Origin of the sequence: Noviherbaspirillum pedocola (assembly GCF_016632335.1) — a bacterium.
GTDB classification, from domain to species: domain Bacteria; phylum Pseudomonadota; class Gammaproteobacteria; order Burkholderiales; family Burkholderiaceae_D; genus Noviherbaspirillum_A; species Noviherbaspirillum_A pedocola.
The window spans coordinates 55,526-113,196 of sequence record NZ_JAEPBG010000005.1 but is presented as its reverse complement, the minus strand read 5'-3'; the positions used below and the strand labels follow the sequence as shown (position 1 = coordinate 113,196).

42 protein-coding genes and 1 pseudogene (2 of these 43 running past the window's edge) are annotated in these 57,671 nt (G+C 63.4%); 25 read left to right on the top strand and 18 right to left on the bottom strand.

Annotated features, from left to right (window positions below):
- On the bottom strand, positions 1 to 327 hold the 5' end (the start) of the coding sequence (locus tag JJB74_RS13605; RefSeq protein WP_200592430.1) for a cyanophycin metabolism-associated ABC transporter. Its footprint begins 1,941 nt before the window's first position; only the first 327 of its 2,268 coding nucleotides appear in the window; the start codon lies at positions 325 to 327; the stop codon falls past the left edge of the window.
- Positions 328 to 662: 335 nt separating this feature from the next.
- Between JJB74_RS13605 and JJB74_RS13600 the strand changes: the two genes are divergently transcribed.
- The 4 genes from JJB74_RS13600 (at position 663) to JJB74_RS13585 (ending at position 8,047) form a co-directional block, all read left to right on the top strand.
- On the top strand, positions 663 to 2,834 hold the full coding sequence (locus tag JJB74_RS13600; RefSeq protein WP_200592685.1) for a cyanophycin synthetase: 2,172 nt from the start codon (positions 663 to 665) through the stop codon (positions 2,832 to 2,834).
- A 60-nt stretch (positions 2,835 to 2,894) separates the two neighbouring features.
- Positions 2,895 to 5,468: a cyanophycin synthetase gene (gene cphA, locus JJB74_RS13595; protein ID WP_200592429.1), complete on the top strand. Its 2,574-nt coding sequence runs from the start codon at positions 2,895 to 2,897 to the stop codon at positions 5,466 to 5,468.
- Positions 5,469 to 5,936: 468 nt separating this feature from the next.
- Entirely contained in the window at positions 5,937 to 6,968 is a 1,032-nt protein-coding gene (locus JJB74_RS13590) for a tyrosine-type recombinase/integrase (protein WP_200592428.1), read from the top strand.
- 122 nt (positions 6,969 to 7,090) lie between these two features.
- Positions 7,091 to 8,047 carry a cation diffusion facilitator family transporter gene (locus JJB74_RS13585; protein WP_200592427.1) on the top strand — a complete coding sequence of 319 codons (957 nt, stop codon included), beginning with the start codon at positions 7,091 to 7,093 and terminating at the stop codon, positions 8,045 to 8,047.
- Between the two features lie 515 nt (positions 8,048 to 8,562).
- Here the strand turns inward: JJB74_RS13585 and JJB74_RS13580 are convergent.
- Positions 8,563 to 9,000, bottom strand: coding sequence for a GNAT family N-acetyltransferase (locus JJB74_RS13580; protein ID WP_200592426.1), 438 nt, complete (start codon positions 8,998 to 9,000; stop codon positions 8,563 to 8,565).
- Positions 9,001 to 9,278: 278 nt separating this feature from the next.
- Here JJB74_RS13580 and JJB74_RS13575 point away from each other — a divergent pair, with 278 nt between their 5' ends.
- The 4 genes from JJB74_RS13575 (at position 9,279) to JJB74_RS13560 (ending at position 16,664) form a co-directional block, all read left to right on the top strand.
- A complete protein-coding gene (locus JJB74_RS13575; protein WP_200592425.1) occupies positions 9,279 to 10,424 on the top strand; it encodes an AAA family ATPase in 1,146 nt (381 codons plus the stop codon).
- 532 nt (positions 10,425 to 10,956) lie between these two features.
- Positions 10,957 to 11,415, top strand: coding sequence for a (2Fe-2S)-binding protein (locus JJB74_RS13570; RefSeq protein ID WP_200592424.1), 459 nt, complete (start codon positions 10,957 to 10,959; stop codon positions 11,413 to 11,415).
- A gap of 10 nt (positions 11,416 to 11,425) precedes the next feature.
- A complete protein-coding gene (locus tag JJB74_RS13565; RefSeq protein ID WP_200592423.1) occupies positions 11,426 to 13,681 on the top strand; it encodes a xanthine dehydrogenase family protein molybdopterin-binding subunit in 2,256 nt (751 codons plus the stop codon).
- Positions 13,682 to 13,889: 208 nt separating this feature from the next.
- Positions 13,890 to 16,664 (top strand): DNA translocase FtsK, encoded by a 2,775-nt coding sequence (locus tag JJB74_RS13560; RefSeq protein WP_200592422.1) that lies wholly within the window; start codon positions 13,890 to 13,892, stop codon positions 16,662 to 16,664.
- Positions 16,665 to 16,934: 270 nt separating this feature from the next.
- Here JJB74_RS13560 and JJB74_RS13555 read toward each other — a convergent pair whose 3' ends face one another.
- Both JJB74_RS13555 and JJB74_RS13550 read right to left on the bottom strand, forming a co-directional pair.
- Entirely contained in the window at positions 16,935 to 17,141 is a 207-nt protein-coding gene (locus tag JJB74_RS13555; RefSeq protein ID WP_200592421.1) for a hypothetical protein, read from the bottom strand.
- Between the two features lie 212 nt (positions 17,142 to 17,353).
- Positions 17,354 to 19,051 carry a hypothetical protein gene (locus tag JJB74_RS13550; protein ID WP_200592420.1) on the bottom strand — a complete coding sequence of 566 codons (1,698 nt, stop codon included), beginning with the start codon at positions 19,049 to 19,051 and terminating at the stop codon, positions 17,354 to 17,356.
- A 608-nt stretch (positions 19,052 to 19,659) separates the two neighbouring features.
- Here JJB74_RS13550 and JJB74_RS13545 point away from each other — a divergent pair.
- Positions 19,660 to 20,501: pseudogene (locus tag JJB74_RS13545) on the top strand (DNA translocase FtsK); the annotation flags it as partial.
- Positions 20,502 to 20,597: 96 nt separating this feature from the next.
- Here the strand turns inward: JJB74_RS13545 and JJB74_RS13540 are convergent.
- Entirely contained in the window at positions 20,598 to 22,049 is a 1,452-nt protein-coding gene (locus JJB74_RS13540; RefSeq protein ID WP_200592419.1) for a hypothetical protein, read from the bottom strand.
- A 430-nt stretch (positions 22,050 to 22,479) separates the two neighbouring features.
- Between JJB74_RS13540 and JJB74_RS13535 the strand changes: the two genes are divergently transcribed.
- The 10 genes from JJB74_RS13535 (at position 22,480) to JJB74_RS13490 (ending at position 34,690) form a co-directional block, all read left to right on the top strand.
- The gene (locus tag JJB74_RS13535) at positions 22,480 to 23,151 is read left to right on the top strand and encodes a TorD/DmsD family molecular chaperone (RefSeq protein ID WP_200592418.1); all 672 of its coding nucleotides are present in this window, start codon (positions 22,480 to 22,482) and stop codon (positions 23,149 to 23,151) included.
- Positions 23,148 to 23,369 carry a formate dehydrogenase gene (locus tag JJB74_RS13530; protein ID WP_200592417.1) on the top strand — a complete coding sequence of 74 codons (222 nt, stop codon included), beginning with the start codon at positions 23,148 to 23,150 and terminating at the stop codon, positions 23,367 to 23,369. Before JJB74_RS13535 ends, JJB74_RS13530 begins: the two co-directional genes overlap by 4 nt.
- 9 nt (positions 23,370 to 23,378) lie before the next feature.
- Complete coding sequence (locus JJB74_RS13525) at positions 23,379 to 26,276, top strand: formate dehydrogenase subunit alpha (RefSeq protein WP_200592416.1); 2,898 nt, start codon at positions 23,379 to 23,381, stop codon at positions 26,274 to 26,276.
- Between the two features lie 19 nt (positions 26,277 to 26,295).
- Positions 26,296 to 26,994 (top strand): formate dehydrogenase FDH3 subunit beta, encoded by a 699-nt coding sequence (gene fdh3B / locus JJB74_RS13520; RefSeq protein WP_234484186.1) that lies wholly within the window; start codon positions 26,296 to 26,298, stop codon positions 26,992 to 26,994.
- Positions 26,991 to 27,212: a hypothetical protein gene (locus JJB74_RS13515; protein WP_200592415.1), complete on the top strand. Its 222-nt coding sequence runs from the start codon at positions 26,991 to 26,993 to the stop codon at positions 27,210 to 27,212. The genes fdh3B and JJB74_RS13515 overlap by 4 nt, the downstream gene beginning before the upstream one ends.
- Positions 27,213 to 27,230: 18 nt before the next feature.
- Positions 27,231 to 28,316: a formate dehydrogenase subunit gamma gene (locus JJB74_RS13510; protein ID WP_234484167.1), complete on the top strand. Its 1,086-nt coding sequence runs from the start codon at positions 27,231 to 27,233 to the stop codon at positions 28,314 to 28,316.
- Positions 28,309 to 29,121 (top strand): hypothetical protein, encoded by an 813-nt coding sequence (locus tag JJB74_RS13505; RefSeq protein WP_200592414.1) that lies wholly within the window; start codon positions 28,309 to 28,311, stop codon positions 29,119 to 29,121. Before JJB74_RS13510 ends, JJB74_RS13505 begins: the two co-directional genes overlap by 8 nt.
- 52 nt (positions 29,122 to 29,173) lie before the next feature.
- Complete coding sequence (locus JJB74_RS13500) at positions 29,174 to 29,644, top strand: DUF3305 domain-containing protein (RefSeq protein ID WP_200592413.1); 471 nt, start codon at positions 29,174 to 29,176, stop codon at positions 29,642 to 29,644.
- Positions 29,645 to 29,910: 266 nt separating this feature from the next.
- Positions 29,911 to 30,432 carry a hypothetical protein gene (locus JJB74_RS13495; RefSeq protein ID WP_200592412.1) on the top strand — a complete coding sequence of 174 codons (522 nt, stop codon included), beginning with the start codon at positions 29,911 to 29,913 and terminating at the stop codon, positions 30,430 to 30,432.
- A gap of 253 nt (positions 30,433 to 30,685) precedes the next feature.
- Positions 30,686 to 34,690, top strand: a complete 4,005-nt coding sequence (locus tag JJB74_RS13490; protein ID WP_200592411.1) for a sensor domain-containing protein — start codon at positions 30,686 to 30,688, stop codon at positions 34,688 to 34,690.
- Positions 34,691 to 35,284: 594 nt separating this feature from the next.
- Here JJB74_RS13490 and JJB74_RS13485 read toward each other — a convergent pair.
- The 11 genes from JJB74_RS13485 to dctP all read right to left on the bottom strand — a co-directional run bounded on the left by JJB74_RS13485 (position 35,285) and on the right by dctP (position 46,065).
- Positions 35,285 to 36,979 carry a histidine kinase famiy protein gene (locus JJB74_RS13485; RefSeq protein WP_200592410.1) on the bottom strand — a complete coding sequence of 565 codons (1,695 nt, stop codon included), beginning with the start codon at positions 36,977 to 36,979 and terminating at the stop codon, positions 35,285 to 35,287.
- 111 nt (positions 36,980 to 37,090) lie between these two features.
- A complete protein-coding gene (locus JJB74_RS13480; RefSeq protein WP_200592409.1) occupies positions 37,091 to 38,005 on the bottom strand; it encodes an acyltransferase domain-containing protein in 915 nt (304 codons plus the stop codon).
- Positions 38,002 to 38,892: a triphosphoribosyl-dephospho-CoA synthase gene (locus JJB74_RS13475; RefSeq protein WP_200592408.1), complete on the bottom strand. Its 891-nt coding sequence runs from the start codon at positions 38,890 to 38,892 to the stop codon at positions 38,002 to 38,004. The genes JJB74_RS13480 and JJB74_RS13475 overlap by 4 nt, the downstream gene beginning before the upstream one ends.
- Entirely contained in the window at positions 38,889 to 39,563 is a 675-nt protein-coding gene (gene mdcG, locus JJB74_RS13470) for a malonate decarboxylase holo-[acyl-carrier-protein] synthase (protein ID WP_200592407.1), read from the bottom strand. The genes JJB74_RS13475 and mdcG overlap by 4 nt, the downstream gene beginning before the upstream one ends.
- The gene (mdcE, locus tag JJB74_RS13465; RefSeq protein WP_200592680.1) at positions 39,544 to 40,266 is read right to left on the bottom strand and encodes a biotin-independent malonate decarboxylase subunit gamma; all 723 of its coding nucleotides are present in this window, start codon (positions 40,264 to 40,266) and stop codon (positions 39,544 to 39,546) included. The genes mdcG and mdcE overlap by 20 nt, the downstream gene beginning before the upstream one ends.
- A complete protein-coding gene (locus JJB74_RS13460; RefSeq protein WP_200592406.1) occupies positions 40,263 to 41,153 on the bottom strand; it encodes a biotin-independent malonate decarboxylase subunit beta in 891 nt (296 codons plus the stop codon). The genes mdcE and JJB74_RS13460 overlap by 4 nt, the downstream gene beginning before the upstream one ends.
- The gene (gene mdcC / locus JJB74_RS13455) at positions 41,150 to 41,467 is read right to left on the bottom strand and encodes a malonate decarboxylase acyl carrier protein (protein ID WP_200592405.1); all 318 of its coding nucleotides are present in this window, start codon (positions 41,465 to 41,467) and stop codon (positions 41,150 to 41,152) included. The genes JJB74_RS13460 and mdcC overlap by 4 nt, the downstream gene beginning before the upstream one ends.
- Before the next feature lie 9 nt (positions 41,468 to 41,476).
- Positions 41,477 to 43,138 (bottom strand): malonate decarboxylase subunit alpha, encoded by a 1,662-nt coding sequence (gene mdcA, locus JJB74_RS13450; RefSeq protein ID WP_200592404.1) that lies wholly within the window; start codon positions 43,136 to 43,138, stop codon positions 41,477 to 41,479.
- Positions 43,135 to 44,487, bottom strand: coding sequence for a TRAP transporter large permease (locus JJB74_RS13445; protein ID WP_200592403.1), 1,353 nt, complete (start codon positions 44,485 to 44,487; stop codon positions 43,135 to 43,137). Before JJB74_RS13445 ends, mdcA begins: the two co-directional genes overlap by 4 nt.
- Positions 44,484 to 45,038, bottom strand: a complete 555-nt coding sequence (locus JJB74_RS13440) for a TRAP transporter small permease (RefSeq protein ID WP_200592402.1) — start codon at positions 45,036 to 45,038, stop codon at positions 44,484 to 44,486. The genes JJB74_RS13445 and JJB74_RS13440 overlap by 4 nt, the downstream gene beginning before the upstream one ends.
- A gap of 7 nt (positions 45,039 to 45,045) precedes the next feature.
- Complete coding sequence (gene dctP / locus JJB74_RS13435) at positions 45,046 to 46,065, bottom strand: TRAP transporter substrate-binding protein DctP (protein WP_200592401.1); 1,020 nt, start codon at positions 46,063 to 46,065, stop codon at positions 45,046 to 45,048.
- Positions 46,066 to 46,258: 193 nt separating this feature from the next.
- Here dctP and JJB74_RS13430 point away from each other — a divergent pair, with 193 nt between their 5' ends.
- From JJB74_RS13430 to JJB74_RS13420, 3 genes are all read left to right on the top strand, one after another.
- A complete protein-coding gene (locus JJB74_RS13430) occupies positions 46,259 to 46,924 on the top strand; it encodes a GntR family transcriptional regulator (RefSeq protein ID WP_200592400.1) in 666 nt (221 codons plus the stop codon).
- A gap of 139 nt (positions 46,925 to 47,063) precedes the next feature.
- A complete protein-coding gene (locus JJB74_RS13425; protein WP_200592399.1) occupies positions 47,064 to 49,313 on the top strand; it encodes an alpha/beta hydrolase domain-containing protein in 2,250 nt (749 codons plus the stop codon).
- An 80-nt stretch (positions 49,314 to 49,393) separates the two neighbouring features.
- A complete protein-coding gene (locus JJB74_RS13420; RefSeq protein ID WP_200592398.1) occupies positions 49,394 to 50,179 on the top strand; it encodes a hypothetical protein in 786 nt (261 codons plus the stop codon).
- Between the two features lie 114 nt (positions 50,180 to 50,293).
- Here the strand turns inward: JJB74_RS13420 and JJB74_RS13415 are convergent, their stop codons facing one another.
- On the bottom strand, positions 50,294 to 51,946 hold the full coding sequence (locus JJB74_RS13415; RefSeq protein ID WP_200592397.1) for an HDOD domain-containing protein: 1,653 nt from the start codon (positions 51,944 to 51,946) through the stop codon (positions 50,294 to 50,296).
- 162 nt (positions 51,947 to 52,108) lie between these two features.
- Positions 52,109 to 52,474: a ribosome hibernation-promoting factor, HPF/YfiA family gene (gene hpf / locus JJB74_RS13410; protein WP_200592396.1), complete on the bottom strand. Its 366-nt coding sequence runs from the start codon at positions 52,472 to 52,474 to the stop codon at positions 52,109 to 52,111.
- A 220-nt stretch (positions 52,475 to 52,694) separates the two neighbouring features.
- On the opposite strand from hpf, the gene JJB74_RS13405 reads away from it, so the two are divergent.
- The 3 genes in view from JJB74_RS13405 to JJB74_RS13395 are tightly spaced (at most 20 nt apart) and all read left to right on the top strand, a layout consistent with a single transcriptional unit that may run on beyond the window.
- Complete coding sequence (locus JJB74_RS13405; RefSeq protein ID WP_200592395.1) at positions 52,695 to 53,303, top strand: DUF2760 domain-containing protein; 609 nt, start codon at positions 52,695 to 52,697, stop codon at positions 53,301 to 53,303.
- A complete protein-coding gene (locus JJB74_RS13400; protein WP_200592394.1) occupies positions 53,300 to 55,147 on the top strand; it encodes an Hsp70 family protein in 1,848 nt (615 codons plus the stop codon). Before JJB74_RS13405 ends, JJB74_RS13400 begins: the two co-directional genes overlap by 4 nt.
- Positions 55,148 to 55,167: 20 nt before the next feature.
- Positions 55,168 to 57,671: the 5' portion of an Hsp70 family protein gene (locus JJB74_RS13395; protein ID WP_200592393.1), read on the top strand. Its footprint extends 256 nt past the window's final position; the window shows 2,504 of its 2,760 coding nt (coding positions 1-2,504); the start codon lies at positions 55,168 to 55,170; its stop codon lies beyond the right edge, outside the window.

Below are 57,671 nucleotides of genomic sequence, written 5' to 3'. Positions count from 1 at the left end.
AAGGTTCATGCCTAGCGTAAATCGCCAGGAAGCAAGGCGGCCGTTTTCGTCGAGCAATTCCAGGTGGCCGACGCCGGCATGGTCGTGATGCTGCAGGCTCAGGCCAGGGCGGAACGGCCAGTCGCGCCAGGCTTTATCGTCGGGCGCACGGGCAAGGATACGGCGGTCGGTAACGATGACCAGCCCGTTGGCGAAATGCAGCCGGGAATTCAGGTCAACCGTTACCCAGGTGACTACGTTCTCTCCCGGTGCCAATCGGGATTCGATATCCGCACGCCAATCTTGCGGTAAGTCGTCGTGAGAGCTGGTGCTGGGTGGGTTGGACATTGCGCTGCTTGCCTGGGACTTGCCCGTTGAGACTGGTCAGAGTTGTATGGAAGGCTTGCCTTGTCCCTGCCTTGTAGCGTCGCCGCAGAATATGGCAGCGCGCGCGGCGGGGTAAATATCCCGGAGGCAATATTTGCGGTATTCTCTCGCACTTGCGCTGCCGGGTCCGGCCAAGGCCGGGGCAATAAGGGTGCGAAGTATACCCGATGCGTCGATGATTGCACTGAGGATGCCGGAGCGAAACATGGTGCAGGGAGTCTGCAGAGCGGATTTCCGGCCATGTCGCCGTGGAGGAACGGTGGCCCACGGGCGATGCCCGATACAGAACAGAGATGATGAAGAAGAAAGACATTGCAATACAGAAGGTAAACTACCTGCGCGGTCCAAATATCTGGACATATCGGCCGGTAATCGAAGCTTGGGTCGATATCGGCGCGCTGGAAGACTTCCCCTCGAACACCATTCCAGGCTTGTACGAACGTCTTACCGCCTGGCTCCCCACCCTGATCGAACATCGCTGCGGCATTGGTGAACGCGGCGGTTTTCTCGAACGTCTGCGCACCGGCACTTGGTCGGCGCACATCCTTGAACACATCACGCTGGAATTGCAGAGCCTGGCCGGCATGCCGGTTGGCTTCGGCAAGGCGCGTGAAACCTCGGAACGCGGCGTGTACAAGGTCGCATTCCGCACCCGTCAGGAAGAGGTGGGCCGCGCCGCGCTGCAAACGGCGCGCGATCTGCTGATGGCGGCGATCGAGGATCGTCCCTTCGATGTACAGGCCGCATTGGCGCCGCTGCGGGATATGGTCGATCGCATTTGCCTGGGTCCCAGCACTGCACATATCGTCGATGCCGCGACCGATCGCCGTATCCCGGCCATCCGCCTTACCGACGGCAACCTGGTTCAGCTCGGCTACGGTGCGCGCCAGCGCCGCATCTGGACCGCGGAAACCGATCGCACCAGCGCCATTGCCGAAGGCATCTCGCGCGACAAGGATCTGACCAAGTCGCTGCTCAAGAGCTGCGGCGTGCCGGTGCCCGAAGGTCAGCTGGTAGACAGCCCCGAAGAAGCCTGGGAAGCGGCGCAGGATATCGGCCTGCCGGTCGCGGTCAAACCCTATGACGGTAACCATGGACGCGGTGTGTCGCTCGACCTGGTCAGCCGCGAACAGGTGATCGAAGCCTATGCGCTGGCTGAGCGCGAGGGCAGCGGCGTCATCGTCGAGCAATCGATTTCCGGCATCGAACATCGTTTGCTGGTGGTAGGGAAGAAAATGGTGGCCGCTGCCGCCGGCGAAACGGCGACCGTTACTGGCGACGGCAAATCGACGATCGCTCAACTGATTGACAGCCAAATCAACACCGACCCGCGCCGCGGCATGGACGAGGAATTCCCGCTGGAGCCGATGCTGCTCGAAGAAAGCGATGAGCTGGTGCTGCAGCTTGCGCGCCAGGGCTACACCGGCGACAGCGTGCCGGCAGCCGGCCAGAAAATTCAGTTGCAGCGCAACGGCAATGTTGCTTTCGACGTGACCGATCGAGTGCACCCGGATACCGCAACCCTCGTGTGCCTGGCCGCGCGTGTCGTCGGTCTGGATATCGCCGGCGTCGACCTGGTGGTCGATGATATTTCTCGGCCACTTACCGAACAGCGCGGCGCGATTATCGAAGTCAATGCCGGCCCAGGCTTGCTGGCGCACACCAAGCCGGCGAGCGGCCAGCCACGCCCGGTCGGCACCGAGATCGTCAGTCATTTGTTCGCTGAAGATGAAGACGGCCGCATACCGGTCGTCGGCATCACGGGTACGCGCGATACCACACGTATTGCACAACTGATCGACAAAATCCTTTGCGTTGCGGGCCGTCACGTCGGCCTGGCCTGTGCCGAAGGTCTCTACCTGAATCAGCGCCGCGTGCGCGCCGAGCCTTCGGACAACTGGGAAGCCGGACAAAGCCTGCTGATCAACCGGTCGGTGCAGGCAGCGATTATCGAAAACGGCGCACGCCAGTTGCTGGCCGAAGGCCTGTCCTACGACCGCTGCAGCGTCGGCATCGTCACCGATGTGGCTGGCTACGAAGCCCTCGCGGACTTCGATATCCGGACTCCGGAGCAGATGTTCAATGTGATCCGCACCCAGGTCGACGTCGTGCTGCCGGACGGCTATGCGGTGCTGAATGCCGAAGATCACCAGGCGGTGGAAATGGCTGAGCTGTGCGACGGCGATGTCATCTTTTACGCACTGTCGGAAAGCTTAGGTGCGATTGCCGCACACCGCGACGATGGTGGTCGCACCGTGTTTTGCCGCGGCGACGATATCGTGCTTGCCCACGGCAGCATGGAAACCGCCGTGTTGCCGTGCTCGGTCAATGCAGCAGGCGACCTGGCGCCGCACAGCGTGCTGGCGGCGGTGGCCGCAGCCTGGGCGCTGAATGTTTCCCCGGAATTGATTTGCGCTGGCATGCGCACTTTTGCCGCGCAGAGCGCGGTGGCCGCGCTGCGGCATTGATGCCGCGTGTTTCAGCTTCACACTCAGACGCATCGCGTACCCCTATCAGACAGGACGTTTATGGAAGTTTCCCGCATCCGCGCCTTGCGCGGTCCGAACCTCTGGAGCCACCACACTTCGATTGAAGCGGTGGTGCATTGCGAACCGGCCGAGTGCGCCATCGACGCAATGCCCGGTTTCGAAACCCGCGTGCGCGCGCGTTTTCCCGGGCTGGGCATGCTGCATGCCAGTGGCGGCCGCAGCCATGTCGGCGTCGCCCATGTGCTCGAAGCCGCGGCGCTGGGTCTACAAGCGCAGGCCGGCTGCCCGGTTACCTTCAGCCGCGTGACGCCGACGTTGGAAGCCGGCGTGTTCCAGGTAGTGGTCGAATACAGCGAAGAGGAAGTCGGCCGCCTGGCGCTGGATCTGGCGCAGGAATTGATCGCGGCGGCGCGCGAAGATCGCACCTTCGATCTCGACGGCGCACTGGCGCGACTGCGCGAACTCGATGAGGATGTGCGACTCGGCCCGAGCACCGGTTCGATTGTCGATGCTGCTGTCGCCCGCAACATTCCTTACCGTCGCCTCACCGGCGGCAGCATGGTGATGTTCGGCTGGGGCAGCCGGCAACGCCGTATCCAGGCCGCGGAAATGGACCGGACCAGCGCGATTGCCGAATCGATCGCCCAGGACAAGGAATTGACCAAGAAGCTGCTGGCCGCGGCCGGCGTGCCGGTGCCGCGTGGGCGCATCGTCGCGGACGTGGTCAGCGGCTGGGATGCGGCGTTGCAGGTTGGATTGCCGGTCGTGGTCAAGCCCCGCGACGGCAATCAGGGCAAGGGCGTGACCGTCAATATCGACACCCGCGAAGGACTGGAAAAGGCGATCGCCGTCGCGCAGGAATATGGCGATGAAGTCATCATCGAACAGTTCTTGTCCGGCAATGATTTCCGCCTGCTGGTGGTGGGTAGAAAACTGGTAGCGGCGGCGCGGCGTGATCCGCCGCAAGTGGTCGGCGACGGCGTGCACACGGTCAAGGAACTGGTTGATGCGGTCAATGCCGATCCGCGCCGCGGTAGCGGCCATTCGACTTCGCTGACCAAGATTCGCTTCGACGACATCGCCTTGGCCCGTCTGGCTGCGCAGGGTTACAGCGCCGACTCGGTACCGGCGCGCGGCGAGCGGGTCATGTTGCGCAACAACGCCAATCTCTCCACCGGCGGCACCGCGACCGATGTGACCGATGATGTGCATCCGGCCGTCGCCGCGAGTGCGATTGAAGCCGCGCAGATGGTTGGCCTGGATATCTGCGGCGTCGATATGGTGTGCGACAGCGTGCTGCGTCCGCTCGAAGAGCAGGACGGTGGCATCGTCGAGGTCAATGCCGCGCCCGGCCTGCGCATGCACCTGGCGCCTTCCTATGGCAAGGCGCGCCCGGTCGGTGAAGCGATCATCGAGGACATGTTCGCGCATGGCGACGATGGTCGCATCCCCGTTATTGCCGTCACTGGCACCAATGGCAAGACCACCACGGTGCGCCTGATCGCGCATCTGCTGACCCAATCCGGGCTGCGCGTGGGCATGACCAACACCGATGGCGTGTACATCGAAGGTAGGCGTATCGACAGTGGCGACTGCAGCGGTCCGAAGAGCGCTCGCAATGTGTTGCTGCATCCGGACGTCGATGCCGCGGTATTCGAAACCGCGCGCGGCGGCGTGCTGCGCGAAGGCCTGGCTTTCGACCGCTGCCAGGTCGCGGTCGTAACCAATATCGGCACCGGCGATCATCTCGGCCTGAACTACATCACCACGCTCGAAGACCTGGCGGTGTTGAAGCGGGTCATCGTGCAGAACGTGGCCGACAGCGGCTACGCAGTGCTCAATGCCGCCGACCCGATCGTCGCGGCAATGGCGGCCAATTGCCCGGGCGAGGTGATCTTCTTCGCCGCCGACCGGCACAATCCGCTGATGACCTCGCATCGTGCGCAGGGTCAGCGGGTGGTTTTCATCGACAACAATGAGCTGGTTGCTGCGCAAGGCTCGTTCGAATACCGCTTTGCCTTGTCGCAGGTGCCGATCACCCGCAATGGCGCCATCGGCTTCCAGGTCGAGAACGTGATGGCTTCCGTGGCCGCAGCCTGGGCAGCCAATACGGATTGGGCAGCGATCCGCGAGGGTTTGCGCAGCTTTGCCAATGACACCGACAACGCGCCGGGCCGCTTCAATCTGTTCAATTACCGCGGTGCGACGCTGATCGCCGATTACGGCCATAACCCGGACGCGATGCTGGCGCTGGTTGGGGCGGTCAACACGATGCCAGCGCGGCGCCGCTCGGTCGTGATCAGTGGGGCAGGGGACAGGCGCGATGAGGATATCCGTCAGCAGACGCGGATACTCGGCGAAGTCTTCGACGAAGTCCTGCTCTATCAGGACCAATGCCAGCGCGGGCGCGAGGATGGCGAAGTGATCGCCTTGCTGCGCGAGGGCTTGCAGGGCGCAAAGCGCACCAGCGAAATCAGGGAAATCCGGGGCGAGTTCGTTGCTATCGATACGGCGCTCGAGAATGTGGGCGAGGGTGACTTGTGCCTGATTCTCGTGGACCAGGTTGATGAGGCATTGGCCTATATCGCCGGGAAGGTGGCGCAAGCGGCCTGAAAAGCGGTTCTCGCATTTTTGATCGAAAGCGGCGCAGTGCGCCGCTTTTTTTTCGTACGCGATCCGGATGAAACCTTCCCTTTTTCTCAGGTCGCCGTTTCCCGTCAGAACTGAAAAATGCAACTATCAAACAGGCAGGCACAAACAACCAAAAACAAAACCCCTGCAGCCAGGACAAAGGGCCACGCCCGAAGAATGACCTCCAAATTAAATTGGAAAATCAAAGCGATTCCACAGCAGCCAGACATGAAAATCGAGATCGGAATTCCAATTCTCGGACTCGAAATTATCCAGTTACCCGGTATTTAAATTTCCTATCCTTATTGATATAAAACAATAGGATAGGGCGCTAATCTCATCAATATTATTAGACTATTTAACCGTTTATTCATATAATCGTGGTAGCTGTGTTTTAAAAAAATTTCCTAAATTATTTCCACTCCCGATTCGAATCATTCGAGTTAAGTGATGAAAAATTCCCTATTCGATACCAAGCATTTCTGGTCTTCCGATCCAATGACGCCGTTCAAAAGCTTTATTGCATCGACGGAATTCGTGGAATTGGGCAGACGGTCCGCGACCTACCAGCAACCAGGAAAAAAGCCGGCGCCATTACGGCCCGCCACCATTCACATCTATACATTGATGTTTGGAAAATTCGTGCGCTGGATGGCCGAGCGCGGAAAAACCTTGGTGGCGATTTCCGATGCCGATATTCTCGAATTCCTCAATGCCAGGCATGCAGACGAAAATGGTGTCGTCGAACATTTGAAAAGCACGATTCGGGTGCGCTATGTGCGCATGCTCGAAAGGGTGTTCGAACACCTCGATATTTCTCCAAACCCGGCCCAGAGCAGCGCTTTCCAGATGCTGCGCACCAGTGGCGGCTCGGGGCGTGACCTCGACATGGTGGTGATGGACGATGCGCAGCTCGAATCGTTCATGGCCGCGCTACCGGTGGCGAACCCGACTGCGGCTGGCTGGAAACGGCGGCGCGATCGCGCGATGCAGGCGCTGATGCTCGGCGCCGGGCTCACCGTGGCCGAAGCAATGCATCTGAAGATCCGGGATATCGGCAGCGTTGCGGCGGATGGTTCGGTAGTCGTCACAGTGCGTCCGGAATCCGCGCACAGCACGACACGGGAACACCAGACGCTGCTGCGTCCCTTCGCAGCACGTGAAGTAATGAACTGGGTGGAAGAGCGCGGCAAGCTGGAAATTCTGGGCCAGTTATTGTTCCCGGCTTCACTTGCTGGCGGCAAACCGCTGGATAAGGCAACTGTTTATCGGCAAGTGAGAAAGACTTTCGAACGCGCAGGTCTGGAAATGCCACGTTCCGGTGGCCGCACGCTGCGCAATACCTTCGCGGTCAGAGAGCTGGAGACCGGATCGGTGGAGCAGGTGAGTGAATTGCTCGGACTGGAGCGTACTCGCTCGACCGAGTATTACCTGGATGCGGCTCGCCGGCGCAATCGGCGCAGCGCGCAGCCGCGTCACTGATTTGGCAGGCTTCAACTCGGGTGGCATCGTCCCTGACCTTGCCATCCCGTCAAGGTCGGAATGTGGCGTGCAAAGCGACGTGATAAGCTCCGCGCTGCCGATTTTTCGTCCCGCCAGCGCCGATGCAATACGACCCGTTTCCCGAAGATTCCGAAGATAACCAGCAAATCCAAAACGAGCGCGCCCGGGCCGCGTCGCGCAGCACCTGGGTCAGTGTTGCCGTAAATGTGCTGCTCAGCGCGCTGCAAATCGTCATTGGCACGTTGTCCCGGTCTCAGGCGTTGATTGCCGACGGCGTGCATTCGCTGTCTGACCTGGTTTCCGATTTCATTGTCCTGTTTGCCAATCATCACAGCCGCAAGGAAGCCGATGACGACCATCCTTATGGCCATCAGCGCTTCGAAACCGCGGCATCGATGGGGCTAGGCATGATCCTGCTCGCCGTGGCCATCGGCATGCTGTGGTCGGCGCTGGGGAAATTGAAGGCGCCGGAAAACATTCCGCAGGTGCAGGCCAGCGCGCTGTGGGTGGCGTGCGTGGCGCTTGTGGCCAAGGAATGCCTGTTTCGCTACATGCTGGCCGCGGCCAAGCGGGTCAAATCGAGCATGCTCGTCGCGAATGCCTGGCATGCGCGTTCGGATGCCGCATCCTCGCTGGTGGTAGCGCTGGGCATCGTCGGTAATCTTTTCGGCTATCCGGTTTTGGACCCGATCGCGGCGCTGATTGTCGCTCTGTTGATCGGGAAAATGGGCTGGGAATTCGGCTGGGAAGCGCTGCACGATCTGATGGATCGTTCTGCCGACGAAGCCGAAGTGCAGGCAATCCGCCGCACGCTGATGGAAACGCCGGGCGTCTCGGGCGTGCATGATGTGCGCACCAGGAAAATGGGCGACCTGATCGTCGTCGATGCGCATATCGAAGTCGATGGCACGCTGAGCGTGGAAGCTGGCCATGACATTGCCGTCGCCGCGAGGCAGCGGGTGCTGCAGCGGCATCGGGTTCTGGATTTGATGACGCATGTCGATCCATGGCGCAGGCCGGATCTGGACCATGCGATGGCAGGTACGTCGCAGTCATAAAAGCCGAGCATGGAGAAATGCGGGAACGTATCAGCAAGTGAAAACGCCTGAGGCTTGACGAGATACGGTGAGCGCAGATGGGAAACGGAACCTCCCATCATGCATGCAAAAAGCACATAATCCGCATTATGTTAAATAAAGGCTGGAAGGTGTGATACTCAACCACTTCCTGGGCTTTGAAGCGACGAATTGCCGGCTACCGCTGCCGCAGGCGATCTCACCCCTGTTTGGTGGAGATGCCTTTATCGCCAACTGTCATCCGCAGCAAAAAACTATGGATATCGCACCGAGCCGCATTCTGACCTTGCTCTGGTTTCACCGCTTTCGATGTCGGATCGGCGAGGCTCGGCGTCGGCACGCGAACCGCGACTTTGGCTTGCGAAGCAGCGCCAGCCGATCATGCCGAACGCTTGGCACTCAGTTGCGGTAGCCGTGGGACATGAAAGGCAGATTAAGTTTTTCAGCCAATGAAGGCTCAGCTTCCATTCTTCGAAACGCAGGAAACTGAAGTCATTTCAAACCCCAGGAATCGCATCACCGAGAGACTTCAGTAATCGCTTCGGTGTTTCGACATAGCCTTCGCGCAGACAAAATCGATGGGCATCCGCCCGGCCACCGGCGCTGCTGAGTTCCACCCGGGTGCGACCCCATACAAGAAAGACGGCCTCCGCCGCTTCCAGCAAGCGCTTGTCTATGCCTGCGTGACGGTACTCCGCGGCGACAACCAGCGCGGTCAGCCTTCCATCGGGTGGTCGGTGCGAGTGCCGTGTGCAATCCAGTGCTGCCAGTCCCAGCAATGTCCTATTGGTTTGGGCCACCAGTACTTTCCCTCCCGATGCAAGAATTGCGTCATAGCGTGACCGAAGCGCTTCTTCCGTATTCAGGTAACCGAGATACGCCACCAGTGTGGTCATCGCCGGGACGTCCATAACGTCGGCCTTACGGATTTTCAAAGCTCGCCTTTCCTGCTCTCCAGTAGAGACATGATGGGTTCGCTCATGAAAAAGCCGCCAACTCAGCGTATTCCTTGAGTGCATCAGCCGATTCCCGTAATCATTTATCCGCCCCCTGCTCTGTCGTGTTTGGTTTTTGTGTTTTCGGATGTGTTTCGCGAGTTGGATAGTTGCGTTTTGCATTTGCAAACAGGCAGGAATTTGAACCCTTACTTTGAATGGCCTTACTTAAACGGGCTTTTCCCATCCCGTCAGACCAGCTTACGCATGCACTTGCCATGATCACGACTCTTGCCATTGCCAATTACCGTTCGCTACGTGAGCTCATCATTCCGCTCGGCTCCCTCACTCTCGTCACGGGCGCAAATGGCAGTGGAAAATCAAGTGTTTACCGCGCACTGCGTCTTCTGACCGAGGTCGCGCAGGGTGGCGCCATCGCTGCCCTGGCGCGCGAAGGCGGTTTCGCCTCTACCCTTTGGGCTGGGCCGGAACGTCCAGCGGATTTACGCGAAGCGCCAAGCCGGCGTAGCGAGCCGGTCAACCTGAAGCTGGGTTTCGCAGCGGAAGACATCGGCTATTGCATCGATCTCGGCCGGCCTCAACCCGGCAATTCCTTCTTCGATGGCGATCCGGTCATCAAGCGCGAATGCATCTGGCACGGCCCTTTCCTGCGTCCCGCCGCCCTTCTCGCTGAGCGCCAGGGCCCGCTGGCACGAGCACGCGACGGCAAGAATGGCTGGCTGGTGTTGAATCAGCATTTGCCTGCGTACGACAGCATGCTCCTCGGCTGTGCCGATCCACGCAATGCGCCGGAGATCCTGCTGCTGAGGGAAAGAATGCGCTCCTGGCGTTTCTACGATCATTTCCGCACCGATGCGGACGCGCCAGCGCGACGAACGCAGATCGGCACGCGCACTATGGCGCTGGCTGACGATGGCGCTGATCTCGCCGCAGCCTGGCAAACGATATGGGAAATCGGCGATCGCGATGCTTTACAGGCCGCCGTGGACGACGCCTTTCCGGGATCAAGGGTAAAAGTGGAAGCGATGGGAAACGGCTGCGGCATCGTCATGCATCAGCCGGGACTGCTGCGGGGGCTGCGCGCGGCCGAATTATCCGATGGCACGCTGCGCTATCTGCTGTGGATTGCCGCCCTGCTCTCGCCGCGGCCGCCGGAATTTCTGGTGTTGAATGAACCTGAATCGAGTCTGCACGCGGACCTGCTTCCTGCGCTTGCGCGCCTGATCGTGCGTGCCTCTACGATGTCGCAGCTGGTGGTCGTCACGCATGCAACCCGGCTGATCGCCGCGATTGAGCGGGAAAGCGACTGCCGCACGCTGCTGCTGGAAAAACAGTACGGCGCTACCTGCATCGATGGCCTGCATCCGCTCGACCGCCCGGCATGGAAGTGGCCGGCACGTTGAAAGCGGGATTGCTGCAATCGTCTTACGGCAGCACCGCGAATGCGCGCTGGAAGAAGTCCGATGCGCACAGCACATACACGGAAACCGCCGAAATCGTGGTCGGCACCACGGCATACAGACCGACAACATATTTCGTCATGATGTTTCTCCTTTTGTATATCGTCAGCCTAATGCTCGCCGCGTAGTCGCGGCATCGGAAAACGGCGCAATGTCTTGTAGGAAATCATTACTGCCTTTCGTCGGCGATTTGCGCCACCCTGTCGCAAATTTGATGCGCGATGTACTGCTGAGCTGCCGTCATTGTCTCAAGTGCTTGTAACAACCATATGTCTAGGCAGCGATATATGTGACGAATTGTTATCGGAGCGCAAAAAAGTTTCCTTTTTTTATTCGTTCCAATCCCTGTAGCGTTTTCGGCAAGCTTTCGATTCAGGCCATATACTGTCGAGCTCCCAGCCGCCGGCGCGCGATTGCGATGCGCGATGCTCGACGAACTCCGGGGACTTCTCGCTACAACAACAAGGACAATCCCATGACCAAGCTCACCCTGAACGGCAAGGCGCAGACCTTTGACGGCGATCCCGACATGCCGCTGCTCTGGTACCTGCGCGACGAAGTCGCAATGACAGGAACGAAGTACGGCTGCGGCATGGCGCTGTGCGGCGCCTGCACTGTGCATGTCGACGGCCAGGCGCTGCGCTCCTGCGTCACGCCCATGTCCGCCGTCGCCGGCAAGCATGTCACCACGATCGAAGCGGCCGAGCATGACAAGGTTGGCCAGGCGGTGCAGGCCGCATGGCGCAAGCATGATGTGGCGCAGTGCGGTTACTGCCAGTCCGGACAGATCATGTCGGCGACTGCGCTGCTGAAGACGAACAAGCGTCCGAGCGACGCCGATATCGATGCGGCCATGTCCGGCAATGTCTGCCGCTGCGCCACCTATGTGCGCATCCGCGCCGCCATCCACGACGCCGCGGGTTCGCTTGCGTAAGGAGCAGACGATGACCATCACCATCCACAGCAAGAGCGCCGATGCGCAAATCATCAACGTCAGCCGCCGCCGCTTCTTCCAGGGCCTGGGCGGGCTGACGCTAGGCCTCGCGCTGCCGCCGCTGCTGACCGGCGCCGGCGATGCGCAGGCCGCCGGCACTCCCAGCACGGCCAATTTCCAGCCGAATGCCTTCGTGCGCATCGGCGCCGATGACAGCGTGACCGTCATCGCCAAGCACCTGGAAATGGGCCAGGGCGCCTACACCGGCCTGGCCACGCTGGTTGCCGAAGAACTCGACGCCGACTGGAAGCAGATCCGCGTCGAAGGCGCCCCGGCCGATGTCAAGCGCTATGCCAACACCCTGCTCGGCGTCCAAGGCACCGGCGGCAGTACTGCAATGGCCAATTCTTATGAGCAGATGCGCCGCGCCGGCGCCGCCGCCCGCGCGATGCTGGTCCAGGCCGCCGCGCAGCAATGGCAAGTCGCGCCGGAAAGCCTCAGCGTTCAGGATGGCGTCGTCACACACGCCGCCAGCGGTCGCCGCGCTCGCTTCGGCCAGCTTGCCGAAGCCGCCGCCAAACTGCCGGTGCCGGAAAACGCGCCGCTGAAGGATCCGAAGGATTTCCGCCTGATTGGCCGCCAGAATCTGCACCGTGTCGACAACACCGACAAGACCAATGGTCGCGCGCTCTACACCCAGGATGTCAAGCTGCCCGGCATGTTGGTCGCGGTGATCGCGCATCCGCCAAAGTTCGGCGCGAAGTTGAAATCCTTCGATGCCGCCAAGGCCAAGGCCGTGCCCGGCGTCGTGGCAGTCGTGCCGGTGACTGGCAGCGAGCGTTTCCAGGGCGGCGTAGCGGTACTGGCGAAGAACACCTGGGTCGCGCGCCGCGGCCGCGATGCGCTCGCCATTGAGTGGGATGAATCCAAGGCCTTCAGCCTGAGCAGCGACGCCATCCTCGCGCGCTACCGCGACGCCGCCAGCCGCCCGGGCGAACTGGTGTTCGAAACCGGCAATCCCACCGCCGCCTTCGCCAAGCCGGCCAAGCTGATCGAAGCTGACTATGAAGTGCCCTTCCTCTCGCATTCGGCGATGGAGCCGCTCAACTGCGTGGTATCGCTGTCCGACAAGGGCTGCGAAATCATCAACGGCGAGCAATGGCAGACCGGTGACCAGATGGCCGCGGCCCAATTGCTCGGCATCGCGCCTGAGGCGGTGACGATCAAACAACTGTATGCCGGTGGCAGCTTCGGCCGTCGCGCCAATCCGTTCTCGGACTATGTGCTGGAAGCGGTCGCCATCGCCAAGGCCGCGCGCGAGACCGGCGTGCGCGCGCCGGTGAAGATGGTGTGGACGCGCGAGGACGACACCCGCGGCGGCTATTACCGTCCCGCCTTCGTGCATCGCACGCGCATGGCCATCGACGCCGACGGCAACTTGGCCGCCTGGCATCACCGCGTCGTCGGCCAGTCGATCTTCAAGGGCACGGCCATGGAGAAATTCGTGGTCAAGAATGGCCTGGACACCACTTCCTATGAAGGCACGCTGGAACCGTACGCAGTGCCGAACGCCCGCCTGGAACTGCACACCGCCGAAGACATTGGCGTGCCGATCCAGTGGTTCCGCTCGGTCGGCCATTCGCACAGCGCCTTCGTCAGCGAAAGCCTGATCGATGAAGCCGCCGCCGCCGGCAACAAGGATCCGCTGGCCCTGCGCCGCACGTTGCTGGCCAAGCATCCACGTCACCTGGCCGCGCTGAACCTTGCGGCGGAAAAAGCCGGCTGGGGTCAGCCGCTTGCGCCGGGCAAGGACGGTGAGCGACGCGGCCGCGGCATCGCGGTGCATGAATCCTTCAACACCGTGGTCGCCCAGGTCGCGGAAGTCACTGTGGCCAAGGATGGCGCGCTGCGGGTGGACCGGGTGGTATGCGCGGTTAATTGCGGCGTGGCGATCAACCCGGACGTGATTCGCGCGCAGATGGAAGGCGGCGTCGGCTTCGGCCTGTCGGCTGCCTTGCATGGCGCGATCACGCTGAAGGATGGCCAAGTGCAGCAATCGAACTTCCACGAATACCCGGTGTTGCGCATCAACGAAATGCCGCGGGTGGAAGTGCACATCGTGCCGTCGGCGGAAAAACCGACCGGCGTCGGTGAGCCGGGCGTGCCGCCGGTAGCGCCAGCGGTGACGAATGCCATTCATGCGGCGATAGGCAAGCGCATCCGCGTGCTGCCCATTGGCGATCAGCTGAAGACTTCCGCCGCCTGATGTAACGCAGTCCTGCCAGGCCGTCTGCAAAGGCGGTTTTGGCATGACTGCACCTGCCCCCATCGGTTACACTCCACAGTCCGTTTCAAAGGGCGGTCGTACGCGCCGCCCGTCTCGATTCGCAACAGATTCCAATACCGTATTCCTCACCCCCGCCGCTCTTTCGCGTTCGTCTCACGTCCGGTTTGCGGCCCTCATTGCAACAGGTATGCACATCGCAGTTTTCGATTGGTTTGGTTGGTCGCTTCTCTGGGTTTTGCCGCTGGCATGGCGTTTCGCGCGAGGCGCGCTCACCGGCCGTGCCGGCGGGCCCGGCGCGATCCGGATGTGGCTAGGCACGGGTCTGGCGCTGTTTGCCAGCTGCGCGCTCGAAGGCGCATTGCGCAGTGGTTCGGAAGCGCGCTCGGCATTGCTCGGCCGCGCGCTGTGGTCTGGTCTGTCCAGCCTCATTGGCAGCGGATTTTCCCTGGTGGTGTTGACATTGATACTCGTCGTCGGCGTGTTCTGGCTGTTGCCGCGCCGTCGCGATCGCGCTGATGAAGAAGACGAGGCGTCGGCCACGCCGCGCTTTGTCGATGAGCGCACACACATTCCGCGCATGCCGTTCTCTGCCGAACCGCCGCCGCCGCGCGCCCATCCCGGCTCCCTGCGCGCACAGACCACCCCGGCGCCGCGCAAGGCCGAATCCTGGAAACTCCCTGCGCCGATCCCGGCGCAGGAAACCGTCGCCAGCCGGCGGCCGTCGAAGCGCGCGCCGGAATTGTCGGTGAAGATGGCGCCGCCCTCCTCCGCGGTCGCGGCTTCGGCTGCCAATCGCGCCGCTCCTGCGCCCGTCTCGAAATCATCGAAACGCACGATCGATGCCTGGGACCCGATAGAAAGTCTGCGCCCAACCGATGCGATGCTCGCCCGCCAGCAAGCCTTGCAGGAAGCCGCGCAACGCGAGGCCGAGCGCCGTGCAGCACTGGCCGCGGCGCAGCGTCGTCCTGCGCCCGTAGTGCCGCCGAAACCGGTGCCGGCGGTTTCGCCCCTATCGTCGACGTCTGCCGCGCCAATCGCCACGCCTGCAGCGCCCGCCAGCGCCCCGCCGGCCGCAGCGCCCTTCCCGCTTGCGCCGACGATGTCCGAGCCGACGAACGGCACGGTGAGCGCCCCGCTCATCGACAGCAGCGATATCCTGCCGCCCGGCTTCCATTTCGCCGCGCCCGCTTTCCGCGACGACGACGTGATCGACATGCGCGGCCTGCTGCCCGCGATCACCCCGGCGCTACCTGTCGAAGCGGATGTGCCGCTCATCGACAGCAGCGACATCTTCGGCACCGGCCCGCGCCTCACGCCGTCCCAGGACGATGCGGTCATCGATCTCGGCGACTTTTTCCCGACAGGCGCCTGGTCACAGCCGGCCACGCAAGGGACGGCATTCCAGCAAGCGGCGCAGGCTGCGCCGGTTTCCATCGCAATGCCGCAAGTGCAGGCCGAAATTGCCCCGATGTTCGCCCATCGCAACGATGTCGAATTACCGGGCCTGGACCTGCTCGATGCTACCGACGGCGCAACCCAGGAGATCAGCGCAGCCGAACTTGAGCAGACCGGCCAGTTGATCGAACAGCGTCTGAAGGAATTCAAGGTCCCGGTCACTGTGCTCGGCGCCGGCGCCGGGCCAGTGATTACCCGCTATGAAGTCGAACCGGCCACCGGCGTGCGCGGCGCGCAGATCGTCGGCCTGATGAAGGACTTGGCGCGCGCGCTGGGCATGACTTCGATCCGCGTCGTCGAAACCATCCCCGGCAAGACCTGCATGGGCCTGGAACTGCCGAATCCGCGGCGGCAGATGATCCGGCTTTCCGAAATCCTCGAATCGCCGGCCTACAGCGACTCGGCATCGAAACTGACCATCGCGCTCGGCAAGGACATCACCGGCATGCCGGTCGCGACCGACCTGGCGCGCGCGCCGCACATGCTGGTGGCCGGCACCACCGGCTCGGGCAAATCGGTGGCGATCAACGCGATGATCCTGTCGCTCTTGTACAAGGCCACGCCCGAAGAAGTCCGCATGATCATGATCGACCCGAAGATGCTCGAGCTGTCGGTCTACGACGGCATTCCGCATCTGCTCGCGCCGGTGGTCACCGACATGAAACTGGCGGCGAATGCGTTGAACTGGTGTGTCGGCGAGATGGAGCGGCGTTACCGGCTGATGTCGGCGCTGGGCGTGCGCAATCTGGCCGGCTTCAATGCCCGCATCCGCGACGCCGCCGCGGCTGGCCGCAAGGTGCCGAATCCGTTCTCGCTGACGCCAGACGCGCCGGAGCCGCTGGATACACTGCCGCTCATCGTGGTGGTCATCGACGAGCTGGCGGACCTGATGATGGTGGCCGGCAAGAAGATCGAGGAATTGATCGCGCGACTGGCGCAGAAAGCGCGCGCGGCCGGCATCCACCTGATCCTGGCGACGCAAAGGCCGTCAGTGGATGTGATCACCGGCTTGATCAAGGCAAATATTCCGACCCGCGTGGCATTCCAGGTGTCGTCCAAGATCGACTCGCGCACGGTGCTGGATCAAATGGGCGCTGAAGCCCTGCTCGGCCATGGCGACATGCTGTTCCTGCCGCCCGGCTCAGGTTATCCGCAGCGGGTGCATGGCGCTTTTGTGTCGGACGAGGAGGTACACCGGGTGGTCGAGCACCTGAAACGCTTCGGCGAGCCGGATTACGAGGATGCGGTGCTGGCAGGACCAGCGGCCGAGGAAGCGCCGGAAGCGGCGCCAGCCGGGGAAGCGGATGCGGAGGCTGATCCGCTGTACGACGAGGCGGTGGCTTTCGTCATTCGTACGCGCAAGGCGTCGATTTCCTCGGTGCAGCGGCAGCTGCGGGTGGGATACAACCGTGCGGCACGGCTGGTGGAGCAAATGGAGGCGGCGGGAATTTTGTCGGCAATGGCCAGCAATGGAAGTCGGGATGTGCTGGTGCCGCCAGGGGATTGAGGGAAGCGGTTCTTCGTCCAGCGTTGATTTGCGTGATTTGGTGCCTTCTAATTGCGTAGTGCGGCGGTTAAGGACAATGCAGGTTGAGTGCTCCGCTCTGCTTCGCGAAGTCACAGGCGGTTATAGCCAACGCCGTAAAAGCCACGAATAGCGGACGATGCCCACGATAAATCAAAAATGCGTAAGTGCAATCCAACGTGCGATGCGTGGCGGTATTGCCGGAGCACGGCGTTGCATTCTGGCGCGCCGCAATTATCGGCAAACGCTGTTTCAAAAAATTGCAAACGGTCTCGTTTCATTGAACACGGTGACGATTAACGTTTCGTTGCTGTCACATCGATCGTAGCCCGGATAATGCGTTACGGGCGAGCCCGCTTGGGCCGCCCGTATTAGCCGTGGTCTTTCCCGATCGGATTTCAATACTTCTTCGCAGGAACGGCTTTTGCCCGTCTTTTCTTCCTCGACCGCCTTCACCATGCTTTCGAACTCGGTAGAAGAATTTTCTAGGTCCTTTGCTTAGCCATTGACCGCGACCTTCAATATATCTACCCCAAAGGATATTCGCCTGGCCTTGGTGATTAATTGCTTTTTTGCTAATCACAATTAAGTTGGCGACCGGCTGATGCACGAACGCGCCAGTGGCGAAATCCGTGCGGTATATATCGTGCCGCGGAAGCTGGGATCTTTCGTTACGTCTTGGGCGGCTTGGTATCTTTCTCCTTTATTTCATCCTTCATAGGCGTGGGTTTTTTTCCAGCTCCATCATTTTTGACGGCATTTCCTTCAAGGAAGCTAATGCATTCCTGCTCAAGGTTTCTGGTAGCCTCGATCATTTGTTGATGCATATTTTCGTAAATTGGCAATTTATTTAAGATTCCACCCAATGAGGAGTGGTGGTTTGGTAGTTCATGCGTCAGTTTTTCGTCCCACATTGCCCAGAAATCAGTGCGACTCTTTTCTAAAATTTCCGATAGCTGCGTTAAATTATCTTGCAGGGCCTTGTACGCGCTGCGCAGCTTTAATGTTCGTTCATCATTCAATTGGTCATTATTGATTTTTTCGAAATATTTGTACCAGATAGCCGTGGCATATTTATCGGTTGCGCGAAATCCTTCATACAAATTCATGATGCGTGTTTGATATGCGCTTCGGCTAGATTGGGCCGATGAGGCCGGTTTTCCGGAAATCGCAGTCGATTTTGACGTTTCAATTGACTTGTCCGCGGAGGATTTGTCGGGGGCTTGACCACCTTTTAAATTCGTGGAAGCCGCCATAGTTTTATTAATTACTTGATCTTTATTATCGGAAGGAGCTGAACCTCCGGACTGCGGCCCCAAGCTCAGTGTGGCTTTAAGCGGGCTGCCGCTTGTGTTACTGACGGCTTGGTTGTTTGATGATATTCCATTCGACTTTTCAGCGGTCTTTTTTTCGAAATCATCAAAAAAATTGATCTGATGCATAAGCTCCGTAAATCTTTGCTCAAGACCAGATACATAACTGGATAACAGCGTCAGCTTGATTTCAAAATCGAAAATCTGCTGTTCGTTTTTGTTCGCAGAAAGTTGATCAATTTCACCAGAGAATGTACCCATCATTTGCATCGCATTTTGGAATTCAACGCTCAGCTTTCGCGCTTGTTCGAGAAGTTGTTTATCGTCAGTCTGGGAATCTTTGAGTTTGTGATTCATTGAGGCAAGCTTGCTGAATGCAGTGAATACCCCACGTTTCATCCTATCGATTTTCTCTTGATTCGTTGGCTGAGTTGGTTTTGCCGGCAACGCTGATGTGGTCGGCGCTTGCGCCAGATTTCCGGTTCCGGACTGTGTTACCGGCGAAGAACCAACCGTATTTTGCGTTGGCGCCGAAACTCCGGAATGCGTCCTCCCGCTCGTTGGCGTTTTGTGCTCGTGTTCAATTCCAGCCACTTCGTTTGACACGTCGTCCGCCGACGCTAGTAACTTCTCGGTAGCTGCCTTCAACCGTTTTATCTGGGCCATAGTTGCCGGATTGCCAGCGTGAAGATTTTGTAGTCGCTCCAGGATATTTATAAGTCGAGTGACCACGTCAGAGACCATCTCACGCACGTCTTCGAGCTCTGCTTTCAGTTGGCTCATGTCGACATACTTGGATGAGACCGCCGATTTCGCAGATGTCTGCGCCGGCTTCGAGCTTAGGCTCGGTTGCATTGTGGTTAGTGGAATTGAACTAGCCGTACTTTGCGGATCAAATAACGTCTCTGCTGCACTTTTAGCATGCAGATTTGGAGCACCGGGTGCGCTTTCTGCACCTACGTTCGTGCCGGTGTTCGGATCGGTACTTTTGCCTGGTGGCGTTGGCCCTGGTATGAAGAAGGGCACTTGATTGTTTGGGGGTGTCGCATCATTCATATCTCTTCTCCTTTTTCAAATCTTTCAACGCAACGATTTCCACCTCTGCGCGGATATCTGCCATCAGTCACTGGAATGCCCGCCCGTTTGCGTTCGTCACCGCGGCATTTGCTTCAGCGTTCATCCTGAACGTTCAATCCGATGCGGGACATAACTGGAAACCGGCTAGTGGATGCCTTCCTCATCGAGGTCCATCACCAGCGGCGCATTCGAAATCACAGTTCTTCGGCGACAACTTGAAACCGCTACTGCGAATCACTTCTGCGACACCTCTGGGAAATTTGCTTCGCCGGGGATAGTGCTACGACGAAACGTCTGCGGCATTGGTCATAGGACTGTGGGTAAGTAGCGGCGCGATAGCGTCGGTTCCTTATTCCAACGGGCTCTTTCCAGTATGAACAACGAGATCGTTTTGGACCGCACCGTTATCCGCACATCTCGTCGCATGTGCGTTCCCGATTGGCATGGGCGCTGCTCTCCTCCCATGCCTAAACACCCCCTGGGCTTCTACATCCGTTTTCGAGCCATTCCTCCGGTCCGCTGCGTAATCCGCTTGCACGTACGTTTTCGTCCCCGCTGAAAATGGCGAGGGATGGCATAAATGCGTGAAGATGCCGGTCGCTGTGCTCGGCGCCGGCGCCGCCTCGGTCATTAGCCGCCATGAAGTCGAACCGGTGATCGGCGTGCGCGGTGCGCAGATCGTCGGCTTGATGAAGGACTTGGCGTGCACGCTGGGCATGGCGTCGATCCGCGTCGCCGGAACCATTCCTGGCAAAACGTGCATGGGGCAGGAATTGCCCGATTCTCGGCGGCAGATGGAGTGGCGCTACCGGCTGATGTCGGCGCTGGGCGTGCGCAATTTGGCTGGCTTCAATGCCCGCAACCGCGATGCGAAGGCCGCCGGTCGCAAGGCGCCGAACCTGTTCTCGCTGATGCCGGATGCTCCAAAGCCGCTGGACAAGGCAAACATTCCGACGCGCCTGGCATTCCAGGTGTCGTCCAAGATCGACTCGCGCACAGTGCTGGACCAGATGGGCGCCGAAGCCCGCTCGGCCATGGCGACATGCTGTTCCTGCCGCCGGGGTCGGGCTATCCGCAACGGGTGCACGGCGCTTTCGTGTCCGACGAGGAAGTGCATCGGGTGGTGGAAAATCTGAAGCGCTTCGGCGAGCCGGAGTACGAGGATGCAGTGCTGACCGGGCCGGCAGCCAAGGAAGCGCCGGATGCAGCGCTAGCCGGAGAAGCGGACGCCGAGACTGATCCGCTGTATGACGAAACGATCGCTTTCGTCATTCGCACGCGTAAAGCGTCGATTTCCACGGTGCAGCGGCATTTGTGGTTGGGTTATAACGGTGCGGCAAGACTGGTGGAACAGCTGGAGGCGGCGGGGATTTTGTCCGCAATGGCCAGCAATGGAAGTCGGGCTGTGCTGTTGCCGCCGGGGGATTGAGCATTTCATAAAGTAAACCTTCGGTTCGAAACTGCCCTCAAAGAATTATCGCTATTGGCAATTCGAACCGAAACAAATGGAACCATGATATTTTCTTTAACCTCGGCGGTTCGTTTTAGCTTGTTTTTGAAATTGGTCAAGGAAAATTTCGGTTAATGCTCTCGCAATTTCTACGAAAATTCTTTCTCCCGGAGTGTAGCGCTCGTTTAAAACAAGAGTCGCGCAACGGTGAAGGATGTTGCCAACCCATGTCAAGATCGCTTGGGCGGAGGGAGCATTTCTGGAGTCGGCGCAGAACATCTTCAGGTCATCCCTCAGCTTTCGGAGTTGCGCGACATTGAATGAATATGTGTTTTCATTGTCTTTCAATACTCCTACATCTATTGTGCTAAAGGCCTCCAATAAGGGATCAATCTTCGAAATCCACTGGGAGAAAAGTTCCTTTTTCGATAAAAGCAGGCGAGTTCTACCCTCAGCAAGAAAAAGATTCTCGTTCCACTTCTGCAGCTCTGCTATTTTCTTGTGTTTCCAATCTTCAGTTGTAACGGGCTCTGAACCTTTTCCGGCATTCACCTCCTGCGCAGGTGTCGTTCGGTCAGAATTTGTGACCGATGTCGTTTTGACCACCTCATTTTCATAAGAAGTAAGTCCGCGGTCATATTTTTCAATCAGTTCAGGAGTACGAAAATAATTCAGCTTGTCCACAGTTTTGTAGAGCTCTATGAAAACACTTGTTGTCACAGAATCTTTCTTGTACGCCTTGATGTTTTCGAGTAATTCTATCTTTAAGGGTAATGTGGTCATGCCGGCTTTCATCGAATTCATCTGCTCCTTCGAAGGCATGATCGCTTTGCCTATCCGCTTAGCAACGAGCGCACAACCTTCGCTATCGTCCGCATTATGGCCAATCCAATCGAAAACTTCTTTCGTAATTTTTTCGATTTCTTGCAGACCTTCGTCGCTATTACTTCCCTTGTCGTCCGCGTTTAGCACCTTGGAATATGCCTGTTTCAATTTTTCGTTCCGGCTTTGCACTTCGCACAAAATAATGGCACGCTGCAGCTTTGCGCACAGAATGCTTTCCGGAGTCTTTGGCGTTTGAACCGAGATTCTGCCTTGCAAGGCAACATATAGATTTTTTCTCTGGTCTGTACTCATGCTTTTCAAGATGGCAGTTGCATCACTCACTACGAATTTTTCGAGAGACTTTGCACCGACATTAGAAGTTTCTATTCTCTTCAATGCGTCGGGTAACCAAGTGTTGATAAAGTCATTATTATTCGCGGCAGCATACTCAAGCAGAACGGCCTTCATTTGATATTTTGCAAAGCATGGCTCGATATAATCCTGAACCCATTTCGGCGCCCGGGATACCAGAGAGCGCAAATTCATTTCATAGAATGCACACCATTTACCCTCACAAGTTTTTACGGCTCTCGGTGTGATTTTAGACTCAATCTGTCGGCTTTGTTCGTCCCCGATGTTCAGATATATCACAGCCGATGGGTTGTAATCTCTCGTCCAATGTTCAAATACTCTGTCACACATTTTAGATTCCTTTAAACTTTAAGCTGCTTTCGCCGTGCACTTAACCTCACGGCCTATCACAACATCAGGGCCGCAATAAAAGTTCCATTGTCCGACGGATATGACTTCACTCGAATTTCCGGCTTGAAAAAAGCAAGCTTTTCACTGCAGAAATCGGACTGGCTTTGCATTGGGCAAGAATTACCGGTAGCGCTTGCTGAGTTACATGACGCCTCTGCGACGTTCCGCTATAGCGCGTCAAGATTTTCCAAATTACCGGTAAATATTCCATGTCGGTCGCTCGGTCTGCGCTGCCATAGAGCCGAATGGGTGATGCTTCCTGCGTTGACGCGGGTCCGACATGCTGGCTTCGTTGTGGCACACAAGTTGCTCATTGATGTTTTGAAAAGCTACTCGACGCATACGCGCGCCGTTCTCGAAGACATCGTTAATGACAGAGCCCCGTAATACCGATTTCACAACCTGCCCGGCTACCGTCCCGCTCGACGCCGAAGACCAAGCCCGCGCCGACCTCTACGGCCTGATCGGCTCCTTCCTGCTCGGCCCGCCCGACGTCGGCCTGCTGGCCGTGCTTGCCCGTGCCGACCCGCTGTCTGTGGATCCGCACGCTGCACCCGCCTCCCCGCTAGACCGCGCCTGGGAAAACCTGCGCATTGCCGCCACCGTCATGGACGAACGCGCACTGAAGGACGAATACGCCGCCCTCTTCATCTCCACCGGCACCCCGCTGCTCAACCCCTACGAGTCGCTCTACATCGCCGGCCACATGATGGAAAAGCCGCTGGCCAAGCTGCGCGACGAACTCCGCGCACTCGGCCTCGCCCGCCGCGCCGGCGCCTTTGAACTCGAAGACCACCTCGGTTCGCTGTGCGAGACGATGCGCATCCTGATCACCGAAGCGCGGCCGCTGGAACTGCAGCACGCCTTCTTCGAACACCACATCGCCAGCTGGTACGCGCGCTTCCTGCGGGACATGCGCAGCGCCCCCGGCGCGAATTTCACCCGCCATCTCGCCGACTTCGCCGACGCTTTCTTCGCGATCGAAGCCGAAGCCTTCGGCATGGAGATGGACCACGACATTGCAGAAGGAGCCCGATCATGAAAAAGACCGATCAACCCAACCCGAACCGCCGCGAATTCCTGCACACCGCGAAGGGCGCCGGCCTGCTCGGCGCGGCGCTGGCGCTGGTGTCGCGCGCCGCGCCGGTTGCTGCGGCGCCGGTCGAGGAAGCGAAGGCGCTGGAAGCGCCGCCGGAGAACCGCGGCTATCACGAAACCGAGCACATCCGCAGCTACTACGCCGCGCTGCGCCGCATGTAGGAAACCGACATGAGCCTATTGCGCAAGACGGGCGATGCCCGTGGCAAATCTTCCGGGTCTTCCAGCCTGGTGCCGCGCCTGCCGGCGCGCGACGGCGCCAACCCGGCCGCGCTGTCGCGCCGCGCCTTCCTGGCGCGCGCCGGTCTCACCGCCGGCGCCGGCGTGCTGGCCCAGCAACTGCCGCTGCAGGTGATGCAGAAGGCCCAGGCGCAGACCCGCGCCGAAGACGTCGGCGACACCGGCAAACCGGCGCTGCGCCATACCGTGTGCAGCCATTGCTCGGTCGGCTGCTCGGTGAATGCGATCGTGCAGAACGGCGTCTGGGTGCGGCAGGACACGGCCTTCGAGTCGCCGATCAACCTCGGCGCGCATTGCGCCAAGGGCGCGTCGGTACGCGAGCATGGCTTCGGCGAGCACCGGCTGCGCTATCCGATGAAGCTGGTCAATGGCAAGTACGAGCGCATCTCCTGGGATGTGGCGATCCGGGAAGTCGGCGACAAGCTGCTGCAGATCCGTCAGCAGGCCGGACCCGACGGTGTGTTCTGGATCGGATCCTCCAAGCACAACAACGAGCAGTCCTATCTGCTGCGCAAGTTCGTGTCCTTCTTCGGCTCGAACAACTGCGATCACCAGGCGCGCATCTGCCATTCGACCACGGTCGCCGGCGTGGCCCAGACCTATGGCTACGGCGCGATGACGAACTCGTTCAATGACCTGGCGCATTCGAAGGCGGTGATCTTCATCGGTTCGAATCCGTCCGAGGCGCATCCGATTTCGATGCAGCACTTCCTGCATGCGAAGGAGCTGGGCGCGAAGATGATCGTCGTCGATCCGCGCTTCACCCGCACCGCGCGCTTCGCCCATCACTATGTGCGCATCCGCCCGGGCACCGACATCGCCTTCGTCTGGGGCGTGCTGTGGCACATCTTCCAGAACGGCTGGGAAGCCAAGGACTACATCGCCGCGCGCACTTACGGCATGGACGATGTGCGCAAGGAAGTGGCGAAATGGACGCCGGACAAGGTGGCCGACGTCACCGGCGTGCCGGAAGCCGCGGTGCATCGCACCGCCGAGCTGCTGGCGAAGAACCGGCCGTCCTCGGTGGTGTGGTGCATGGGCATCACGCAGCACAGCGTCGGCACGGCCAATGTGCGCGCGCTGTCCATCCTGCAGCTGGCGCTGGGCAATATCGGCGTGGCCGGCGGCGGCGCCAACATCTACCGCGGCCACGACAATGTGCAGGGCGCGACTGACGTCGGCCCGAACCCGGATTCGCTGCCCGGCTATTACGGCATCGCCGAGGGCGCATGGAAGTATTTCGCGCGGGTCTGGGGCGTGGACTATGAATGGCTGAAGGGCCGCTTCGCCAGCAAGGCGCTGATGGAAAAGCCCGGCATGACCGTCTCGCGCTGGTTCGACGGCGTCAACGAGAAGAAGGAATTCATCGACCAGCCGAGCGCTCTGCGCGCGGTGGTGTACTGGGGCCATGCGCCGAACAGCCAGACGCGGCTGCCGGACATGAAGGCCGCGATGCAAAAGCTCGACATGCTGGTGGTCATCGACCCGTATCCGACCATGACCGCGGCCATGCATGGCCGCAAGGATGGCGTGTACCTGCTGCCGGCCACGACGCAATTCGAAACCCAGGGCTCGGTCACCTGCTCCAACCGCAGCGTGCAATGGCGCGAGCGCGTGATCCTGCCGCTGTTCGAATGCAAGACCGACCACGAGATCATGTACCTGTTCGCGAAGAAGTTCGGCTTCGCCGACGAGCTGTGCAAGAACATCAAGGTGGTCAACAACGAGCCGGTGATCGAGGACATCCTGCGCGAGATCAACCGCTCGGTCTGGACCATCGGCTACACCGGCATCTCGCCGGAGCGGCTCAAGCTGCACATGGAGAACAAGCACACCTTCAATCCGACCACGTTATTGGCCGAGGACGGGCCATGCAAGGGCGACTATTACGGCTTGCCCTGGCCGTGCTGGGGCACGCCGGAGATGAAGCATCCGGGCACGCCCATCCTGTACGACACCTCGAAATCGGTGGCCGACGGCGGCCTGCCCTTCCGCGCCAACTGGGGCGTGGAGCACAACGGCGACTCGCTGCTGGCCGCAGACGGATGGGGGACCAAGGACAGCGAAATCGATGTCGGTTATCCCGAGTTCGACCACGTGTTCCTCAAGAAGCTCGGCTGGTGGAGCGAGCTCACGCCGGAAGAACAGCAGCAGGCCGAAGGCAAGAACTGGAAGACCGACATGTCCGGCGGCATCATCCGCGTGGTGATCAAGCATGGCTGCGCGCCCTACGGCAATGCGCGGGCTCGCGCCAATGTCTGGAATTTCCCGGACCCGGTGCCGACCCACCGCGAGCCGATCTCCTCGCCGCGGCGCGACCTGGTGGCGCAGTATCCGACCTATCCGGACAAGGCCGCATTCTGGCGCCTGCCGACGCTGTTTTCCTCGGTGCAGAAGGTCGATTTCCACAAGGACTTCCCGATGATCATGACCTCGGGACGCCTGGTGGAATACGAAGGCGGCGGCGACGAGACCCGCTCCAATCCCTGGCTGGCCGAGCTGCAGCAAACGATGTTCGTGGAGATCAACCCCATCGATGCGTCGCGCATCGGCATACAGACCGGCAAATACGTGTGGGTGGAAACGCCGACCGGCGCGCGCCTCAAGATCGCGGCGATGGTGACACCGCGGGTGCCGGAGGGACTGGTGTGGATGCCGTACCACTTCGGCGGCTGGTGGATGGGCGAGGACCTGCGCCCGAATTATCCGCAGGGCTCCGCGCCGATCGTGCTTGGCGAAGCGGCCAATACCGGATGGACCTATGGCTATGACGTCGTGACCATGATGCAGGAGACCAAGGTGTCCCTGTGCCGCCTGGTCGTGGCGTGATGGCGAAGAAGGAGAAATGATGGCTGCAAGAATGAAGTTCATTTGCGACACCGAGCGCTGCATCGATTGCAACGGCTGCGCCACGGCGTGCAAGAACGAAAACGAAGTGCCCTGGGGCGTGGTGCGGCGCCGGGTGATCACGGTCAACGACGGCGTGCCGGGCGAGCATTCGATCTCGGTGGCCTGCATGCATTGCACCAATGCGCCGTGCATGGCGGTATGCCCGGTCGACTGCTTCTATCACACCGAGGACGGCGTGGTGCTGCATGACAAGGACCTGTGCATAGGCTGCGGCTACTGCTTCTATGCCTGCCCGTTCGGCGCGCCGCAGTTCCCCAACATGGGCGCCTTCAACCATCGCGGCAAGATGGACAAGTGCACCTTCTGCAATGGCGGACCGGAGCCGGATCTTTCCGAAGCCGAGTTCAAGAAATACGGCCGCAACCGCCTGGCCGAAGGCAAGCTGCCGGCCTGCGCCGAGCAATGCGGCACCAAGGCGCTTTTGGGAGGCGATGCCAACATCATTGCCGACATCTACAAGGCCCGCGTCGACACCCGCGGCTACGGCCCGGAACTGTGGGGCTGGGACATTGCCTACAAGCCGCGGCCCGAGGCCAAGGACAACGGCTACAACAACGGCATGGGCATAGGCAACGGTCCGCGCATCAACCAGGACCGCAATCAATCGCAGAACGCGCCGAGGGACCTGCCGACATGAAAACCATCCTCCGCATTGCAGCGCTGCTGTCGCTGCCGCTGCTGTTGTCGGCCTGCCTCGAGGTCGAACAGCATCCCGGCTGGAAGCAGGGTCAGTACAACGGCAAGCCGGACAACCTGGCGCCGCAGGCCATGTTCCACGGCGACCGCATGGCCTGGTATGCGGCGATCAACGATCGCAACCGCCGCCAGAATGAGTACAACCGCATGAGGCCGTGAGCGGCCGGGAGAACAGCCATGCGACATCTGATGAACCGCCCTCTCGCCTTCGCCGCCGTGCTGCTGTGCCTGTTGCTGGGCATCGTCTCCGGCGCGCATGCCGCGGTGCCCAACCATTCCGCGGTGCCGGCCTATGCCGAGGAACAGACCATCCTGCAGACCGAGCAGGCCGTGCCCGAGCCGGGCTATGGCGACAAGGATTCCGGCAAGCGCCATATCGACCGCCACTTCATCCAGCCCTTCGGCTATCAGAGCGAGTCGGATGTGCTGCTGCAGCGCGGCGGCAATACCTGGCGCACGCTGAGGAACGGTCCGCTCGCCACGATCGCCGGCGCCATCCTGCTGCTGGCACTGCTGGCGATCTTCCTGATGTACCGCCTCATCGGCCCGGCGCCAATGGATCCGGCGCCGTCCGGTCGCAAGATCCGGCGTTTCTCGGCCTGGGATCGCATGGTGCATTGGGTGACCGCAATCAGCTTCATCGTGCTGGCCTTGACCGGACTCATTATCCTGTACGGCAAGAAGCTGCTGCTGCCGTGGATGGGGCATGGCGCGTTTTCCGCGATCGCCATGCTCGGCAAGTACCTGCACAACTTCATCGGCCCCTTCTTCATCTTCTGCACCGCGGTGATGTTCCTGACCTTCCTGCGCGCAAATTTCTGGAGCCGCATCGACTGGCTGTGGATACGGCGCGCCGGCGGTCTCGTCAATCACCAGCCAGTGCCGGCCGGCTTCTTCAATGCCGGCGAGAAGCTGTGGTTCTGGGGCGGCGTGTCCTTCCTCGGACTGATCGTGTCGGTGTCAGGCCTGCTGCTGGATTTCGTCAACTTCGGCCAGACGCGCTATGTGCTGCAGTGGGCGAACTACCTGCATCTCGGCGCGGCGGTCTTCTACATCGCCTTCTCGATGGGCCACATCTATATCGGCACCCTGGGCACGCCGGGCGCGTATGAAGCGATGCGGCGCGGCACCGTCGATGAAGAATGGGCGCGTACCCATCATTCGCTCTGGTACGACGATGTGCGCGCCGGGCGGGTGACCGAGCGCGGCGAGCGCAGCGCTCAGCCCTCGCAGACGATTGCAAGAGGTGACGCCAATGCGTGAACTCCGAAAGTTTCCGCTGCCGGCAATGCTGGCGTCGCTGCTCGTACTCACTGCCTGCAGCAATCACAGTGGCCCTGACGGCGGCAAGAGCCCCGGCGGCCCGGCGGTGAGCCAGCGCGAGACCCACTTCCCGGGCATGGTCACCGCCGGCGGCAATACCAGCGGCGAAGTGATGAAGAGTTCCGGCGAAAAGGTCGGCGCATCGATGCCGGCCGGTACGCCAGGCACGCCGCGCGGCATGGAAGGCAATACCGGCGGCACGGCGATGGGCGGCACCACGCCCGGTGCGGCAGTCGCGGGCGACGCGCCGAAAGGCGCGATGGCCGGCGAACGCAAGATCGAAGGCGCTCCGACCGCCGCCAAGGGCGCTACCGGCGAGGCGGCGCCGACAGCCGGCAGCGCCAGCGAACGCGCTCAGGCCGGCACCGCGACGCCGCAGCAGCAGATCCCGGGCCAGCCGGCCCCGGCCGGCGCCGACAAGCCGGGCGCGGCAACGGCTCAGGCCGCACCTGCAACACCGGCGGCGCCCGCAGCCAAGCCGGACGCCGCGGCCCAGGCGGCAAAGGAAAAGCAGGAGCTGGCCGCCTCCATGGATGCGGTTGCCGCCAACTGGCGCGCTTCGGCCGCCAAGCATGGCTGGACCACGCATGCGCCGACCCCGGTGGCCGCCGCTGCCGGGATCAATGCCTCGGCCACGCAGCAAGGCGGCGCTGCTTCACAACCGGCGCCGGTAAAGAGCGAAAAGTCGGGCAATGCGCCGGCCAGCGAGGATGTGAAGCGTCCCAAGCCGCCGGGCGCGGTATGAACGGCGTGATGATGACGGGGGGCACGCCGCATCGCCGCCGGGAACCGTCACCATGCTGATGGCGCGACTCCCGGTCGCGGTGCTCATGCAGCGTCGCGCCGCCTCCCATCCCTGGGCCGAGCCGGCCTGGGAAGCGGTCGCGGTGCTCGGCGAGCCGCCCGCCGCGCCCGTGTCCGAAAACACCGATGCGCAAACGCCGGCTATCCGTTTCCGCCGCCGCAACGGCGACGCGGAAATCTGCCTGGTTTCGGGTCCGGCGCTGGAACTCTTCCCCGATGAAAACGACGGCTATTTCGAAAACTGGATCGCGCCTCAGCCCAAGGTGTTCGTGATGTGGCGGGTCCAGGACGATGCGCCGCTGCCGGTGCTGGCCTCGGTCAGTTATGCCGAAGGCACGCGTATGCTCGATTCCGGCGAATCGGCCTGCGGCGTGGCGATGCCGCCGGATATCCATGCATGGCTCGGCGACTATCTGCGCGCGAACTACGAACCGCCGGCCGGCGGACGCCGGCGGCGCGGATGATTCTTGCAGGCTGACGCCGGGAAAGCCGTTTTCTCCAAATATCTGAGGGCCATTGCGACGATCTTCCTACGCAAAGAAGGGCGATCGTCCTACTTTCATGCGCGCCGCAATTCATTACATTGGCATGGCACCTTTGAGCGTGATCGGTCTGTCGGCGTCATGCAGGCAATCGGACCGGATGCGCTCTCGCGGTCGCGGGGCGGACTCGAGCAGTCGGGCCCGCCTCCGCGCTGCGTGTTCATCCGATAAATAAACAAGGAGCAAACATGAAGAAAACTTCGATCGCCATTTTCGTTTCCGCCCTGGCTCTTGCGGGCGCTTCCTTCGCACAAAGCACCGGCGCCGGCTCTTCCGGCGCCGGAATGAGCGGTGGTTCCTCGTCCGGCATGAGTGGCGGCGCGTCGGGCATGAGCAGCGGCTCCGGCATGGGCGGCACCGGCGGTGGCATGAGCGGCAGCACCGGCGCCTCCGGCATGAACAGCGGCTCCACTTCCGGCGGCACCGGTTCTTCGGATATGAGCGGCGGATCGACCTCAGGCAGCACCGGTTCCTCCGGCATGAGCGGTGGGTCGACCTCCGGCAGCACCGGCTCCTCCGGCATGAGCGGTGGATCGACCTCCGGCGGCACCGGCACCTCGGGCATGAGCAGCGGCTCGGGCTCCAGCGGCACGGGCATGGGCAGCGGTTCAGGCATGGGCGGCACGGGCTCCATGGGCACGAGCAGCGGCATGGGCGGCGCCGGGGGCACGGGCAGCACCTCGGGCGCGGGCACCGGCACCACCCGCTAAGCCTTCCCTTTGCACTCGCCCCTGGCGGGCGCCGCGAGCCGGCCTGCGTACAGCAGGCCGGCTCGTTCTTCTTTCATGCCTCTTGTCATGCCGGCAATTTCGTCCGCCAAACCGCACGCAACGCGACATCTTTTTGGATTCCTGCTGGAAATAGTGGCCGATTAGCGGCTAATGCTTTACATTTGCCCCTCGGCATTGCGTCGTACGCGGCGCAGTCGGTTTCCTGGCACTCATTCAATCCTGCATAACCCGCATGCTGACTGCGACTGTGGTCTGCCATGCCCTCGACGCACCCATGACCAAGCACAACGAAAGCTTGACCGCGATCCCAGCGCCGGCCGGCGCGGCGCAGGCAGAAGCGCCGTTGCAAGCGCTGGCCGATGACGCATCGACCATACTCTGGCGCAGCGATGCGCATCACGTCTGCGTCTGGATGAATCCAAGCGCCGTGGCGCGCCTGCCCGGGCAGAAGCTGCCTGCCATGTCGGCATGGCTGCACCACGTCCATCCGGACGACCGCGATCGGGTGGCGTCCACGTTTGCCGCTGCGCGCGAGCGCCTGGCCGAATATCAGATCGAATACCGGGTGCTCACCAGCGCCGGCGCGCCGCGCTGGGTACGCAGCATCAGCGCGCCGCGCACCGATGCTGCCGGCAATTTCGAAGGCTACAGCGGCGTGCTCACCGACTGCTCGGCCGAACGCAGCGTGCGCATGGCGGCGCTGCTGCAGGCCACCGATCCGCCGCTGCTGCATGAAAGCACCAGCGACCTGGTCGGCCAGTACCTGAACGATGGCAGCTTCACGTACGCATCGCCTTCGCATCTGCCGGTGCTGGGTTATGAGCCAACCGAACTGATCGGACGCTCCGCGCGCGACCTGGTGCACCCCGAGGACATGGCGCTTCTCGACGCCGACCTGGCGCGCCAGACCACCTCCGGCGCAGTCGGCGCGCCGCTGGAAATCCGCGTGCGGCACAGCAATGGGCACTATCGCTGGTTCAGCATCAAGACACGCGCGCTGCTCGACCCCGAACGCAGGGAGCGCATAGGCAGCATCGGCGTCCTGCGCGACATCAACGACGAGCGTGCCGCGCGCGAGGAACTGGCGCTGCGCGAAGAGCGCTTTCGCAGCCTGATCGCGCTGTCTTCCGATTGGTACTGGGAAACGGATGCGCAGCATCGCTTCAGCTTTCTGCCGGTGCGGGACAGCGGCGCCGGCGGTCCGCGCCCGCAGGACGTGCTGGGCCGAACCCGCGGCGAGCTGGTCAGCGACGAGAGCGACCCCGGCTTCCAGGAACTGCAGGCGCGCCTGGCGGCGCGCGCGTCTTTCCGCGACATCCGTTATCCGGTGCGTACGCCCAGCGGCGGCCGCCGCTATGCCTGCATTTCCGGCGAGCCGATGATCGTCGATGGTGTCTTCCGCGGCTATCGCGGCGTGGGCCGCGACGTCAGCGCCGAAATGGAAACCGCGCGGCGCCTGGCGCAGCTCGCCGACGAGAACCGCGCGCTGGTGGAAAACTCGCCTGACATCATCGCCCTGCTCGACAAAGACGGCGCCTTTCTGCGCGTCAATGGCGCGGCGGCCGACATACTCGGCTATGCGCCGCAAGCGCTGATCGGGCGGCATTATGCCGAGCTACTGCCACCGGACGAGCGCGCACGCGTGGCGGCGGTCGATGCCAAGATGCGCGCCGGCGCAGGCATCATCGGCGACTTCGAATGCCGCGGCCGCCGCAGCGATGGCCGCGAAATCTGGCTGTCGGTATCCGCGCGCTGGCTGGCCAATGCGAAGGTGCTGCATGTGACGGCCCGCGATGTGACCGAGCGCTACCGCAGCAGCGCCGAACTGCAGGCCTCGCGCGACCGGCTGGACGTGATGCTGGAAAGCGTGGGCGACGCCTTCTTCGCGCTGGACCGCGAATGGCGCGTGACCTACGCCAACCGCAAGGCCGCGGCCTTCGTCGGCACCACGCCGGAAGAAGGCGTGGGCAAGCTGCTCTGGGAAGTGGCGCCGGAAATGCCCGAGTCCGAGGTGTTTCCGCGCTATCTGGAAGCGATGCAAACCCGGCAGACCGTGTTCTTCGAAGCCTGGTGGGCGCCGGCGGCCAGGTGGGTCGAGACGCGCATCTATCCGAGCGAGGATGGCCTGTCGGTGTACTTCCATGACATCACCGCCAAGCGCGAGGCGCAGGACCGGCTCGAGCGCAGTGAAAAGCGCTTCCGCAACCTGTTCGACCATGCCGGCGACAGCATCCTGATCATTGACCGCGAGCTCGCCATCCAGGATGCGAACGAACGCGCCTGCGCGCATCTCGGTTACGAGCGGCACGAGCTCCTTGCGCGGCGCGTCAGTGACATCGCGGCTGTCTTCAACATCCGCGGCGATATGCTGGCCGAGCTGCAGCCGGGGCAAAGCCGCATGGTGCGCACCGTGGCGCGCCACGCTTCCGGCAGCACGTTCCCGGTCGAAGTGCATCTTTCCTGTTTCGAGGAGGATGGCAAGCCCCTGGTGCAGGCCATCGCGCGCGACATGACCGCCAGCGAACAGGCGCAGCGGGCGCTGCGCCAGAGCGAGCAGCACCTGCGCGACATCCTGGCGATGACGCCCTCCGGTTATCTGCGCGCGGATGGCGAATCGATCATGACCGAGGTGAACCCGGCGCTGTGCGAGCTGTCCGGTTATCCGCGTGAAGCGCTGATCGGTTCGCACATGAGCCTGCTGTTTTCCGCCTGCCCGTGGAAAGGCGCGCTGCAGATACCGCATGGTCCGACTTCGGCGCACGGCATGGAAGCGACGATCCTGCATCGCGACGGCCACGAGATGCATGTGCTGTTCAACGGCAGCATCCGCCGCGACGAGCACGGCCTCGCCACTTCGCTGACCGGCTTCATCACCGACATCACCGAGCGCAAGGGCGTGGAGTTGCGCCTGCGCGAGCTTGCCACCCACGACACCCTCACCGGCCTGCCGAACCGCACCATGCTGCACGAGCGCCTGGCCGGGCTGCTGGACTCGGCGCCGCGCGACGCGTCGATGGCGGTTTTGATGATCGACCTCGACCGCTTCAAGGAAGTCAACGATTCGTTCGGCCACGAGGCGGGCGACCTGTTGCTGCGCGAGGCCGCGCGGCGGCTGCAATCGGCGGTGCGCGAAGGCGACATGGTCGCGCGGCTCGGCGGCGATGAATTCGTCGTGATCGCCCATTGCGCGATGCGGCGCGAATCGGCGCGGGCCGTGGCGCAGAAGCTGGTCGCCACCCTGGCCGCGCCGATCGACATTGCCGGCGTCGAAGTGCTGGTCGGCGCCTCGATCGGCATAGCGATGTATCCGGAAGACGGCAGCGCCAAGCAAAGCCTGCTGCAGAGCGCCGACACCGCGATGTACCGCGCCAAGGCGGCGGGCCGCAACGGCTACTGCTTCTTCGACGCCGAGATGACGCTCGCCGCGCGCACGCGCATGACGCTGGAACTGTCGCTGCGCCGCGCGCTGGACCGCGGCGAATTCGAGCTGCATTACCAGCCGCGCATGGATCTGAAGACCATGTCCATCGTCGGCATGGAAGCCCTGATCCGCTGGAACCACCCGGAACTGGGACGCGTGCCGCCGATGCAGTTCATACCGCTGGCCGAAGAGCGCGGACATATCGAGGCGATCGGCCACTGGGTGCTGCGCGAAGCCTGCGAGCAGACCCGGCGCCTGATGGGCCGCGTCGGCCGTCCGCTGCGGCTGTCGGTGAACCTGTCGGCGCGGCAGCTGCGCTGCGGCGACCTGGTGCAGCAGGTGCGCGCGGTGCTGGCCGAGACGCGGCTGCCGCCGTCGCTGCTGGAACTCGAATTGACCGAGAGCGCCTTGATTGAAGATGTGGAACGCTCGGCGGCGATGCTGCGCGAACTGAAGGCGCTCGGCATTCAACTGGCGGTCGATGACTTCGGCACCGGTTATTCGGCGCTGGCCTACCTGCGCCGTTTCCCGCTCGATGTGCTGAAGCTGGACCGCAGTTTCGTGATGCAGCAGGAATCGGGCGTGTCCAGTTTCGAGTTCGTGAAGGCGTTCGTCGACATGGCGCATGCGCTGAAGCTGTCGGTGGTGGCCGAGGGCGTGGAGACCGGCGAGGTGCTGCAGTTCCTGCGCAATGTTGCCTGCGACGAGGCGCAGGGCTATCTGCTGGCGCGTCCTGCGCCGCTGGCGGAGTTCGAGGGGTATCTGATGCAGGCGGCGACCGGGGCGCAAGGCGAGGTCAACCGCAGGAAGGCGTGAGAGACATTGCGTGGCAGGCGAAACTGCAGTCGTCGCAGCGCGGGGAAAGCGATCATCAACCGATGGGCTGACAAGCCAGCCCTTTCAAGGTCCCTGCGCGGTAACTGCTGCATTGTGTGTAATGGCACTACCCTGCAGTGGCGCAACGTATTAGCCGTTGCCTTTGCCTTTGCCGTTGCCTTTGATTTGCAGTTGCCGTTGCTTTTGCCGTTGCCGTTGCCGTTGCCGTTGCTGTTGCCGTTGCAGTTGCTTTTAATCCCGTTGATCGCGCCGTGGCGCCGGGCCCTGAAGCGGATAAGGTGCGGCGTCTGTCTGAGCGAAGCGCAGCGTAGCGAGTTTAGCCGCGCCCCGCTTCAGGGTTCGGCGACACGGCGCAATCAACGGGGGTTAAAGGCAACGGCAACGGCAAAGACAGAGGCAAAGGCACTGCAACGGCAACTGCTCCTTGAAAGGGCGGCCTTGACAGCCCGACATTGAACGCCCGCGGAGCGCGAATTCGTTGGGCTTCCTTCGTCAGCCCAACCTACGAGATCCCGTAGGTTGGGCTGGTAAGCCCAACTTGCGCCCCGCGAGCGCCCGCCCCTCTCTGCGACTTCACTCGGCCTTCCCGTCCAGCACCGCCCTCACCCGCTCGGCCAATTCACCGCGCCGATACGGCTTACCCAGGATATGCATGCTCGAAGCGCTCGCGCCTTCCTGCAGCGATGCATCGATGACACCGGTGGCCAGCAGCACTGGCAGGCCGGGTTGATGCTGCCGCGCGCGTTCGGCCAGCACCAGGCCGTTGATACCGCCCGGCATGATGACGTCGGTGAACAGCAGATCGACCGGTCCTCGGCGCTCCAGGAGGCCAAGCGCTTCCTCGCCGCTGTCGGCTGCCAGCACCTCGTATCCCATTGCCTCGAGGCTGTCCTGCGCAATCTGGCGCACATCGTCGCTGTCCTCGACCAGCAGAATGCGTTGCCCCGCGCGCCTGGCTGCGCTGGTGACCACGCCTGGCGCCTGCATGCGTTGCGTCGGCCAATCCGCTTCGCCGGCCGGCGGAAACAGCATGCGCACCGTGGTGCCGCGCCCGGGCTGGCTGTCGATCTCCAGCCGTCCATGCGACTGCTGCGCGAAGCCGTGCACCATCGCCAGGCCAAGGCCGGTGCCGGGCGCCTTGGTCGTGAAGAAGGGTTCGGTGGCGCGGCGCAGCACCTCGGCCGGCATGCCGGCACCCTGATCAACGACGTACAGCGCCACATAACTGCCCGGCGGCAGGCCGTGCGCCGCCAGACGCTGGGCGTCGCTGATGATGCAAGTGCCCACCGTGATCGTGCCGCCTTCAGGCATGGCGTCACGCGCGTTGATCAGCACATTGAGCAAGGCCATTTCCATGTGCGTCGCATCGAGCAGGCAATGCGGCAGCCCCGGCATGAGATCGAGCCGCACCTCGACGCGGCTGCCGAGCGTGCGCACCAGCATTTCGGAGAACTGCACCAGCAGCGTGTTCAGATTGATCCGATGCGGATCGAGCCGCTGTTTGCGCGCGAAGCTCAGCAGCTGCTGCGTGAGCCGGCTGCCCTTTTTCGCGGCTTTCTGCGCATTGCCGATCAGGCGCAGCAGTTGCGGATGGTCCTGCGCCATGCCGGCCGCCATTTCGAGATTGCCGCTCATGACCTGCAGCAGATTGTTGAAGTCATGCGCCATGCCGGCGGCGAGCTGGCCGACCGCCTCCATCTTCTGCGCCTGCCGGAATGCACCCTCGGAGGCCCGGCGCTGGGTAATGTCGACCTGGGATGAAAACCAGTACAGCGGATTGCCATCGCGATCGAAGACGGGGCCCATGAACACCGCATTCCAGAACGGCGTGCCATCGGCCTTGTAATTCAGGATGTCGACCGAGACCGCGCGCATCTCGGCGATTGCCGCGCGCATTTCGGCCACGGCATCCGGATCGGTGTCCGGGCCCTGCAGGAAGCGGCAATTGCGGTTCAGGACCTGGTCCTCCTCGTAGCCGGTCAGGTCGAGAAAGGCGCGGTTGACGAAGACGATCGGATTGTCCGGCGCATTGGCGTCGGTCATCACCATCGGCATGCGCGTCATTTCGATGGCGGCGAAATAGAGGTTGTCGCGCTTGTCGAGACTAGGGTCCTCGATGGTGCTGGCCTGCCAGTGGCGCTCGCCGGGATTGCCGAGCGGATGATAGCTGTTGCCTTCCACTTCACCAGCGGCCGGCTTGCCGGCGCTACCGCCCTGATCGTCCGTTGCCTGTTTGTCGAGATCGTCGTTGCTGCTGCCAGTAGCCATGATGAGGAAGAGTAAGAATCACTCGGCAGTTATAACAGCCCGTCGGTCCCGACTTCTTACGCCGGCATAAATCAGCGGCGAAAACGTGCCTCGCGGCATGCCGGGATGCGCTCAAAGCTGTCGTTCCAACCAACTCAGCAGACCGTCCAGCGTGCGGAAATCCGCGATCGAACGGCAGGCAATTTCAGGATGGCGTGCCGCGAACATGCGCGCCAGCCCGGCGCCGGGACCCAGCTCGATGGCGGCCGCGATGCCGGACTCGGCCAGCGCATCCATGCAGTCGACCCAGCGTATGGTCTCGGCGAGTTGACGCGCCAGGGCTGCGCGCGCCGCGTCTGCCGAGGCGACCGGGCTCGCATCGATGCCGGCCAGCACCGGGAAACGCCATTGCCCGAAGGCGATGCCATCCAGCGCATCGCGAAAGGCGTCAGCGGCCGGGCGCAGCAGCGGCGTGTGCGAGGCGACTTCGACCGGCAAGGGCGTGACATGCGCATGCGTGGACGCCAGCGCCGATTGGACCGCAGCGAGGTCACGCCGGCGACCGCCGACGATGGCCGCATCATCACCATTGACGATGGCCGGAAAGAGGCCATGCGCCTCCAGCAGCGGCAGCAGCGCCGCCATGCGCAGGCCCGTCACCGCCATCAACGCCTGCGGCGCGCCGGGATCGATGGCGGCATCCATCAGCGCCGCGCGTCGCGCGGCCAGGGCAAGCGCCGCATGGCCTTCGATCGCGCCGGCAACCGCATGCGCCGACAGCTCGCCGATGCTGTAGCCGGCCGCGACTACTGGCAGCGGCATCGCATCGGCAACGCGCTCCCAGGCCGCCAGCGTCGCCGCTACCAGCAGCGGCTGCGCATGGCGATTCGAGAACAGCACGACGGGATCGGCCACGGCCTTCGACGGCGCCATGCCGAGCACATCGCCCAGGCCATGGGCATCGGATGCTGCGCCGCCCAGTATCGAAAACATGTCGGCATGCTGCGCGCCCTGCCCAGGGCACAGCAGCGCAATGCGAGCGCTCATGCCTCGCCCTCGGCTTCGCACAGACGCTGCACCAGGCAGGCCGCGGCGAGCAGGTCGGCGGCGCCGCCGGGCGACAGGCGCCGGCGCGAGAGCAGGCGATGACAGCGGATGGCTTCGCGCAGCCATTCCGGCCGCGCCGTGCCGCCGCGCGCGACGAAGCGCTGCGCCAGGCCGCGCACCAGCGCCGCGCCGGCCGCGCCGCCACGGTAGTAGACATTGGTATCGGCCACGCCGGCCATGAGCGCGAACAGCCCATCGATGCGCGCCTGGCGCCAGCCGCGCCCGGCGGCAAGCGTGCGCCGCAGCGCCGGAAAGGCCAGGCCGAATACCGAGGGCAAGCCGAGCGCGCCCTCCTCGCGCGCGCCGCCGGCCGCATGCAGCGCCGCCATGCGCTGGCCGTGCGAGGCGCCCGGCGCGCGGGCATGCGCGGCCAGGTCTGCGCCCCAACGCATGGTCAGCGCTGCGCGCAGCGTCCAGGCATCGATGGCGATGCCGCGGCGGCGGCAGTCGCCGGCAGCCGCGCACAAGAGGCCCAGGCAAAAGATCGCGCCGCGATGGGTATTGACGCCGCCGGTGGCCGCCAGCATGCGCGCCTCGGCTTGCGCGCCCAGGCGCTTCAATTCGTCGAAGCCGCCGCCGGCGTGTCCCGCCGCAGTGATGCGCGCGAAGTAATGCCGCAGCGAGAACAGGCTTTTCATGAAGGTGCCGGCATCCATGTCGGCATGGCTGCCGTTGTCGACCAGCGATACCAGGCCCGGTTTCGGATACAGGCTCAGTTCGTCGTACAGGCTGCGCAGCGCGGCGCGCGCCACGCGCAGGCAGAAGCGACGCGTCGCGGCATCGAGGCGACTCTCGTTTTCCGCGGCAAGCAGCACGGTTGCGCTCATTGCACGCCTCCACGGCTAAGCTCGTCCATCAGCGCGCCTGTCGGCTCCAAAGCCACGCCGTGTTCATGCTTGACCAGCACGCGGGTGCCGGCGGCGCAGGTATCGGCCAGCAGCCATTCCTTCCACGACACCGCGCGGCCGGATGGAAACAGGATTTCGCCATCCAGCGGCAGAGCGCGCGCATGCGTTGTGAGCAGTTCCAGGCCGCGCTGCAGCGCCGCGGCATCGCCGGGCGCAAACAGCAGATCGATATCGGAAGTCTCGGACAGGTAATCGAGCCCGGTCAGCGCCTGCCAGGCGAATGAACCGAAGACGCGCAGCGCGATGCCGGCGCCAGCCGCATCCGACTGCAATTGCGCCAGCGGCAGTTGCCATGCTTCGGGCGCGCTTGCGCAAACCGCGTTCAGCAGCAGCGCTTCCTCGACGCGCTCCATCGCCGCTGCCGGCACGCGCAGCGCAATGCGGCGTTTGCCCAGCGTCGGATGCGGCGGCAGCGGCAGGCCGAGGCAGACTACGCCGCTCGCTGCATCGGCATCATGCCGGCGCGCCACCAGCGGTCTTTCGGCCCTGGCCCATGCGGCAAGTTCTTCGGCCCAGGCCGGTTCGCGCGCTTCCAGTGCGCGCCAGCCGGCGGGCGTGATCCAGACCAGGCTATGCCGGCGCAGTGTCATCGTCGCTGGCCACGGCGGCAGCCACATTCGCGGCAAGGCGCCGGCCGCCGCGTTCGGCGCCGAGCTGGCTGCGCAGATCGCGCGCCGGGCCGGCTTCGCCGCCCAGCGCTTCGCGCAGGCAGGCGGCCAGATCGCCGCGCCACAGCGAGGCCACGCCACCCATGGCCAGATAGTTTTCCGCGCCGGGCGCAAAGACCGGGTTGCTCTGCGCCAGCTCGGTGAGCCGATCCTCGGAAACCTTGGTGATGCGCGCCATTGCCGGCAAGCCCATGACGCGGATGCTGGCGTCGGGCAGCGCATGGCAGGCGTCGGCCATCAGGCCGCTGGTGATGAAGCCGCCGGACAGCGCCTGGTCGTACACCAGGCCGATCACGCGATGGCCCGACATGCGCGCCAGCTCGATTGATTTGCCCAGGTGCGCCATGTAGCGATTGATGCCGAGCATCTCGTCGCGATGCCGCAGACGCTGGCCTTGCGTGTCCACCAGAATCAGGATCGGTCGCCCCGGATGCGCGGCGATGGTGTCGAGTATGAAGCCGGCCTGCGCCAGGGCGGTTTCCACGCCAACGGCCACATGCTCGGTGGTGCCGACGATGGCGATGTCCTGCCCGTCCAGGCGCGCAGTGCCGGTCAGCACCGCCTCGTTTTCCGCGATGTCATGGTCAGCGCCGAACAGTTGCGCCGCCAGCTCGCGCCAGTTCATGCCCATGCCTGTCTCCTCGCGTCGTCGGTGGCGGCGATGAAGGCGTCGGCCTCCAGCATCGGCAGCGCGGCCGCGTTGGCCACGCCCAGTCGCGTCCACAATTCCTGCGGATCACGGCAGGCTTCGGCCAGTTCCATGCGGCGCTTCAGCATCGCGTGCTCGCGCCGCAAGCCTTCGAGGCTAATCGGCGCGGCGCCGTCGGCGATGGCTTCAAGCGCGGCCGCGCGGAAGGCATCGATGCTGTCGGGCACCAGGCGCTGGCAGTCGCCGAGCAGATAGCGGTGCTTGCCGCCGCAGGTGCGCCAGACCAGCGCCCGGTCGCGGGCATCGTATTCCTCGACGCCGTGCGCGGTCTCGATGACTTCCGGCCCGGACAGGCCGAGCCGTCCTTCCTCGGACATGATCACGCTGCTGGCGCAGCAGGCGGCAATGCCCATGCCGCCGAAGCAGCCGTTGGCGCCGCCGATCAGTACGATCACCGGGATGCCGTCGTTGCGCGCTTCCAGGATCGCGCGCATGACTTCGGATACCGCGATCAGCCCGGCATTGGCTTCATGCAGCCGCACGCCGCCGGTGTCGAGCAGCAGCAGCACCGCCGCCGGCCGTTCGCGCCGCGCGCGCTGCAGCAGGCCGACGAGCTTGGCGCCATGCACTTCGCCGACCGCGCCGCCGTTGAAGCTGCCTTCCTGCGCCGCGGCCAGCACCGGGCGGCCAGCCAAATGGCCGCGCCCAACGATGACGCCGTCATCGAAGGCCACCGGACTGTCGAGCTGCGGCAGGTGCGGACTGGTCACCCTGCGCGTCGGCGGCAGGAATTCATCGACGCGGCCATCGTCGAGCAGGCCGCGCAGCCGCTCGCGCGCGTTGCGTTCGAAGTAGCTGTTCAAGAGACCTCTCCAAGTATCGTTTCTGCCGCCTGGTCCAGGCGCAGGCTGACCACGGCCGGCGTCGCGCCGACATCGTTGATCGAGATGCGCAGATCGGCGAGGTGCCAGCGCTCATGGAAGTCGGCCAGCACCGCGGCCCAGATCGCGTCGAAACCAACGGCCGCGGTCTGGATATCGACCTCGCAGGCGCCGGAAAGCGCTACCGGCTCGATCAGCACTTCCAGGTTGCCGGAAGCGACCACGCCGACCAGTTGCGCGGCGCGGCCGGCCGCGTTGCGGTTGCCGCCATCGAAGCGGAAGGACAATCTCTGCATGCTTTTCCCTTACCAGTTGCGGAAGCGCCGCGGCGGTTCGTACAGGCCGCCTGATGCGCGCACCAGGTCCTTCATCGTGCGCGCGGCCAGCAGATCGCGCGTGGCCAGACGCTTGTCGATGCCCAGGTCTTCGGCGCGGCGGATTACGCCGCGGTCGCGCAGGTTTTCCACCATGCGCTTGTCGCGCGCCAGTCCCACGGCGGTGTAACCGGCCACGCCGCGGATGGCCTGCTCGCGTTCTTCTTCGTTGCGGCACAACAGCAGGTTGGCGATGCCTTCCTCGGTCAGGATGTGGGACACATCGTCGCCATAAATCATCACCGGCGGCAGCGCCATGCCCGAGGTTTCGGCCAGGCGCCAGGCGTCGAGCCGCTCGACGAAGGCCGGCTCCATGTGCTCGCGGAAGGTTTCCACCATCTGCACCACCAGCTTGCGGCCGCGCGGCATGCCAGCGTTGCCGGCTTCGCGTCCGGCCTTCAACCACGCGGGACTGGCATGGCGCCGGCCGCGTGCATCCGCGCCCATGTTCGGCGCGCCGCCGAAGCCGGAAATGCGGCCCAGGGTCGCGGTCGAGGAATTGCCCTGCAGGTCGATCTGCAGCGTCGAGCCGATGAACATGTCGCAGGCATAGTGGCCGGCAGCCTGGCAGAAGGCGCGGTTGCTGCGCATGGTGCCGTCGGGGCCGACGTAGAACACGTCCGAGCGGGCTTCGACGTAGCGTTCCATGCCGAGCTCCGAGCCGAAGGAATGGATCGATTCGACAAAGCCGGCTTCAATGGCCGGGATCAGCGCCGGATGCGGATTCAATGCCCAGTGCCGCGCAATCCTGCCCTTCAGGCCCAGGGACTCGGCATAGGTCGGCAGCAGCAGTTCGATGGCCGCGGTATCGAAGCCGATGCCATGGTTCAGCCGCTCGATTTCGTATTCGGCGTAGATGCCCTTGATGGCCATCATCGCCATGAGCACCTGGATCTCGGAAATCAGCGCCGGATCGCGCGTGAACAAAGGCTCGATGTAATGCGGCCGCGGCGAGCGCACCGCGAAGTCGACCCAGTCCGCCGGGATGTCCACGCGCGGCAGCTCGTCGACGATTTCATTGACCTGGGCGATGACGATGCCGCTGCGGAACGCGGTGGCTTCGACGATGGCCGGCGTGTCCTCGGTATTCGGGCCGGTGTACAGGTTGCCGTGCCGGTCCGCCGCCTGCGCCGCGATCAGCGACACGCGCGGCGGCAGGTCGATGAAGTAACGACCGAAGAGTTCGAGGTAGGTATGGATCGCGCCGATCTGTATCTTGCCCGCACTGACGAGGCGCGCCAGACGCGCGGCCTGCGGCCCCGAAAAGGAAAAGTCCAGCTTCGAGGCGATGCCGCGATCGAACACATCCAGATGCTCGGGCAGCGCCAGCACCGATTGCAGCATGTGCAGATCATGCACCCGCTGCGGATCGAGTCCGGCCAGCGCCATGCCGAGAAAGTCGGCCTGCTTCTGGTTGTTGCCTTCGAGGCAGACCCGGTCGCCGGGCCGCAACACCGCATGCAGCAGATCAGCGATGCGCGAGGACGGCAGCAGCTTGCCGGCAAGGTCCGTCCCCAGTGCCTGTGCGGCTTGCGCCAGGCGCTCGCGCCGGTCGGTTTGCAGGCGGTTCCAGACCCGGTTTGCCGCCGTCATTTACCGGCTCCCATCACCATGTCGGGAAAGGTGGTGGCGATCTGCGGGAACACGCACAACAGGAACACCGCGACGAACATCAGCGCCACGAAAGGCATCACCCCGACGATCACGTCGCGCAGCGGTATGTCCGGCGCGATGTTCTTGATGACGAAGATGTTCAGCCCCACCGGCGGATGGATCAGGCCCATCTCCATGACGATGGTCATCACCACGCCGAACCAGATCAGATCGAAGCCGGCAGCCTTCAGCGGCGGCAGGATGATGGGCGCGGTCATCAGGATGATCGACACCGGCGGCAGGAAGAAACCGAGCACGATCACCATGCCCAGGATCATCGCCAGCAGCAGCCATTTCGACAGATGCAAATCGACCACCCATTGCGCGGCGTTCTGGCTGATCTGCAGATAGCTCATCACATAGGAGTACAGCAGCGACATGCCGATGATCATCAGCAGCATCGTCGATTCACGAATGGTCGCGCCGAGGATGGGCGCGACATCCTTCGGTTTCCAGATGCGGTAGACGATGGCGATCAGCACCAAGGCCAGCAGGCCGCCCAGGCCCGCGGTTTCGGACGGCGTGGCATAGCCGCCGTAGAGCGCGATCATCACGCCGATCAGCAGCACGATGAACGGCAGCACCCGCGGCAGCATCGATACCTTCTCCGACAGCGTGAAATGCTCGTCTTCGAGATAGGCCGATTTCGCGCCGCCGCCTTCATAAACGCGCTTGGCTTCCGAGTATTCAGCGCGGGCGCGGTAGACCGCATAGCCGGCGAACATCAGCACCAGCAGGAGGCCGGGGCCGATGCCGGCCAAAAACAGCCGGCCCAGCGATTGTTCGGCGGCGACCGCGTACAGGATCATCGTGATCGATGGCGGCAGCAGGATGCCCAGCGTGCCGCCGGCGGCGATGATGCCCGCCGCAAAGCCCGGCGAATAACCGCGCTTGCGCATCTCGGGAATACCGGCCGAGCCGATCGCGGAACAGGTTGCCGGCGACGAACCCGCCATCGCCGCGAACAGGGCACAGGCGAACACGTTGGCAATGCCCAGTCCGCCCGGCACACGGTGCAGCCAGGCATGGATGGCGCTGTACAGATCGCGGCCGGCGGAGGATCTGCCGATGGCCGCGCCCTTCATGATGAACAGCGGTATCGACAGCAAGGTGATCGAGGCCATTTCCTCGTAGACGTTCTGCGTGACCGTGTCCAGCGAGGACGCCGGCATGAAGAAGTACATGAAGACGCTGGCGACCGCGCCCAGCGCAAAGGCGATCGGCATGCCGGAGAACATCACTACCAGCGTGACAAAGCCGTACAGCAAACCTATAGAGAGCGCGCTCATGCTGCTTTCCTTGCCGTCGATTCGCGCGCGAAGAGCTGCAGCAAAATCTGCAGCGTCAACAGCGTCATACCGATGGCCATCAATGAATACGGAATCCACAGCGGCGGCGCCAGCGTGGACGAGGTGGTCTGGCCGTCGGCCCAGGCTTCATGGCACAGCGTCCAGGATTTCCAGGTGAAGAAGGCGCAGAAGAGGAAGGAGATCAGATCCACCAGCCAGAGACGGATCCGGTTGACCGAGGCCGGCAGGATCGCGGCGACCGCTTCGATGCCGATATGCCCGCGCCGTGCCTGCACATGGGCCGCGGAAAAGAAGGTCACCCCGACCAGCATGAAGACCGACATCTCGTCCTGCCAGTCGGTCGGCGCGTGGAAGAAATAGCGGCTGATGACCGAGTAGGTCAACAGCAGCGCGGTGACCACCATCGCGATCATCGAGATCGCGATCAAGAGGCCGTTCAGGCGGTGCAGCAGGCCGGCCACGCCGGTGGCTGCCGGCGCGCCGGCCGCGGCCGGCGCCTCCGCCGGGTTCAACTCGAAACCGTGGCTCATCCCGACCTCAGACCAGTTTTTCCGCCAGGTGCATCAGCTTGTTGCAGTTCTCGTTCTTGGCGGCATAGTCGCGCCACGCGGTGCGGCGGGCGATGTCCTGCCACTTCTTCACCGTGGCCTCGTTCAGATCGGCCACCTTGGCGCCGGCCTTCTGGTAGACCTCGGCGACGCGGTTGTCGTCCTCTTGGGCAGACTTGCGCGCAAAGGCTTCGAGTTCGGCGCCGACGGTCATGATCGCGTTCTGCTGGTCCTTGGGCAGCTTGTCGAACACCGCCTTGGACATCATCAGCGGCTCGAGCATGAACCAGTAGGACTTGCCGCGGCCGGTGGTCAGCGCCTTGGACACTTCCTCGAGGCGGAACGAGATCAGCGAGGTCGACGACGTGAGCGCTGCATCCATCGCGCCGGTCTGCATCGCCGCATAAATTTCATTGGACGGCACCGATACCACCGCGGCGCCGGCTTCTTTGAGGATCATGTCCATCTCGCGCGAGCCGCCGCGCACCTTCAGGCCGCGCGCATCTTCCGGTTCGATGATGGGCTTGGTGCGTGAGGCCATGCCGCCGGCCTGCCAGATCCAGGACACCATCTGTATGCCCTTGGCCTTGAGCATGTCATCGAAGGCGCGGCCGACTTCGGCGTCCTTGAACTTGTAGCCCTGCTCATAGGAGGTGATCAGGCCTGGCATCAGGCCGATGTTCACCTCGGGCATTTCGCCGCCGGAGTAGGAAATCGGCACCAGCGACAGATCCAGCGCGCCCTTGCGCATGGCCGAGAACTGGGCATTGGTCTTCATCAGCGAAGAGCCGGGATAGATCGAAAACTTCAGAGCGCCGTTGGTGCGCTTCTCCACTTCCTGCGCAAACATGCGGGTCAGGCGGTCACGGAAGTCGCCTTCGGTGATGGTGCCGCCGGGGAATTGGTGCGAAATCTTCAGGTTGGTCGAGGATTGCGCGAAAGCCGGGAAGGTGAAGAGCGGGCTGGATGCAAGCGCGCCCAAGAGCGCGCGGCGCTTCATTGAAGTCATGGGTGGAGTCTCCTGTGGTTGACGACGTTCGTGATGCCGTTTCTTTTATGGAATACCAAGTTTTATTGGTACAAGCTCGTGCATGTATGGCATCCTTGTATACAAGAATACCGGCGAAAAATACATTGTCAATGCTTTCTGTGGACATATAATGATTTCCACCCTTAGCTAAAAAGCAAGAAAGAGCGCAAACATGGGCAAGAACCGCTCGCATGAACTCAGCGATGCGATCGAGGAAATGATCGCGGTCGGCAAGTTCCCTCCCGGCACGCATCTGGATGAAACGGCTTTGGCGGCGCAGTTCGAGGTGTCGCGCACACCGATCCGTGAAGCGCTGATCCAGCTGGCATCCATGGGCCTGGTGGTGATCCGTCCGCGCCGCGGCGCGGTCGTGGCGGAAGTTTCGGCGCGCCAGCTGGTGGAAATGTTCGAAGTGATGGCCGAGCTCGAAGCGATGTGCTGTCGCCTCGCCGCGCGGCGCATGACGCCGGAAGATCAGCAGCGACTGCTTGCCGCGCACGAAGCCTGTCGCACTGCCTGCACCGCAGGCGACGCTGACGACTATTACGCCAAGAATGAAGTCTTCCACCAGTCCATCTACGCGGGCAGCCATAACCTTTTCCTGCAAGACCAGACCCGCGCGCTGCACCGGCGCCTGCGGCCCTACCGCCGCCTGCAGCTGCGAGTGCGCGACCGCCTCGGCGCATCGCTGGCCGAACACCAGGGCGTGGTCGATGCGCTCATCCAGGGCGACGGCGAGCTCGCCGCAACCCGCATCCGCGACCACATCATGGTGCAGGGACAGCGCTTCGCCGACCTGATTGCCTCCCTGTCGCAAATCAGGGCCATTGCGGCCTGAGGCCATATCCCGATTTCCCAGTTAATCAACGAACAGGAGGAAGACCCCCCAGACTATCCATCCGGCAAGCGAAACACCTCGTAGCAAGGCTGAAATTATTTGTCCGCTCGGACGAACAAGAATGTCAAGGAGACACAGCATGAGAGGAATTGCCACGGCCAGCGCACTTTGCGTAGCCGCGCTACTCGCCGCCTGCGGCGGCGGGGACGACAATAACACCGCCGCATCGAACACCACCCCCACTACCCCGGCCCAGCCCGCCGCCAAGGCCGGTGGCGTCATCGACCGTTTCGAAATCGTTTCCACCGCCGATGCCTACAATGGCGCTACGCCGCCCGGCGCCGCCGGACCCTACCAGGTCATTACCGGCATCGTGCACGGCAAGCTGTTGCCGAGCGATGCGGACAATGCCGGCATCGTCGACCTGGCCAACGCGCCGACAGACGCCGACGGCTATGTGAACTACACCACCGACGTCGTGATCCTGCGCCCGAAGAGTGCCGCCAATGCCCGGCGCGTGCTGTTCTATGACGTGGTCAACCGCGGCAACAAGCTCGGCGCCGGCTCCTATGTCGGCGGCGGCTCTGTGCTGACCACCGGCGCGGCCCCGGCATCGACCTTCCCGTCGCTGCTGCAAAAGGGTTACACCATCGTCTGGAGCGGCTGGCAGGGCGGCATCGCGCAAACCGGCAATGGCGCGGGTGCTGCCGTCGGCGTGAGCTTCCCGGTGGCGAAGAACAAGGATGGCACCTCGATCACCGGCTTGTCGCGCGAGGAATTCGTGCCGGACTTCGCCGGCGGTTCGCCGACCACGATTCCCCTCACCTATGTGCCGGCCTCGCTGACCGATCGCTCGGAAATTACCTTCACCGCGCGCCAGAGCTGGCTGAATGCGTCCGGCCAGGAAGACTATGCATCGCCGTCCACGCCGGTGACGACCTGGAATTACGTGAGCAATGCCGACGGCACGGTGTCGGTCAGTTTCACGCCGCCGACCACCGTGCCCGGACCGAATGGCACCCAGGTCGCGCCAGACGCCGGCACCATCTACACCTTTACCTATAGAGCCAAGGATCCGACCGTCAACGGTATCGGCTTCGCGGCGGTGCGCGATCTGGTCTCCTTCCTGCGCAACAGCGACAAGGATGCGCAGGGCAATGCGAATCCGCTCAATGACATGAAGAATGCGCCCTGCGTGCTCGGCACCGGTTGCGCAGCCACCCAGAACAGCAATTTCGACGTGGCCATCGGCGAAGGCATTTCCCAGTCTGGGCGCTTCCTGCGCGACTTCCTGTACCAGGGCTTCAACAAGGATGCAAAGGGCAAGCCGGTCTTCGAAGGCCTGATGCCGGTGATCCCCGCCGGCCGGCGTACCTGGACCAATCTGCGCTTCTCGCAGATCGGCCGCTGGTCCAAGGAGCATGAAGACCACTTCATGCCCGGCGACCAGTTCCCCTTCGCCTACAACGTCATCACCGATCCGCTCACCGGCGTCAACGATGGCCTGCTGAAGAAGTGCCTGGCTACCTCGACCTGCCCGAAGATCATGCAGATCGATGGCAGCTATGAATGGTGGGGCGGCCGCGCTTCCCTGGTGGTGACCGATGGCGCCGGCAACGATCTCACGCTGCCGGACAACGTGCGCTACTACATGGTGGCCGGCACCCAGCACGGCGGCGGCAATGGCGTAACCACTGGCCTGTACACCATCAGCGGCGTGTGCCAGTTGCCGGGCAGCCCGGTGGCGGAAACGCCGGTCACGCGTGCGCTGATTCCGGCGATGGAACGCTGGCTGGTATCCAACACCGCGCCGCCGGCGTCGCAATATCCGACCGTGGCCTCGGGCACGCTGGTGACACCGACCGCGATCGGCCTGCCGGACTTCACCAATGTCGTGATTCCGCTCGGCGCGAATGCCACGCCCACGCCGCTGTCCTTCACCTATACCGGCGTGACCAACCAGGTATTCGTGACCGACTACACCAATGCCGCTCCGGTGGTGAACCTGACCAAGCAATACCGGGTGCTGGTGCCGAAGGTCGATGCCAATGGCAATGAAACCACCGGCGTGCTGGTGCCGGATGTGAAGGTGCCGCTGGCAACCTACACCGGCTTCAACATCCGTGCGGCGGGACATTCGATCGGCGAAGGATGCACCTCGAATGGCGGCGCGATTCCGTTCGCGATGAATGCAGCGGCAAAGGGCTCGGGCAGCGACAGCCGCCAGACGCTGGCCGACCTGTACACCGGCCGCGCCGACTATCAAAACAAGGTGACTAACGCGGCCAATACGCTGGTGTCGCAGGGCTATCTGCTGCCACTTGATGCGACCAATGTGTTCAGCGCGAACGCGGCCAATGTGTCGCCGCAGTTGATCACCAACCCGTAAAAGGGTCGGACTCCCGCGCGCTTTGGCGCGGGAGTCCTTTTCAGTTTCGATTTCAGTTTCGATACACCAAGGAGCGGCGCATGCGCCAATTCATACTGCCCGCGCTGCTGATGGCGGGACTGTGCGGCTGCGGCGGTGGCGGCGGCGACGGTTCCAGCGCCAGTACCGGGACCACGCCGTCTACCGCGAGCGCTGCGGCGCCTGCCTATCCCCATAGCCTTGCCCTCGGCCGTTTCGCGCCCGAGACGATTTCCTTCATCGATGGCCAGCCCGGACAGGGCCTGGCGATCGATGTGAGCGTCGCGTCAGCACTGCTGTCGGCCGGACGCAATCCCCTGGCGGCCATCCATCGCGACACGGCGGCCGCCGGCGTCATCGTCGCCTGCGTGTCGGCGCCCACCTCGGCAACCGGCATTGTCGACAACATCAATCTCGGCGTGAACATCCGCAGCGTCGCCGCGCTGATGGATGCTGGCTGGAACCGGGTAGCGGACCCGGCGTCCGCATGGTCCCAGCTTGCCGGCACGCATTTCGATAACTGGGAAAACTGCGGCGCCAAGCCCGAAGGCCAGCCTTCGCTGGCTTCGCGCTTGAACATAGGCGGCGACGGCTCCTGGTCGGAAGAAGTCTACGACGGCAATTTCGGCACCAACCTGAACACCATCGAGCTGCGTTATGACGCGTCGCAGGTTGCCGCGATGCTGAGCGCGGACGGCTGGCTGAATCCGGGCATCGGCACCGGCGCGAAGCGGATGTGGCTGACGATCTGGCGCAATGCCGCCGGCACGCCGCTGCTGCTGGTGCAGGGCTGGCCGGAAGCGCGCGGCGCGACGGACGGCTTTCTGGCAGTTTATTTTTCGCGCTAGCAGTCGCTGGCGTAATCGTTTCGGCACGCTGCGGGCGGGCTAGGTTTGCGGCGCGGCCGGTCGTGCAGCGCGCGTGCACGGCGCCATCGCGCCCTGCACGCGCGCTGCCATCCTTCAGCGCGCGGCCATCACCGCCAGGACCTGCCTCTTGAGCATCTTGATCAGCGCGCTTTCCTCTGTAGTGATGCCTTCCGGCGCGGTCGCAGTGCGGTCGGCATAGTAGTAGCCGAGCGAATTGCCGCCCACCACCAGCGGCAGAATCATCAGGCTGCGCGCTTCGGGTACCAGGTTGCGGTGCCAGGTCGGCAGCAGGTTCACGATTTTCATGCTCGTGGCATCGGCGATGAACAGATCGGCATCGTTCTGCAGCGCCAGGTGGAACAGGTCCTTGGCCCCGCTCGCAGCGAATGCGAAACGCTTCGGAAGCTTCGGCGTGGTTTCGCCGAGTGCGACGCGCGAGCGATACAGCCCGGTCTGCACATCGCGCAGGCAGAAGGTGGCGAAACGAAAACCCAGGCTCGCATACAGTGTCTCGAGCACCTGGAACATCAGGTCGTTCAGCGTGAACTTGCCGGAGGCGATCATCTCGGTGACGCCTTGAGCGCCGGCAAGCAGCATGTCGCGCGCGGCGAGCGGCTTGCCGCTGGCATGGCAGCCGTCGCTCGGAGCGCTGTCGCCAGCGTCGAGCACGAGCCCGGCCAGCGCATCCGGCGTGGCGCTTGCGTGCTTTGCCGCTGTGTTGATCGCGCTGGAGTCAGGTGAAAGTGTGGGCGGCGGCGCCGACGCAGCCGGTGTGGCTGCGGTGGACGTGACTTCGGTCGGTTCGTCCGCAGGCAGCAGCGCTCCCGCGGCAATGTCTTCTCCGTCCTCGTCAAACGCCACCTCGGCATTGCTCGCCAACAGCCGCGCTTCCTCGTTCGCCGCGGCGAACAGTGCGGCAAGCGTCGCCGCATCGAGTTCGAGCGCCGCGCCGTAACGCTCCAGCAGCGCCTTGCTGTGTGCATCGGTCCCGGGTTCGGTCATGCGCGTCAATGCCGCGGCCATCGCGCCGCTGAAATGCGCGACCTGCTGCAGCCATTCGGCGCGGCCGCGCGCGGGCTTGAGCCGACCGGCGGGTAGCGGCGCGAGCGCTCCGACGAGCGAATCCGGCATGTCCCAGCCGCGCAGCACCGCGTCGGCGAGCATGTCGAAGCTGCAGCCGAGCACGCGGGCGCTTGCCTGCGACGGCGACAGCGCGCCCGATTCGGAGAGCGCTGCAATGCGCGCATACAGCGCCTCGTCATGCGCAGCGACCAGCACCCGGCCCAGGTTGCGGAACAGCGCGGCGATTGCCGCCTCCTCGCCATCGCGGAATCGACCGCGACGCGCCATCTCGCGGCCGATCACCCCCGCAGCGAGCGACAATGCCAGTTCACGCCGCAGGTGCTCGCCGCGCTTGCCACGGATGCGGTCAGCCAGCATCAGCGCCAGCGCATTGGTCTTGATGGTGTCGAAGCCAAGCAGGAAGATCGCGCGCGATATCGTCGAGACGGGCGCACCGCTGGCGCGGCGGTAATTGACGGTATTCGACAGCCGCAACACCTTCTGCGTGAGCCCGACATCGCGCAGCAGGAAGGCAGAAAGTTCGCGCACCGAGTTTTCCTCGGACGATGCGATGCGCACGACTTGAGAGACCGATGCGCCCAGCGCGGGAAGATCACCGGCCTCGCTGATTTGCTGCAGCAGTTTGTCGCGTGCGGAACTGGGGTCGGTTGTGGTGCCGGTCATGCCTGTAACGGAAGGTTTGTTTCCTCAAGGCACGGAGCATACCGCATGGGAGGGGAATACCGATCGAATACCGAACGGAAATATGCGTAGTTACCCGATTTGAGTTCGAAAAAGCAACGCGGGCTTGGCGCCCGCGCTCTCCTTGCCTGTTGGTTTACCGGATTACAGCGTTTCGTCGCTGGTGGGATTCAATATATCTTCGCTCGCGCGCTTGGCGCTTTCCTGCCTGTGCCCCTGAATTTTGCCCTTGTACTTGAGCACTTGCTTGTCGAGCTTCTCCATCATCATGTCGATGGCGGCGTACAGGTTCTCGGCTGTGCACTCGGCATGGACGACCTCGCCCTTGAGGCGCAGGTTGACTTCGGCACGCTGCCGCTTGTCCTTTTCCGCGGGCGCTTCGACGCCGAGGATGACCGCCACGTCGACCACCTGGTCGAAGTGGCGCAGCACTTTTTCCAGCTTGGTTTCGACGTAGTCGCGGATCGCTGGGGTGAGTTCGACGTGCTGCCCGGTAATCAAAACATTCATGAACGCCTCCTTTCGTTGCAGTGGAAATAGGAGTCCCGCCCGGGAATTTGGTTCATGCGCAGGTTCCATGAATTCCAGTCGAGCAGCCGGTGCGGGAATGGGAGCCACGTGGCGAACGCAAGCTCCTTTTGACAATATCCCCCCAGTTTCCGAAATATCAAGGCGGATTTTTTTCCGTCTGAGATAATCGCACGCTTGTCGTAATCATCAAGGAAGATTCATGAGTGACCAGACCCCGGGCCGCCAACAGGCCCGTCCTTCTTTTTTCGGCCGTCTCTCGCTCGCGTTCGCCGCATTTTTCCGCATCGCCGGCAATGCCGACTATGCCAGCCGCATCGAAAACCTGCCGGACAGCGAAGGCCCCGCAACCGCTCCCAAATCCACCCCTGCCGCTCCCGCCACGCCCAGCGCGCCCGAAACCAAGCCGGCGCTGCGCGTGCTGAAGGAAGCTTCGCCCGAAGCGGCGCTGCAATTGCTGGGCATCCTGCAGCGCGACGCGCGCCTGGTCGATTTTGCGCAGGAAGACCTGTCGCAGTATTCGGATGCCGAAATCGGCGCCGCCGCGCGCGTGGTGCATGAAGGCTGCCGCAAGGTGCTGCGCGAGCATTTCATGATCGAGCCGGTATTGAAGGAAACCGAAGGCAGCAGCATCACCGTGCAGCCCGGCTTCGACGCCGGCGCGATCCGTCTGACCGGCAATGTCGTAGGCAGCGCGCCCTTCTCCGGCACCGTCGGCCATCGCGGCTGGCGCGCCATCGAGATTCACCTGCCGGCGCTGGCCGAAGGCCATAACGCGCATGTCGTGGCGCCGGCGGAGGTCGAGCTATGAGCGATGCGCGCTATGCGATCGGCATCGATCTCGGCACCACGCACAGCGCGCTGGCCTGGGTCGACATCGCCTCCTCGGATGGCGAGAACAGCCGCCAGGGCGTGCTCGGCCTGCCGCAATTGATCGACGCCGGCGCAGTCGAGGCACGGCCGCTCTTGCCCTCCTTCCTGTATCTGCCGCATGCGGATGAATTGCCGCCTGGCGCGCTGGCGCTGCCCTGGGGCGAAGGCCGCAATTATGCGGTCGGCGAATTCGCCCGCAGCCGCGGCGCCACCACGCCGATCCGCCTGGTGTCGTCGGCCAAGAGCTGGCTGTCGCATCCGGGCGTGGACCGCCGCGCCGGCATCCTGCCCACGGATGCGCCGCCGGACCTGGCGAAACTGTCGCCGGTGGAGGCATCGATCCGGTACCTGGAGCACATGAAGTCCGCCTGGAACGATGCGCACCCCGAAGCGCCCTTCGATGACCAGGACGTGACGGTGACGATTCCCGCGTCCTTCGACCCGGCCGCGCGCGAACTCACCGCCGAGGCCGCGCGCGAAGCCGGCTACGGCCACCTCACGCTCCTGGAAGAGCCGCAGGCCGCGCTCTACAGCTGGATTGCCGGCAGCCACGGCGCATGGCGCAAGGAAGTTCAGACCGGCGACATCATCCTGGTGGTCGACGTCGGCGGCGGCACCAGCGACTTTTCCCTGATCGCGGTGCTCGAGCGCGAGGGCAACCTGGAGCTTCACCGCATCGCCGTCGGCGACCACATCCTGCTCGGCGGCGACAACATGGACCTGACGCTGGCCTACGGCGTGGCGAAAAAGCTCGCCGCCAACGGCACTCAGCTCGACGCCTGGCAGATGCGCGCCCTCACCTACGCCTGCCGCAGCGCCAAGGAAAGCCTGCTGTCCGACCCGCACCTGGGGGCGCTGCCCATCGTGGTTCCCAGCCGCGGCTCGAAGCTCATCGGCGGCTCGATCCGCACCGAACTGACCCGCGAGGAAGTCGCCGCCACGATCCTCGAAGGCTTTTTCCCGCAAGTCGATGCTTCGGCACGACCAGCCGTTCGTACCCGCGGCGGCCTGACGCAGATCGGCCTGCCGTTCGCGCAGGATGCGGCCATTACCCGCCACCTGGCTGCCTTCCTCGGCCGCCAGCAAGCCGCCACCGCCGAGCTCGACGGCTTCGCGCCGATGCCGCCGGGCGCGAGCTTCCTGCATCCGACCGCGGTGCTGTTCAACGGCGGCATCTTCAAGTCCGAGCTGCTGGCGCAGCGCACGCTGGTCACCCTCAACGCCTGGCTCGCCGCAGAAAACGCGCCGCCGGCGCGCGCGCTGGCCGGCGCCGACCTCGACCTCGCGGTGGCGCGCGGCGCGGCCTATTACGGCTATGTGCGGCGCGGTCGCGGCGTACGCATCCGCGGCGGCACCGCGGCCGCTTACTACGTCGCGATCGAATCGGCGATGCCGGCCATTCCCGGCATGGAGCCGCCGATCCAGGCGCTGTGCGTGGCGCCTTTCGGCATGGAAGAAGGCTCGGACGCCGAAGTGCTGAACCAGGAATTCGGCCTGGTCGTCGGCGAGCCGGTGCATTTCCGCTTCTTCGGCTCCACGGTGCGGCGCCAGGACACGGTCGGCACCCTGCTCGATTCCTGGGACCCGGATGAATTGCAGGAACAGGGTGAAATCCAGGCCACCTTGCCGGCCGACGGCCGTCAGCCCGGACAGGTGGTCGAAGTGCGCCTGCATTCGCGCGTAACCGAAACCGGCACGCTGGAGCTGGCCGCGGTGCCGCGCGACGGCACCGCGCGCTGGAACGTGGAATTCGACGTGCGCGGAGCGCATCCGGCGGCATGACGCCCGGCGGGAAGGCCGCAATGAAGGGCAGCACGGAACGCTACATCGTCGGCATCGACCTCGGCACCACGCATACCGTGGTCGCCTATGCCGCGCCGGGCGAAGACACCATCCAGCTATTCGAGATCGAGCAACTGGTCGCGCCGGGCCAGGTCGCGGCGCTACCGCTCCTTCCCTCGCTGCGCTACCACCCTGCGACGGAGGAATTCGCGCCGGCGGATCTGCATCTGCCCTGGAGCCGTGCCGATGAACCCGCGGTCGTCGGCACGCTTGCGCGCCGCCTCGGCGCGCAGGTGCCCGGGCGGCTGGTCGCTTCGGCCAAGAGCTGGCTGTCGCATACGGCGGTCGATCGCACCGCGCCGATTCTGCCCTGGGGCGCGCCGGAAGACGTGCCGAAAGTCTCGCCGCTCGAAGCCAGCGCCAGCTACCTCGCCCATGTGCGCCATGCCTGGAATGCGCGCTTTGCCGAAGCGCCGCTGGAACGCCAGGACATCGTGCTGACCATCCCTGCCTCGTTCGACGAAGGCGCGCGGGCGCTGACGCTGGAAGCCGCGCGCATGGCTGGGCTGGGCGAGCCGCATCTTGTCGAAGAGCCGCAGGCGGCATTGCAGGACTGGCTGCACCGGCACCGCGCCACGCTTGCGGCCGATCTGGCAGGCAGCCGCCTGATCCTGGTGGCGGACGTCGGCGGCGGCACCACCGATTTCTCGCTGATCCGCGTGCGCACCGAAAACGGCGCGCCGGTGCTGGACCGCATCGGCGTCGGCCAGCATCTGATGCTCGGCGGCGACAACATGGACCTGGTGCTGGCGCGCCTGGCCGAATCGCGCCTGGCGCCGTCCGAGCCTGGCGCCGCGCCGCAGCGGCTGTCTGCCTCCCGACTGTCGCAGTTGACCGATCGCTGCCGCGCGGCCAAGGAAACACTGCTGGCCGCCGATGCGCCCGAATCCGCGCCGATCACGCTCTTGGGCGGCGGCAGCCGGCTCATCGGCGGCAGCCGCAGCACGTCGCTGGGGCGCGAAGAGGCACGTCAGCTGCTGGTGGACGGCTTCTTCCCCGAGGTGCCGCCTGACGAAACGCTGAAGTCGCGGCGCGGCGCGCTCGTCGAATTCGGCCTGCCTTACGCCAGCGATCCGGCCATCACACGCCATCTGTCGGACTTCCTGTGCCGGCATGCCGACGATTCCCGCGCCGCCCTGGGCGACGCCTCCAATGCCGGCATGCCGGTGCCGGATGCGCTGCTGCTCAACGGCGGCGTGTTCCGCGCCGAGGCGCTGGCCGAGCGGCTGCAATCGGTGCTCGCCGGCTGGCGCGGCCAGCCGCTGGCGCTGCTGCACAATGACGATCCCGACATCGCGGTAGCGCGCGGCGCTGTCGCCTACGGCCTGGCCCGCAGGGGCAGCGCGCCGCGCATCGGCGGCGGTGCGGCGCGCAGTTATTTTCTGGCGCTCGAAGGTGGCGAAGAAGGCATCTGCATCCTGCCGCGCGGCAGCGCTGCCGGCGCCGAGCTGGTGCTGGAAGATCGTGTATTCGGGCTGCAGCTTGGCCAGCCAGTGCGTTTCCCGCTGGCATCAAGCACCGGGAGCGCGCAGGCGGGCCAGATCGTGTCGCTGGAAAGCGTCGATGCGCAGAGGCTGCCGCCGATTTCCACCGTGCTGCCGGCCGACGCTGGACGTGGCAAACAGCAGATTGAAGTCAGGCTCGCCGCGATGCTCACTGAAGTCGGCACGCTGCAGCTGTCCTGTGTGGCCGTGGCAGATCCGCAGAGACGCTGGCGGCTGGAATTCGGGCTGCGCGGCGCGGAGGAATCCGGGACCGACGACGCGCGGCTGCCGGCCAACCTGCCGGCGGCGCTGGAACGCATCGATCGCGTCTTCGGCGCGCGCGGTCCGAAGCTGCCGGAAAAGGAAGTGCGGCAATTGCGGCTGCAGCTGGAAAAGCTGCTTGGCAGCCGCGAACGCTGGGATCTGCCGCTGTCGCGCCGCTTGTTCGACGCCTTCATGAAGGATGCGCGCGGCCGGCGTCGTTCGGCCGACCATGAGCGCATCTGGCTGAATCTGGCCGGCTACTGCCTGCGCCCCGGCACCGGCTATCCGCTGGACGACTGGCGCATCGCCGAGCTATGGAAGATTTTTCCGGACGGCGTGCAGCACCGCGCCGACAACCAGGTCGCCGCCGAGTGGTGGACGTTGTGGCGCCGCGCCGCTGGCGGGCTGCCGTCTGATGCACAGCTGCGGCTCCTGGAAGATTTCGCTTTCAATGTGCAGGCCGATGCGCAGGAGCGGAAACGTCGGCCGGCGACGCTTGTGCCCGGCAAGCTCGACGACATGCTGCGCCTGGCCGCGGCGCTGGAGCGCATACCGGGCGCGTACAAGGTAGAGATAGGCGACTGGATGATGGAACAGTTGCGCGGCAATCCGGATCAGCGCCTGATGCTGTGGGCGCTCGGTCGCGTTGGCGCGCGCATGCCCTTCTACGGCAGCGCGCATGAAACCGTCGCGCCGGAAAACGCGTCTTCCTGGCT

What these genes read in the sequence shown, in the direction of transcription:
- JJB74_RS13440 (WP_200592402.1), bottom strand. Translation starts at nt 45,038, where the DNA reads ATGAGCCACGGTTTCGAGTTGAACCCGGCGGAGGCGCCGGCCGCGGCC.
- JJB74_RS13510 (WP_234484167.1), top strand. Translation starts at nt 27,231, where the DNA reads ATGCGACATCTGATGAACCGCCCTCTCGCCTTCGCCGCCGTGCTGCTG.
- JJB74_RS13420 (WP_200592398.1), top strand. Translation starts at nt 49,394, where the DNA reads ATGCGCCAATTCATACTGCCCGCGCTGCTGATGGCGGGACTGTGCGGC.
- mdcG (WP_200592407.1), bottom strand. Translation starts at nt 39,563, where the DNA reads ATGACACTGCGCCGGCATAGCCTGGTCTGGATCACGCCCGCCGGCTGG.
- JJB74_RS13500 (WP_200592413.1), top strand. Translation starts at nt 29,174, where the DNA reads ATGCTGATGGCGCGACTCCCGGTCGCGGTGCTCATGCAGCGTCGCGCC.
- JJB74_RS13505 (WP_200592414.1), top strand. Translation starts at nt 28,309, where the DNA reads ATGCGTGAACTCCGAAAGTTTCCGCTGCCGGCAATGCTGGCGTCGCTG.
- JJB74_RS13600 (WP_200592685.1), top strand. Translation starts at nt 663, where the DNA reads ATGAAGAAGAAAGACATTGCAATACAGAAGGTAAACTACCTGCGCGGT.
- fdh3B (WP_234484186.1), top strand. Translation starts at nt 26,296, where the DNA reads ATGGCTGCAAGAATGAAGTTCATTTGCGACACCGAGCGCTGCATCGAT.
- JJB74_RS13475 (WP_200592408.1), bottom strand. Translation starts at nt 38,892, where the DNA reads ATGAGCGCAACCGTGCTGCTTGCCGCGGAAAACGAGAGTCGCCTCGAT.
- JJB74_RS13525 (WP_200592416.1), top strand. Translation starts at nt 23,379, where the DNA reads ATGAGCCTATTGCGCAAGACGGGCGATGCCCGTGGCAAATCTTCCGGG.
- mdcE (WP_200592680.1), bottom strand. Translation starts at nt 40,266, where the DNA reads ATGAACTGGCGCGAGCTGGCGGCGCAACTGTTCGGCGCTGACCATGAC.
- JJB74_RS13490 (WP_200592411.1), top strand. Translation starts at nt 30,686, where the DNA reads ATGCTGACTGCGACTGTGGTCTGCCATGCCCTCGACGCACCCATGACC.
- mdcC (WP_200592405.1), bottom strand. Translation starts at nt 41,467, where the DNA reads ATGCAGAGATTGTCCTTCCGCTTCGATGGCGGCAACCGCAACGCGGCC.
- JJB74_RS13415 (WP_200592397.1), bottom strand. Translation starts at nt 51,946, where the DNA reads ATGACCGGCACCACAACCGACCCCAGTTCCGCACGCGACAAACTGCTG.
- JJB74_RS13565 (WP_200592423.1), top strand. Translation starts at nt 11,426, where the DNA reads ATGACCATCACCATCCACAGCAAGAGCGCCGATGCGCAAATCATCAAC.
- mdcA (WP_200592404.1), bottom strand. Translation starts at nt 43,138, where the DNA reads ATGACGGCGGCAAACCGGGTCTGGAACCGCCTGCAAACCGACCGGCGC.
- JJB74_RS13405 (WP_200592395.1), top strand. Translation starts at nt 52,695, where the DNA reads ATGAGTGACCAGACCCCGGGCCGCCAACAGGCCCGTCCTTCTTTTTTC.
- JJB74_RS13485 (WP_200592410.1), bottom strand. Translation starts at nt 36,979, where the DNA reads ATGGCTACTGGCAGCAGCAACGACGATCTCGACAAACAGGCAACGGAC.
- JJB74_RS13430 (WP_200592400.1), top strand. Translation starts at nt 46,259, where the DNA reads ATGGGCAAGAACCGCTCGCATGAACTCAGCGATGCGATCGAGGAAATG.
- cphA (WP_200592429.1), top strand. Translation starts at nt 2,895, where the DNA reads ATGGAAGTTTCCCGCATCCGCGCCTTGCGCGGTCCGAACCTCTGGAGC.
- hpf (WP_200592396.1), bottom strand. Translation starts at nt 52,474, where the DNA reads ATGAATGTTTTGATTACCGGGCAGCACGTCGAACTCACCCCAGCGATC.
- dctP (WP_200592401.1), bottom strand. Translation starts at nt 46,065, where the DNA reads ATGACTTCAATGAAGCGCCGCGCGCTCTTGGGCGCGCTTGCATCCAGC.
- JJB74_RS13560 (WP_200592422.1), top strand. Translation starts at nt 13,890, where the DNA reads ATGCACATCGCAGTTTTCGATTGGTTTGGTTGGTCGCTTCTCTGGGTT.
- JJB74_RS13535 (WP_200592418.1), top strand. Translation starts at nt 22,480, where the DNA reads ATGACAGAGCCCCGTAATACCGATTTCACAACCTGCCCGGCTACCGTC.
- JJB74_RS13550 (WP_200592420.1), bottom strand. Translation starts at nt 19,051, where the DNA reads ATGAATGATGCGACACCCCCAAACAATCAAGTGCCCTTCTTCATACCA.
- JJB74_RS13575 (WP_200592425.1), top strand. Translation starts at nt 9,279, where the DNA reads ATGATCACGACTCTTGCCATTGCCAATTACCGTTCGCTACGTGAGCTC.
- JJB74_RS13400 (WP_200592394.1), top strand. Translation starts at nt 53,300, where the DNA reads ATGAGCGATGCGCGCTATGCGATCGGCATCGATCTCGGCACCACGCAC.
- JJB74_RS13445 (WP_200592403.1), bottom strand. Translation starts at nt 44,487, where the DNA reads ATGAGCGCGCTCTCTATAGGTTTGCTGTACGGCTTTGTCACGCTGGTA.
- JJB74_RS13495 (WP_200592412.1), top strand. Translation starts at nt 29,911, where the DNA reads ATGAAGAAAACTTCGATCGCCATTTTCGTTTCCGCCCTGGCTCTTGCG.
- JJB74_RS13570 (WP_200592424.1), top strand. Translation starts at nt 10,957, where the DNA reads ATGACCAAGCTCACCCTGAACGGCAAGGCGCAGACCTTTGACGGCGAT.
- JJB74_RS13555 (WP_200592421.1), bottom strand. Translation starts at nt 17,141, where the DNA reads ATGGTGAAGGCGGTCGAGGAAGAAAAGACGGGCAAAAGCCGTTCCTGC.
- JJB74_RS13425 (WP_200592399.1), top strand. Translation starts at nt 47,064, where the DNA reads ATGAGAGGAATTGCCACGGCCAGCGCACTTTGCGTAGCCGCGCTACTC.
- JJB74_RS13590 (WP_200592428.1), top strand. Translation starts at nt 5,937, where the DNA reads ATGAAAAATTCCCTATTCGATACCAAGCATTTCTGGTCTTCCGATCCA.
- JJB74_RS13540 (WP_200592419.1), bottom strand. Translation starts at nt 22,049, where the DNA reads ATGTGTGACAGAGTATTTGAACATTGGACGAGAGATTACAACCCATCG.
- JJB74_RS13585 (WP_200592427.1), top strand. Translation starts at nt 7,091, where the DNA reads ATGCAATACGACCCGTTTCCCGAAGATTCCGAAGATAACCAGCAAATC.
- JJB74_RS13515 (WP_200592415.1), top strand. Translation starts at nt 26,991, where the DNA reads ATGAAAACCATCCTCCGCATTGCAGCGCTGCTGTCGCTGCCGCTGCTG.
- JJB74_RS13530 (WP_200592417.1), top strand. Translation starts at nt 23,148, where the DNA reads ATGAAAAAGACCGATCAACCCAACCCGAACCGCCGCGAATTCCTGCAC.
- JJB74_RS13480 (WP_200592409.1), bottom strand. Translation starts at nt 38,005, where the DNA reads ATGAGCGCTCGCATTGCGCTGCTGTGCCCTGGGCAGGGCGCGCAGCAT.